The sequence below is a fragment of the Loktanella sp. SALINAS62 genome, from assembly GCF_018263905.1.
GTDB lineage: Bacteria > Pseudomonadota > Alphaproteobacteria > Rhodobacterales > Rhodobacteraceae > Loktanella.
On record NZ_JAAFZU010000016.1, the window covers coordinates 1 to 54,841 of the forward strand.

General features: G+C 60.5%; 59 protein-coding genes and 1 tRNA gene (1 of these 60 cut by a window edge). 36 read left to right on the forward strand and 24 right to left on the reverse strand.

What is annotated here, in order from left to right:
* Window positions 1-65 precede the first annotated feature (65 nt).
* The gene (locus GZH79_RS06915; protein ID WP_349291172.1) at window positions 66-998 is read right to left on the reverse strand and encodes a DUF6538 domain-containing protein; all 933 of its coding nucleotides are present in this window, start codon (window positions 996-998) and stop codon (window positions 66-68) included.
* A gap of 123 nt (window positions 999-1,121) precedes the next feature.
* Window positions 1,122-1,196, reverse strand: a tRNA-Asn gene (locus GZH79_RS06920).
* Window positions 1,197-1,400: 204 nt separating this feature from the next.
* On the opposite strand from GZH79_RS06920, the gene GZH79_RS06925 reads away from it, so the two are divergent.
* The 3 genes from GZH79_RS06925 (at window position 1,401) to GZH79_RS06935 (ending at window position 6,227) form a co-directional block, all read left to right on the forward strand.
* A complete protein-coding gene (locus GZH79_RS06925; RefSeq protein WP_211643059.1) occupies window positions 1,401-2,483 on the forward strand; it encodes a TRAP transporter substrate-binding protein in 1,083 nt (360 codons plus the stop codon).
* A gap of 113 nt (window positions 2,484-2,596) precedes the next feature.
* Window positions 2,597-3,559 carry a TRAP transporter small permease subunit gene (locus GZH79_RS06930; RefSeq protein WP_211643060.1) on the forward strand — a complete coding sequence of 321 codons (963 nt, stop codon included), beginning with the start codon at window positions 2,597-2,599 and terminating at the stop codon, window positions 3,557-3,559.
* A gap of 22 nt (window positions 3,560-3,581) precedes the next feature.
* A complete protein-coding gene (locus GZH79_RS06935) occupies window positions 3,582-6,227 on the forward strand; it encodes a TRAP transporter large permease subunit (RefSeq protein WP_211643061.1) in 2,646 nt (881 codons plus the stop codon).
* A 59-nt stretch (window positions 6,228-6,286) separates the two neighbouring features.
* Here the strand turns inward: GZH79_RS06935 and GZH79_RS06940 are convergent, their stop codons facing one another.
* Window positions 6,287-6,826, reverse strand: coding sequence for a CBS domain-containing protein (locus GZH79_RS06940; protein ID WP_211643062.1), 540 nt, complete (start codon window positions 6,824-6,826; stop codon window positions 6,287-6,289).
* 168 nt (window positions 6,827-6,994) lie between these two features.
* Between GZH79_RS06940 and GZH79_RS06945 the strand changes: the two genes are divergently transcribed.
* The 9 genes from GZH79_RS06945 to GZH79_RS06985 all read left to right on the forward strand — a co-directional run bounded on the left by GZH79_RS06945 (window position 6,995) and on the right by GZH79_RS06985 (window position 14,992).
* A complete protein-coding gene (locus GZH79_RS06945; protein WP_211643063.1) occupies window positions 6,995-7,924 on the forward strand; it encodes an ABC transporter ATP-binding protein in 930 nt (309 codons plus the stop codon).
* A complete protein-coding gene (locus tag GZH79_RS06950) occupies window positions 7,921-8,682 on the forward strand; it encodes an ABC transporter permease (RefSeq protein ID WP_211643064.1) in 762 nt (253 codons plus the stop codon). The genes GZH79_RS06945 and GZH79_RS06950 overlap by 4 nt, the downstream gene beginning before the upstream one ends.
* 38 nt (window positions 8,683-8,720) lie before the next feature.
* Window positions 8,721-9,515: a S49 family peptidase gene (locus tag GZH79_RS06955; protein WP_211643065.1), complete on the forward strand. Its 795-nt coding sequence runs from the start codon at window positions 8,721-8,723 to the stop codon at window positions 9,513-9,515.
* A 163-nt stretch (window positions 9,516-9,678) separates the two neighbouring features.
* Window positions 9,679-10,617, forward strand: a complete 939-nt coding sequence (locus GZH79_RS06960; protein ID WP_211643123.1) for a calcium/sodium antiporter — start codon at window positions 9,679-9,681, stop codon at window positions 10,615-10,617.
* Window positions 10,617-11,393, forward strand: coding sequence for an SDR family oxidoreductase (locus GZH79_RS06965; RefSeq protein ID WP_211643066.1), 777 nt, complete (start codon window positions 10,617-10,619; stop codon window positions 11,391-11,393). The genes GZH79_RS06960 and GZH79_RS06965 overlap by 1 nt, the downstream gene beginning before the upstream one ends.
* A 308-nt stretch (window positions 11,394-11,701) precedes the next feature.
* Window positions 11,702-13,573, forward strand: a complete 1,872-nt coding sequence (gene uvrC / locus GZH79_RS06970) for an excinuclease ABC subunit UvrC (protein ID WP_211643067.1) — start codon at window positions 11,702-11,704, stop codon at window positions 13,571-13,573.
* A 69-nt stretch (window positions 13,574-13,642) separates the two neighbouring features.
* Window positions 13,643-14,305 (forward strand): CDP-diacylglycerol--glycerol-3-phosphate 3-phosphatidyltransferase, encoded by a 663-nt coding sequence (gene pgsA / locus GZH79_RS06975; RefSeq protein WP_211643068.1) that lies wholly within the window; start codon window positions 13,643-13,645, stop codon window positions 14,303-14,305.
* 1 nt (window position 14,306) lies between these two features.
* On the forward strand, window positions 14,307-14,552 hold the full coding sequence (gene moaD, locus GZH79_RS06980) for a molybdopterin converting factor subunit 1 (protein ID WP_211643069.1): 246 nt from the start codon (window positions 14,307-14,309) through the stop codon (window positions 14,550-14,552).
* Window positions 14,552-14,992, forward strand: a complete 441-nt coding sequence (locus GZH79_RS06985) for a molybdenum cofactor biosynthesis protein MoaE (RefSeq protein ID WP_211643070.1) — start codon at window positions 14,552-14,554, stop codon at window positions 14,990-14,992. Before moaD ends, GZH79_RS06985 begins: the two co-directional genes overlap by 1 nt.
* Here the strand turns inward: GZH79_RS06985 and GZH79_RS06990 are convergent.
* Entirely contained in the window at window positions 14,979-15,548 is a 570-nt protein-coding gene (locus GZH79_RS06990) for a DNA-3-methyladenine glycosylase I (protein ID WP_211643071.1), read from the reverse strand. The genes GZH79_RS06985 and GZH79_RS06990 overlap by 14 nt on opposite strands.
* A gap of 81 nt (window positions 15,549-15,629) precedes the next feature.
* On the opposite strand from GZH79_RS06990, the gene GZH79_RS06995 reads away from it, so the two are divergent.
* The 4 genes from GZH79_RS06995 to GZH79_RS07010 all read left to right on the forward strand — a co-directional run bounded on the left by GZH79_RS06995 (window position 15,630) and on the right by GZH79_RS07010 (window position 19,578).
* On the forward strand, window positions 15,630-16,433 hold the full coding sequence (locus GZH79_RS06995) for an EAL domain-containing protein (protein ID WP_211643072.1): 804 nt from the start codon (window positions 15,630-15,632) through the stop codon (window positions 16,431-16,433).
* Window positions 16,434-16,519: 86 nt separating this feature from the next.
* Complete coding sequence (locus GZH79_RS07000; protein ID WP_211643073.1) at window positions 16,520-17,695, forward strand: acetyl-CoA C-acetyltransferase; 1,176 nt, start codon at window positions 16,520-16,522, stop codon at window positions 17,693-17,695.
* Window positions 17,696-17,923: 228 nt separating this feature from the next.
* The gene (phbB, locus tag GZH79_RS07005) at window positions 17,924-18,646 is read left to right on the forward strand and encodes an acetoacetyl-CoA reductase (RefSeq protein ID WP_211643074.1); all 723 of its coding nucleotides are present in this window, start codon (window positions 17,924-17,926) and stop codon (window positions 18,644-18,646) included.
* 68 nt (window positions 18,647-18,714) lie between these two features.
* A complete protein-coding gene (locus GZH79_RS07010; protein WP_211643075.1) occupies window positions 18,715-19,578 on the forward strand; it encodes an EamA family transporter in 864 nt (287 codons plus the stop codon).
* Here GZH79_RS07010 and GZH79_RS07015 read toward each other — a convergent pair.
* The 3 genes from GZH79_RS07015 to GZH79_RS07025 all read right to left on the reverse strand — a co-directional run bounded on the left by GZH79_RS07015 (window position 19,575) and on the right by GZH79_RS07025 (window position 20,835).
* Complete coding sequence (locus GZH79_RS07015; protein WP_211643076.1) at window positions 19,575-19,739, reverse strand: YdcH family protein; 165 nt, start codon at window positions 19,737-19,739, stop codon at window positions 19,575-19,577. The genes GZH79_RS07010 and GZH79_RS07015 overlap by 4 nt on opposite strands.
* A 119-nt stretch (window positions 19,740-19,858) precedes the next feature.
* Window positions 19,859-20,623: a methyltransferase gene (locus GZH79_RS07020; protein WP_211643077.1), complete on the reverse strand. Its 765-nt coding sequence runs from the start codon at window positions 20,621-20,623 to the stop codon at window positions 19,859-19,861.
* Entirely contained in the window at window positions 20,620-20,835 is a 216-nt protein-coding gene (locus tag GZH79_RS07025) for a DUF2007 domain-containing protein (RefSeq protein ID WP_211643078.1), read from the reverse strand. The genes GZH79_RS07020 and GZH79_RS07025 overlap by 4 nt, the downstream gene beginning before the upstream one ends.
* Before the next feature lie 49 nt (window positions 20,836-20,884).
* On the opposite strand from GZH79_RS07025, the gene GZH79_RS07030 reads away from it, so the two are divergent.
* On the forward strand, window positions 20,885-21,883 hold the full coding sequence (locus tag GZH79_RS07030) for a polyprenyl synthetase family protein (RefSeq protein ID WP_211643079.1): 999 nt from the start codon (window positions 20,885-20,887) through the stop codon (window positions 21,881-21,883).
* On the opposite strand, the gene GZH79_RS07035 is transcribed toward GZH79_RS07030, so the two are convergent.
* The 3 genes from GZH79_RS07035 to GZH79_RS07045 all read right to left on the reverse strand — a co-directional run bounded on the left by GZH79_RS07035 (window position 21,859) and on the right by GZH79_RS07045 (window position 26,191).
* Window positions 21,859-22,737, reverse strand: a complete 879-nt coding sequence (locus GZH79_RS07035; RefSeq protein ID WP_211643080.1) for a 4-(cytidine 5'-diphospho)-2-C-methyl-D-erythritol kinase — start codon at window positions 22,735-22,737, stop codon at window positions 21,859-21,861. The genes GZH79_RS07030 and GZH79_RS07035 overlap by 25 nt on opposite strands.
* A complete protein-coding gene (locus GZH79_RS07040) occupies window positions 22,734-24,431 on the reverse strand; it encodes a tetratricopeptide repeat protein (RefSeq protein ID WP_211643081.1) in 1,698 nt (565 codons plus the stop codon). Before GZH79_RS07040 ends, GZH79_RS07035 begins: the two co-directional genes overlap by 4 nt.
* Window positions 24,432-24,544: 113 nt before the next feature.
* Window positions 24,545-26,191, reverse strand: coding sequence for an electron transfer flavoprotein-ubiquinone oxidoreductase (locus GZH79_RS07045; protein WP_211643082.1), 1,647 nt, complete (start codon window positions 26,189-26,191; stop codon window positions 24,545-24,547).
* Between the two features lie 185 nt (window positions 26,192-26,376).
* Here GZH79_RS07045 and greA point away from each other — a divergent pair, with 185 nt between their 5' ends.
* The 9 genes from greA to zapE are packed head-to-tail and all read left to right on the forward strand — an operon-like array spanning window position 26,377 to window position 33,611.
* Window positions 26,377-26,847 (forward strand): transcription elongation factor GreA, encoded by a 471-nt coding sequence (gene greA / locus GZH79_RS07050; protein ID WP_211643083.1) that lies wholly within the window; start codon window positions 26,377-26,379, stop codon window positions 26,845-26,847.
* A 9-nt stretch (window positions 26,848-26,856) separates the two neighbouring features.
* Window positions 26,857-27,810 (forward strand): hypothetical protein, encoded by a 954-nt coding sequence (locus GZH79_RS07055; protein WP_211643084.1) that lies wholly within the window; start codon window positions 26,857-26,859, stop codon window positions 27,808-27,810.
* Entirely contained in the window at window positions 27,810-28,733 is a 924-nt protein-coding gene (locus tag GZH79_RS07060; RefSeq protein ID WP_211643085.1) for an AEC family transporter, read from the forward strand. The genes GZH79_RS07055 and GZH79_RS07060 overlap by 1 nt, the downstream gene beginning before the upstream one ends.
* Window positions 28,734-28,781: 48 nt before the next feature.
* A complete protein-coding gene (gene fghA / locus GZH79_RS07065; protein ID WP_211643086.1) occupies window positions 28,782-29,609 on the forward strand; it encodes an S-formylglutathione hydrolase in 828 nt (275 codons plus the stop codon).
* Complete coding sequence (locus GZH79_RS07070) at window positions 29,606-30,055, forward strand: YaiI/YqxD family protein (RefSeq protein WP_211643087.1); 450 nt, start codon at window positions 29,606-29,608, stop codon at window positions 30,053-30,055. The genes fghA and GZH79_RS07070 overlap by 4 nt, the downstream gene beginning before the upstream one ends.
* 11 nt (window positions 30,056-30,066) lie before the next feature.
* Window positions 30,067-30,687 (forward strand): HAD family phosphatase, encoded by a 621-nt coding sequence (locus tag GZH79_RS07075; protein WP_211643088.1) that lies wholly within the window; start codon window positions 30,067-30,069, stop codon window positions 30,685-30,687.
* Window positions 30,684-31,589, forward strand: coding sequence for an NAD(P)-binding domain-containing protein (locus GZH79_RS07080; protein ID WP_211643089.1), 906 nt, complete (start codon window positions 30,684-30,686; stop codon window positions 31,587-31,589). Before GZH79_RS07075 ends, GZH79_RS07080 begins: the two co-directional genes overlap by 4 nt.
* Window positions 31,586-32,491 carry an alpha/beta fold hydrolase gene (locus GZH79_RS07085; protein ID WP_211643090.1) on the forward strand — a complete coding sequence of 302 codons (906 nt, stop codon included), beginning with the start codon at window positions 31,586-31,588 and terminating at the stop codon, window positions 32,489-32,491. The genes GZH79_RS07080 and GZH79_RS07085 overlap by 4 nt, the downstream gene beginning before the upstream one ends.
* A gap of 55 nt (window positions 32,492-32,546) precedes the next feature.
* Window positions 32,547-33,611 (forward strand): cell division protein ZapE, encoded by a 1,065-nt coding sequence (zapE, locus tag GZH79_RS07090; RefSeq protein ID WP_211643091.1) that lies wholly within the window; start codon window positions 32,547-32,549, stop codon window positions 33,609-33,611.
* Window positions 33,612-33,728: 117 nt separating this feature from the next.
* Here the strand turns inward: zapE and GZH79_RS07095 are convergent, their stop codons facing one another.
* Genes GZH79_RS07095 through GZH79_RS07110 form a run of 4 tightly spaced genes read right to left on the reverse strand, consistent with a single transcriptional unit; the run spans window position 33,729 to window position 37,390 of the window.
* The gene (locus GZH79_RS07095) at window positions 33,729-34,259 is read right to left on the reverse strand and encodes a hypothetical protein (protein ID WP_211643092.1); all 531 of its coding nucleotides are present in this window, start codon (window positions 34,257-34,259) and stop codon (window positions 33,729-33,731) included.
* Complete coding sequence (locus GZH79_RS07100; RefSeq protein ID WP_211643093.1) at window positions 34,249-35,523, reverse strand: folylpolyglutamate synthase/dihydrofolate synthase family protein; 1,275 nt, start codon at window positions 35,521-35,523, stop codon at window positions 34,249-34,251. Before GZH79_RS07100 ends, GZH79_RS07095 begins: the two co-directional genes overlap by 11 nt.
* 2 nt (window positions 35,524-35,525) lie before the next feature.
* Window positions 35,526-36,464: an acetyl-CoA carboxylase, carboxyltransferase subunit beta gene (gene accD, locus GZH79_RS07105; protein ID WP_211643094.1), complete on the reverse strand. Its 939-nt coding sequence runs from the start codon at window positions 36,462-36,464 to the stop codon at window positions 35,526-35,528.
* A gap of 56 nt (window positions 36,465-36,520) precedes the next feature.
* Window positions 36,521-37,390: a CPBP family intramembrane glutamic endopeptidase gene (locus GZH79_RS07110; RefSeq protein ID WP_211643095.1), complete on the reverse strand. Its 870-nt coding sequence runs from the start codon at window positions 37,388-37,390 to the stop codon at window positions 36,521-36,523.
* A gap of 130 nt (window positions 37,391-37,520) precedes the next feature.
* On the opposite strand from GZH79_RS07110, the gene ilvD reads away from it, so the two are divergent.
* The 6 genes from ilvD to GZH79_RS07140 all read left to right on the forward strand — a co-directional run bounded on the left by ilvD (window position 37,521) and on the right by GZH79_RS07140 (window position 44,493).
* A complete protein-coding gene (gene ilvD, locus GZH79_RS07115; protein ID WP_211643096.1) occupies window positions 37,521-39,284 on the forward strand; it encodes a dihydroxy-acid dehydratase in 1,764 nt (587 codons plus the stop codon).
* A 2-nt stretch (window positions 39,285-39,286) separates the two neighbouring features.
* Window positions 39,287-39,904, forward strand: coding sequence for a dihydroxy-acid dehydratase (locus GZH79_RS07120; protein WP_211643097.1), 618 nt, complete (start codon window positions 39,287-39,289; stop codon window positions 39,902-39,904).
* A 102-nt stretch (window positions 39,905-40,006) separates the two neighbouring features.
* Entirely contained in the window at window positions 40,007-40,771 is a 765-nt protein-coding gene (locus GZH79_RS07125; protein ID WP_211643124.1) for a DUF6478 family protein, read from the forward strand.
* Between the two features lie 11 nt (window positions 40,772-40,782).
* Entirely contained in the window at window positions 40,783-41,160 is a 378-nt protein-coding gene (locus tag GZH79_RS07130; RefSeq protein WP_211643098.1) for a hypothetical protein, read from the forward strand.
* 70 nt (window positions 41,161-41,230) lie between these two features.
* Window positions 41,231-43,255, forward strand: coding sequence for an NADPH-dependent 2,4-dienoyl-CoA reductase (locus GZH79_RS07135; protein WP_211643099.1), 2,025 nt, complete (start codon window positions 41,231-41,233; stop codon window positions 43,253-43,255).
* A 332-nt stretch (window positions 43,256-43,587) separates the two neighbouring features.
* Window positions 43,588-44,493, forward strand: coding sequence for a LysR family transcriptional regulator (locus GZH79_RS07140; protein ID WP_211643100.1), 906 nt, complete (start codon window positions 43,588-43,590; stop codon window positions 44,491-44,493).
* Here GZH79_RS07140 and GZH79_RS07145 read toward each other — a convergent pair whose 3' ends face one another.
* The 4 genes from GZH79_RS07145 to GZH79_RS07160 are packed head-to-tail and all read right to left on the reverse strand — an operon-like array spanning window position 44,494 to window position 47,403.
* Entirely contained in the window at window positions 44,494-45,405 is a 912-nt protein-coding gene (locus GZH79_RS07145) for an OmpA family protein (RefSeq protein WP_211643101.1), read from the reverse strand.
* The gene (locus GZH79_RS07150; RefSeq protein ID WP_211643102.1) at window positions 45,402-45,968 is read right to left on the reverse strand and encodes a peroxidase-related enzyme; all 567 of its coding nucleotides are present in this window, start codon (window positions 45,966-45,968) and stop codon (window positions 45,402-45,404) included. Before GZH79_RS07150 ends, GZH79_RS07145 begins: the two co-directional genes overlap by 4 nt.
* Entirely contained in the window at window positions 45,965-46,684 is a 720-nt protein-coding gene (locus GZH79_RS07155; protein WP_211643103.1) for a GNAT family N-acetyltransferase, read from the reverse strand. Before GZH79_RS07155 ends, GZH79_RS07150 begins: the two co-directional genes overlap by 4 nt.
* Window positions 46,681-47,403 carry a molybdopterin-binding protein gene (locus tag GZH79_RS07160; RefSeq protein ID WP_211643104.1) on the reverse strand — a complete coding sequence of 241 codons (723 nt, stop codon included), beginning with the start codon at window positions 47,401-47,403 and terminating at the stop codon, window positions 46,681-46,683. Before GZH79_RS07160 ends, GZH79_RS07155 begins: the two co-directional genes overlap by 4 nt.
* A gap of 35 nt (window positions 47,404-47,438) precedes the next feature.
* On the opposite strand from GZH79_RS07160, the gene sfsA reads away from it, so the two are divergent.
* The 3 genes from sfsA (at window position 47,439) to GZH79_RS07175 (ending at window position 50,137) form a co-directional block, all read left to right on the forward strand.
* The gene (gene sfsA / locus GZH79_RS07165; protein WP_211643105.1) at window positions 47,439-48,182 is read left to right on the forward strand and encodes a DNA/RNA nuclease SfsA; all 744 of its coding nucleotides are present in this window, start codon (window positions 47,439-47,441) and stop codon (window positions 48,180-48,182) included.
* Between the two features lie 11 nt (window positions 48,183-48,193).
* On the forward strand, window positions 48,194-49,006 hold the full coding sequence (gene map / locus GZH79_RS07170) for a type I methionyl aminopeptidase (RefSeq protein WP_211643106.1): 813 nt from the start codon (window positions 48,194-48,196) through the stop codon (window positions 49,004-49,006).
* Window positions 49,007-49,114: 108 nt separating this feature from the next.
* Window positions 49,115-50,137 carry a TRAP transporter substrate-binding protein gene (locus GZH79_RS07175; RefSeq protein ID WP_349291173.1) on the forward strand — a complete coding sequence of 341 codons (1,023 nt, stop codon included), beginning with the start codon at window positions 49,115-49,117 and terminating at the stop codon, window positions 50,135-50,137.
* A 2-nt stretch (window positions 50,138-50,139) separates the two neighbouring features.
* Here GZH79_RS07175 and GZH79_RS07180 read toward each other — a convergent pair whose 3' ends face one another.
* The 3 genes from GZH79_RS07180 to GZH79_RS07190 are packed head-to-tail and all read right to left on the reverse strand — an operon-like array spanning window position 50,140 to window position 52,540.
* The gene (locus GZH79_RS07180) at window positions 50,140-50,784 is read right to left on the reverse strand and encodes an HAD family phosphatase (RefSeq protein WP_211643107.1); all 645 of its coding nucleotides are present in this window, start codon (window positions 50,782-50,784) and stop codon (window positions 50,140-50,142) included.
* Window positions 50,781-51,335, reverse strand: a complete 555-nt coding sequence (locus GZH79_RS07185) for an RsmD family RNA methyltransferase (protein WP_211643108.1) — start codon at window positions 51,333-51,335, stop codon at window positions 50,781-50,783. Before GZH79_RS07185 ends, GZH79_RS07180 begins: the two co-directional genes overlap by 4 nt.
* Entirely contained in the window at window positions 51,332-52,540 is a 1,209-nt protein-coding gene (locus GZH79_RS07190) for an FAD-dependent oxidoreductase (RefSeq protein WP_211643109.1), read from the reverse strand. The genes GZH79_RS07185 and GZH79_RS07190 overlap by 4 nt, the downstream gene beginning before the upstream one ends.
* A gap of 73 nt (window positions 52,541-52,613) precedes the next feature.
* Here GZH79_RS07190 and GZH79_RS07195 point away from each other — a divergent pair, with 73 nt between their 5' ends.
* Window positions 52,614-53,105 (forward strand): peroxiredoxin, encoded by a 492-nt coding sequence (locus GZH79_RS07195; protein WP_211643110.1) that lies wholly within the window; start codon window positions 52,614-52,616, stop codon window positions 53,103-53,105.
* A 51-nt stretch (window positions 53,106-53,156) separates the two neighbouring features.
* Here GZH79_RS07195 and GZH79_RS07200 read toward each other — a convergent pair whose 3' ends face one another.
* The 3 genes in view from GZH79_RS07200 to GZH79_RS07210 are tightly spaced (each overlapping or abutting the next) and all read right to left on the reverse strand, a layout consistent with a single transcriptional unit that may run on beyond the window.
* Window positions 53,157-54,014, reverse strand: a complete 858-nt coding sequence (locus GZH79_RS07200) for a mechanosensitive ion channel domain-containing protein (protein WP_211643111.1) — start codon at window positions 54,012-54,014, stop codon at window positions 53,157-53,159.
* A complete protein-coding gene (locus GZH79_RS07205; protein ID WP_211643112.1) occupies window positions 54,011-54,313 on the reverse strand; it encodes a 4a-hydroxytetrahydrobiopterin dehydratase in 303 nt (100 codons plus the stop codon). The genes GZH79_RS07200 and GZH79_RS07205 overlap by 4 nt, the downstream gene beginning before the upstream one ends.
* A protein-coding gene (locus GZH79_RS07210; RefSeq protein WP_211643126.1) for a GNAT family N-acetyltransferase crosses the window boundary here: on the reverse strand, window positions 54,310-54,841 show its 3' end. The gene runs 647 nt beyond the window's last position; 532 of the gene's 1,179 nt are visible here — the last part of the coding sequence; its start codon lies off the right edge, out of view; its stop codon occupies window positions 54,310-54,312. The genes GZH79_RS07205 and GZH79_RS07210 overlap by 4 nt, the downstream gene beginning before the upstream one ends.

The window sequence follows — 54,841 nt, forward strand, 5'->3', positions numbered from 1 at the left end:
GCTTTATGCTTTGGGGAAAGGTTCACATGGCTCAGTTCTCAGTGAAAATAATGCGCCTTAACGGCTCAGTTCTGGGTGCAAATCAACAATCCATATTGCACAACGGTCGCCTCACGCAGTTCCTGGTCTCGCTTGTCAGCCATCAGGCGCTCCGCGATGGCCGGAAGAAAAGGATCTACTTTTGTGGGTGTCAGTGAAATAACGTCCTCAGCACAGGTTGCTACCGGCGACCGATTGGCCTCATGCAGACGAGGTTGCGGCGCGGCCTGCGCTGCAATCCGTTCCAGATTACCACCGTAGTTGTAGGTCATCGCTTCGTCAGCAATGATCCTTGACAGTGTATCGTCGAATATGGACTGAACGGCAGCGTCGCGACCGTGATTGAGATGGGGCATCGCGCAATGAGCTTGAGCCATGGCCTTGATATAGGCCTGTCGCAACTGGACCAAATGATAGGCGGACACGGCGCTCTGGCCGGTGGTCCCTTCGAACCAAGCAGCATTCTTGCAGATACGACCCTCCGATTGAAGTGTTCTCGCAAGCGACTCCAGCATCAAGCTCGTGATGTGTTCCTCCTGCAGGGTCAAGTCGGGCGAGGACGCGCTATTGTTGGCAGAGACGCGTGCACTCATGCCGTTTTCGTCAAGCAGTTTCCATGCACGAGCAGTAGCCTGGTCCCAAAGCGCGTCATCGTCGGCTTCGTCAAGACGGCCTGACGACTTGCGCACTGTCTGTGCCTTTGTCAGCTTGCCCAGAGCCTCGGCGAACACGACGCGCATCCAGGCCGCAAGGTTCTGCTGCGACAGGTTGTTCTGTTCATATTTGTCCAGCATTCGATCGCACTCCACGCTCATCATCCGGGCCAACTTAACGGCTTCGCGGCGATCTGTCGTCCTGAACGATACCTGCAGGACGCACGAACCTGTGGACAAACCGCAGACCCGTCGGCGCCACTGCCAGACGGATCCGCGGCGAAAAAGGTGTCTGTCGTGTCCCATGGGTCGTCTCCGATGCTGGAGCGACGTCTCACGGACCGAAAGCACGATGTGTGACACTCAGGTGTGACACATCGGAGCTACTTGATGAAGCAGCAAGCGATATCAGTCACTTAGGGGGTGTATTGGCTCCGACGGTAGGGATCGAACCTACGACCAATTGATTAACAGTCAACTGCTCTACCGCTGAGCTACGTCGGAAAACCTGCTGGTCCTATAGCAATGGTATTTTGGGGCGTAAAGCGGAAATTTCAACGAAAGCGGCAAGTTTTTAGTCCGCGGATGTTCCGCTGGGGCTGCGTCAACATTGCGTGAAATTTAGACTAGATTGGATCAGGTCATTACCTATACTCGCCCAAGGCCAAGGTCTGGATAAAAGACCCGCCCAACAAGGAGGAGACCTAAATGAAACGCAGACAATTTCTGACGTCCGCCGCAATCGGTGGTGCCGCAACTGCACTTGCCACCCCCGCATTGGCGCAATCTGCCACCGAGATGAACATCGTATCAACGTGGCCGCGTGACTTTCCCGGGCTGGGAACGAGTGCACAGCGCTTGGCCGCCCGGATCGAAGCGTTGACCGAAGGCCGCATCGCCGTGAACTATTTCGCCGCAGGCGAACGGGTCGGTGCATTCGACAGCTTTGACGAAGTCGCGTCCGGCAACTCTCAGGCGTATATCGGCGCGGATTATTACTGGAAGGGCAAGCACGCTGGCTGGTCGCCGTTTACAGCGATTCCGATGGGCCTGACCTATACGGAAATCGACGCATGGATGAAATTCGGCGGCGGTCAGGAATTGTATGAACGGCTGGGCGACGAGTTCGGTCTGATCGGGTTCCCTGCAGGTAACACGGGCGTCCAGATGGGGGGATGGTTCAACAAGGAAATCGAATCCCCGGACGATTTCCGCGGTCTGAAAATCCGGATGCCGGGTCTGGGCGGGGACGTCATGGCCAAAATGGGCGCATCGCCGGTGTCGCTGCCGGGCGGTCAAATCTACGAAAACCTTGTGTCGGGTGCAATTGACGCGACCGAATGGGTTGGCCCGTGGAACGATTTCTTCCTGAAGCTTTATGAAGCCGCGCAGTATTACTACTGGCCCGGTTTCCACGAGCCGGGTTCGCAGCTTTGCCTAGGGATGAACAAGTCCTGGTGGTCCGGCCTGTCCGCGATCGATCAGGAGATCATCAAGGTCTGCTGTGCGGAAGAAAACGCCGTATCCATGGCAGAAGCCAACGCCAACAACGGTGTCTATCTTGACCGGTTGATCAATGAATACGGCGTCGAGCTGCGCGAGTTCAACGACGACATCTATGAAGCGCTGGGTGAAGCATCGGCAGAGGTGAATGAAGAAGCCCGCGATCACAGCCCGCTTGCGGCAGAGATCATGGACAGTCACCTGGCCGCGCGTGCAACAATCGGTGCCTGGACGAACCTGTCCGACGCACCGTTTGTCGCCAAACGGAACCGTATCCTCGATCTGTGATACGGACCATTGGGATAACCGTGGCCTGAATGGGCCACGGACAGGCGGGGCAGGCCAGTGGTCTGCCCCGTTACAATACCCAAGACTTGAATTTACCAGGGGGTGACGGCGGGATGGAAACAGCGACAGCGTCGCGTGCGCGATTGGCGCGCGGGTTCGGATGGTTGGTTTTGGCTGTAATGACGGCCTACATGATCAACGTCGTGCTGAATTTTTGGTTCGATTTTCCAGGGGTAGCGGCAGGGCCGGATAACCCGCTGTCCTTTGTTCAGGTCGCTATCTTTATCGCGATGTCCCTGTTGGCTGCTGGCTATGTCCTGCGCAGTCCTGATATCAGCCTGCGGTCTGATGCGACGCGGATCAGCGATTTCAACCGCTTCTTGGTGCGGGCCGCGTTCTGGGTCGTTTTGCTGGTGGGGCTTGGCGATGCGATCCTGTCCTTCTTGCGCGTGCAAAACATGCTGGAAGGCCTGGTCGGGGACACATTGGCCAGCAACCTTGCGCGCGCAGATTTTCGTGGTGTTTATCTTCACGTTCCGCTGATTTTGCTGGGGATCGTCATTGGTGCGCTGACCCGTGGGCTGGGCTTTATCTGGCTGACGCTGATGGTCGTGATCGCAGAGCTGGCGATTGTGTTCAGCCGGTTTGTATTTTCCTATGAACAGGCGTTTCTGGCCGACCTCGTCCGGTTCTGGTACGGCGCGCTGTTCTTGTTTGCTTCTGCTTATACCCTGCTTGAAGACGGGCATGTGCGCGTCGATCTGCTGTATGCGTCGATGCGGCGCGAAGCAAAGGGCAAGGTCAATTCCATTGGTGCGGTGCTGCTGGGAATGACACTGTGCTGGACGATCCTGATCGTCGGTTTTGGCACATCCAGCAGCGTGATCGTCGGCCCGATCCTTGTGTTCGAGGTGACGCAGGCGGGCTTCGGCATGTACGTGAAATATTTCATGGCGGGGTTCCTTGCGGTTTTTGCGATCACGATGATGATCCAGTTCGTGTCGCAGTTCATGGACGCAATCGCCGACAAACGCGGCGAACCGGGCGGGCGCGACGCCATCGCCGGCAACATGTAAATCAGCATCAGGGTAAACTGACATGGAACTATTCTTCCTTTTGATGCTGCTTGTCGTCATGGCAACGGCGCTGGGATCCGGTTATCCGGTTGCATTCGCCTTGCCGGGGGCAGCGATCCTGACCATCGGTGCGGCTGCACTGACGGGGCAGATGTTCGCGGGGGACACATCCGCCTATTTTTCAAATTCGGGACCGTCACAATGGCTGTCGGCCGGTGTCACCAACCTGCGCGGGGTTTATTGGGAACCCGAACGCGATACGCTGATCGCCATTCCGCTGTTCATTTTCATGGGCATCATGTTGCAACGGTCCAAGATCGCAGAGGATCTGCTGGTCACCATGGCGCAGTTGTTCGGCCCTGTGCCGGGTGGTCTGGGGATTTCCGTTGTTGTCGTGGGTGCTCTGCTGGCGGCCACCACGGGGATCGTCGGGGCGACGGTCGTGGCGATGGGTATGATTTCGCTGCCCGCCATGATGCGGCGAGGTTACAGCAATTCGTTGTCCACCGGCGTGATTGCAGCATCGGGCACGCTGGGGCAGATCATCCCGCCGTCCATCGTGCTGATCATTCTGGCCGACCAGTTGGCAAGCGCCGTGGATCAGGCGGGGCAGGCGCGTCAGGCGCTTTACCGGTCATCCACCGGAGAGCTTTCGATGCCGACGGAATTTGCGGTCAGTTCGACATCTGCCGGGGATATGTTTCTGGGCGCGATGATTCCCGGTGCCCTGCTGGTTATTCTGTATATCCTCTATATTCTGGTGGTCGCGATCGTGCGGCCAAAAATGGCACCCGCCGTGCCGTACGAAGGCAAATACGACGCTGCGTTCTTGCGTAATGTGCTGCTGGCGATGATCCCGCCACTGGCGCTGATCCTGATGGTGCTGGGGTCGATCATCGCGGGTGTCGCTACGGTGAACCAAGCCGGTGCCATCGGGGCCGTCGGTGCCATGATCATGGCTGGATACCGTCTGCATCCCGATGACCGGGGGCATAAATTCACCCCCGCGATCATTGCGATCATCGGTCTGGCTGTCGTGGCCGTTGCCATCGCCAACTACAACACCAACGTGCTGAACATGCAGACCGCATCCGACCGGATGGGCGTGACGATTGCGGCCGTTGGTGTGGCGTTGATCACGTTGTCGATCATCTGGTCGGGTGTGCGTGCTTTCGTCAACGAAGACGCGCTGCGCGGTGTGATGGTGGAAACGGCCAAGACGACATCGCTGGTTTTCATCATTCTGCTGGGGGCTGCGATGTTGACCGCCGCCTTCCGTGCCTTTGGCGGTGAAGAGCTGGTCAAGCATTTTCTTGAAGGATTGCCGGGCGGGTTCTGGACGAAATTCATCATCGTGATGGCCGTCATTTTCGTGTTGGGCTTCTTTCTGGACTTCATCGAAATCGCCGTTGTCGTGGTGCCGATCGTGGCGCCGATCCTTCTGGCCGATCCGTCTGCAAACGTCACGGCGGTCTGGTTGGGTGTGATGATCGGTCTGAACATCCAGACATCGTTCCTGACGCCACCCTTTGGTTTCGCGCTGTTCTACCTGCGCGGCGTGGCACCGGCGGCGGTCAAGACGATCCAGATTTACAAGGGGGTTGTGGCGTTTATCGGGCTGCAGCTTGCCGCACTGGTCATCGTCGCCTTTAACCCGCCGCTGGTGAACTATCTGCCGGCGCGCACGTCGCTGGTATCGGATTCCGCGCCGCCGCCGGTCAACCCGGCGCTACAATATTGTATCGAAGAATATGTTGCCGACGTATTCGCTGCCAACTCTGCAACCATCGACTCTGCGATCCAGCAGGCGGGGACGCTGGATGTGTCTTATCTGCCAGAAGATCTGGCCGACGACTGGACCGACGGTCTGGAACGCGCAGCAGACGCGATGCCGCTGATGCAGCGGATCGTGGATGCAACGGCGGCACAAGCTGCGGGCGCGGGCGATTATCGGCCCGTCCACACCGTGGTGCGCGCCTTGCAACGGGACGCGGCCATGCTGGACGTGGAAATAGAGGATCTGCGCCTGCGTGCGTCTCGGGGGTTTGGCGATAGTGACGCACAGACCGCCCGTGCAGACCTGTTGGCGGCAGAGCGTGACGCGCTGCTGGCACAGGTGCCCGACGGTTGGGAAGAGGTTCAGGACACCTACAACGTCCTGAACCGCGAAAACCAGACCGCGCGCAATCTGTATCGGCGCACCGTTGATCAGGCTTATGAACCCGTGCCGGAACTGCGCGCTATTATTGCCGATGTCGATGCGCTGGCCGCACTGCGACTGCAGATCGAAGCCTTGGCCGCCGATGCGCCCGGCATGGACAGCGATACCGCCGACACCCGGTTCCGAGAGGTTGAACAAGCCTTGGGTGACGTGGCGGGTGCGCGCGATATCCGTGGCCTGTTGTCCGATGCCCGCGGTGAAATTACAGGCCGTTCACCAGACCCCGAACAAGCGATAGAGGACGTCGCAGCCGCAGTCGCGTTGTTCGAGCAAGAGGTGCAATGGCGCACCCGTGCGCAGTCCGAATTGCTGCCGGGCGTCATCGCCTATGACGAAGCGATCCGCGACACGATCGGACTGCGAAAGCAGCCCCGCCTGCCGCGTGCGCAGGCATTGGCCGTCGCGGCCTGTTCAGCACGTCACCGTGACATATCGCTGAACTTCTAAGTCACGAAAAAAGCCGCGCGGGATAACCTGCGCGGCTTTGCCTTGTCCCGTCGGTGCCGCTACAGAATGTTGACCAGCACGACCATGATGATCGAATAAAGCGCGATCCCGCCGCCGATCAGGTAGAACGGAAAATTACGCGTGACGTTTGCTGTCGCCATGTTGCGGGCCTGATAAATCAGTTCCGGCCAACTGTAGGACACGAAATCGCCTTGGGTGAATACAGCCTTTATCCGACCGTCTTCGTCCACGACGGGAAGGCGGCGGAAACGTTCGTTTGACATGACCCGCAACCAGTCCGTCATATCATCGGTTTCGCGGGCCAGTCGCGGATCAGTGGTCATGATGTCGGACAATTTGGTCGTTTTGGCATCCAGACCCTTGCCGACCAGCTTGTTCATCACGTCACGTTCGGTCACCACGCCGATGACCTTTTCGTCTGCGTCCACGATGATGACCGACCCGTAATTCTTTTCCGACATTGCCCCGACCGCATCAAACACAGTCGTCTCGGGGCTGCGGGTCAATGGCTTTTGCTTGGACTTGTATTCTGGCCGGTCCATCAACCGGCTTCCGGGGCGTTGCGCTTGGGCGGCCATGCGAAATCCTTTCAAGAATCTGTATGCACTTTAACCTAAGGCAGGTTGCCCATGCGGCAAGCTTGTATTTTTGCACCGATTTTACGCGTTTGCATTGTGCAGTAATGCAGCTTTCGGGCGATGCTGCCACGCGATAGTGTCCCGAAAAATACCAAAGGATTTGTATCCATGCCCGCCATTGTTTCCGTCAAGAAATTACGAAAGGCCTATGATACGGGCTTTGTCGCGCTCAAAGGAATCGACCTGGATATCGAAGAAGGTGAGATCCTTGCGCTTTTGGGGCCGAATGGCGCGGGCAAAACGACGCTGATTTCCACCATTTGCGGCATTACCGTGCCGACATCGGGCAGTGTCACGGTCGGTGGACACGACACGATCCGCGACTACCGCGCCGCGCGCAGCCTGATCGGTCTTGTGCCGCAGGAAATCAATCTTGAACCATTCGAGAAAGTCGAAAACTCTGTCGCGTTTTCGCGGGGATTGTTTGGTAAGCCGAAAGACCCCGCCAAAGTGGCGGAGATCCTGAAGCTGCTCAGCCTAGATGACAAGGCCGGATCAAAGATCAAGGAATTGTCCGGCGGGATGAAACGCCGGGTCCTGATCGCCAAGGCGCTGGCCCACGAACCGCGCGTATTGTTTCTGGATGAACCAACGGCAGGCGTGGATGTGGAATTGCGCAAGGACATGTGGAACGTCGTGGCCGACCTGAAATCGCACGGTGTGACGATCATCCTGACGACCCATTACATTGAAGAGGCAGAAGCCATCGCTGATCGCGTCGGGATTATCAGCAAGGGTGAAATCCTGCGGGTACAGGACAAGACTGAAATGATGAACCAGATGGGCCGCAAGGAATTGCGCGTCGATCTGACGCAACCTGTCGACGCGATTCCCGATGCACTGTCGGATTACAAGCTTGCGCTGTCGCCCGATGGCCGCGCCGTGACCTATACCTATGACACGCGCGCGGACCGCACCGGTATTCGCCGGATGCTGAATGATCTGGATGCCGCCGGGTTGCAGATGGCCGATCTTGCCACCCAGCAATCCAGTCTTGAAGAAATCTTTACCTCGCTCGTAAAGGAGCAGCAGACATGAACTGGACCGCGATCCGCGCCATCTATGCCTTCGAAATGGCACGATTTTTCCGCACAATCACGCAATCGCTGGTCAGCCCGGTCCTGTCGACATCGCTTTATTTCGTGGTTTTTGGCACTGCCATCGGCAGCCGGATCGAAAGCGTCGAAGGTGTCAGCTACGGCGCATTCATCGTGCCGGGCCTAATCATGTTGTCGGTGATGACGCAGGCGACCAGCAACGCAAGTTTCGGGATTTATTTTCCGAAATTCATCGGCACGATCTATGAACTGTTGTCGGCACCGGTGAATTTTTTGGAAATTACGCTGGGTTACGTGGGGGCTGCGGCCACGAAAGCATTGTTTATCGGTGTCATCATTTTTGTGACCGCGTTTTTCTTTGTAGATATACAGGTGCAGCACCCTGTCGCGATGGTGGCTTTTTTGCTGATGACCTGCGTCAGTTTTGCGCTTTTGGGATTTATCATCGGTATTTGGGCGGGAAATTTTGAACAGTTGCAGCTAATTCCGCTGCTGATCATCACGCCCTTGGTGTTTCTGGGTGGGTCGTTCTATTCGGTCACGATGTTGCCGCCCGTGTGGCAGACGATCACGATGTTCAATCCGGTCGTTTACCTGATTTCCGGGTTTCGCTGGGCGTTCTTTGGCACTGCGGACGTGCCTGTTGCACTTAGCCTTGCTGCGATTGCGTTTTTCATGGTGGCCTGCATGACGGCGATCTGGTGGATCTTCCGCACGGGCTGGCGCATTCGGCAGTAAGGCTTGTCGTCAGGGTGCAGGTTACATAAGTCGGGGGGATGAAAAATATCCTTCCCTTCCTGACCTCTGACCCCTTGGTCAACGTCGTCCGCCTGCAAGGCACCATTACAACCACCGGGCGGGGGCTGGACGATCCAGGTCTGGCGTCGGTGCTGCAGCGGGCGTTCACGCGCGGCAAGCCAAAGGCTGTCGCCCTGCAGATCAATTGCCCCGGTGGCAGCCCGGTGCAATCTTCGCTGATTGCAGCCCGTATCCGGCGGCTGAGTCAGGAAAAGAACATTCCGGTCTATGCCTTTGTCGAAGACGTGGCCGCATCTGGCGGCTATTGGCTGGCCTGTGCTGCAGATGAAATCTATGCCGATCAGGGCAGTATCGTGGGGTCCATCGGCGTTATTTCCGCGGGGTTTGGTCTGCACGACTTGATCGACCGCTATGGTGTCGAACGCCGTGTCCATACTGCGGGAACATCGAAATCCATGCTGGACCCGTTCCGTCCCGAAAAAGACGAAGACGTGACCCGCCTCAAGGGTTGGCTAGACGATCTGCACGCCATCTTTATCAGCTACGTCAAATCCCGTCGTGAAGCGCATCTTGAAGATGATCCTGCAATTTATACCGGAGAGGTATGGATTGGCCAAAAGGCGGTGGACAAAGGGCTGGTTGACGGGCTTGGCCACCTGATTCCGGTAATGAAGGGTCAGTTCGGGGAAAAGACCCGCTTTCGCAGATTCGGCCCCAAGAAGTCGCTGTTCCAGCGTCTTGGCACCCGCATCGTCGGCGAAGCGATCGGCAGCGTCGAAGACCGTGCCGCCTTTGCCCGGTTCGGCCTGTAATGATCATCAAATCCGTCGTTCTTTTCCTTGTCGGGATGGTTGTGCTTGGCATTTTTGGCAAGCTGCGCTTTCCCGGACAGCAAAAACTGGCGGATGCCAAATGCAAAAGCTGTGGCCGCTACCGGATAGGCAAAGGCCGGTGCCCCTGTGAGAAAGGTCGCCCCTGATGGAATGGATTCTTGTCGCTATTGGTCTGGCGATCCTGCTGTTTGCAGGTGATGCACTGGTCAAGGGCGCCGTAAACCTGTCGCTTCGGCTGGGCGTGCCCGCGTTGATCGTGTCGCTGACCATCGTGGCCTTTGGCACATCCGCGCCAGAGCTGTTGATTTCCGTCCAGTCGGTACTGGACGGGGTGCCCGGTTTGGCGCTGGGCAACGTGGTCGGATCGAACACGGCGAATATCCTTTTGGTGCTGGGCATCCCTGCGTTGCTTGCAACGATGCACACGTCCGAACACGACACGCGATCCAGCTTTGTGCAGATGTTGACCGCGACGGCCCTGTTCATCGGATTGTGTTTCTTCGGTGTTCTGACGTGGATCAGCGGCCTGATCCTGTTGACCGGCTTGGCGCTGATGTTGGGCTGGTCGTTTCAACAGGCCCGCAAGGCCCGCAACGCGGAACCCGCGGTCGAAGATCTGGAAGGGGCCGACCCCAGCATGAGCAAGCTGTGGATCGGCATCTGGATTGTGATCGGTCTGATCGGACTTCCAGTGGGTGCCGAACTGCTGATCCGTGGGGCCACGACCATCGCACAAACCTTTGGTCTGTCTGAAAGCGTGATCGGACTGACGCTGGTGGCGGTTGGCACATCCTTGCCGGAATTGGCGACGACGGTTGTCGCTGCGATCCGGCGTCAGGCTGACGTGGCATTGGGCAACGTGATCGGGTCGAACATGTTCAACCTGCTTGCGATCATGGGCATTGCGACCCTGTTCGGGCCGATACCGGTCGATGAACAATTCCTGCGCGTCGACCTGTGGGTGATGGCGGGTGCATCGCTGTTGCTGGTGCCGTTCGTGTTGCTAAAAATGAACATCACCCGGCTGTGGGGCGTCTTTTTGACCCTGGCTTACGGTGTCTATGTCTGGTCGCTGCTTTGATGCGTGCATTGGTAACCGGGGGTGCGGCCCGGCTTGGTCGTGCGATGGTGCTGGAATTGGCGGCGCGCGGCTATGACGTGGCGATTCACTACAATTCATCTGCCGACGCGGCGATGGATGTCGCGGATGCCGTGCGCGCAGCAGGGCGTCGTGCGGTCTGTATTCAGGCCGACCTGTTGGACGAAACCCAAACCGCTGGCCTGATCCCTGCGGCCGCGGACGGACTGGGTGGGTCGTTGGGCGTGCTGGTCAACAATGCATCAGTCTTTGAACCGGATGATCTGGCGTCCGCAACGCAAGAAAGCTGGGATCGCCATTTTGGCAGCAATTTGCGCGCTCCGTTCGTTTTGACGCAGCACTTTGCGGCGCAAGTACTGGAACCGATCCTTGATGCGGCGAATGAGCCGTTGGCGCAGGGGCTGATCGTCAACATGATTGACCAGCGCGTGATGAAACTGACGCCGCAGTTCATGACCTATACGCTGGCAAAAGCGGCACTTTGGACCCTGACGCAGACATCGGCGCAGGCGCTCGCGTCGCGCGTCCGTGTCAATGCAATTGCCCCCGGCCCGACATTGCAGGGCGCGCGACAGGCGACCGACGATTTTGCCAAACAGCGTGCCGCAACGGTATTGGGGCGGGGGGCTGCGCCTGACGATATCGTCGCGGCGCTGGCCTATCTGCTGCAGGCCCGGTCTGTGACGGGGCAGCTGATGACGGTGGATGGTGGTCAGCATCTGGGTTGGCAGACACCCGATACGGAAGTGTCAGAATAGTCGTGCAGTCAAGTTGTGCACTTTCCGCATAAAGTGGATGAATGGCCCGTCAAGAAGCCTTTGCCAACAAGGGTTTACAAAGCTGTAATATATTTTTGTATATTTTACAGTGACTTGTGGGATTGCCTGATTTATGGGCACTCTGGCGAAGGCAGCGGAAAAGATTACGTTTTTCGGCCCCCACGCAAGTTTGCCCACGAGGTTATCCACAGAAACGGTGGATACCTTTCAACTTGCGGTATGGGCGCTATCGTTGCACCGGACCGCAAGAATCGCCACGGACCAGAACGCCAGAAAACGGATCTCTGATGACCGACCCCAAGACTGCACAAACCCAGACCGGATATGCCGTCATCGCGTCCTATCTGCGCACGCTTGACGGATCGCCGGGCGTTTACCGGATGCTGGATGAAGAAAGCCGCGTTTTGTATGTGGGTAAGGCCCGTAACCTCAAGGCGCGGGTCAGCAACTATAGCAGGCCGTCGCCGCAACATTCACGGCGCATTGCGCGGATGATTCAGGAAACCGCATCGATGATGTTTCTGACCACGCGGACGGAAACCGAAGCGCTGCTGCTGGAACAGAACCTGATCAAGCAGTTGAAACCGCGCTACAACGTGCTGCTGCGCGACGACAAATCCTTTCCCAACATCCTTGTGACCACGGGCCATGCCTATCCGCAGATCAAAAAGCATCGCGGTGCCAAAAAGGAACAAGGCGACTACTATGGACCGTTTGCCGGGGCAGGCGCGGTCAACCGGACTCTGAACCAGTTGCAGCGGGTGTTTTTGCTGCGGAACTGTTCCGATCAGGATTTCGAAACCCGCACGCGTCCTTGTCTGCAGTACCAGATCAAGCGGTGCAGCGCGCCCTGTGTCGGTCATGTCAGCGCCGATGATTACGCCCGTTCCGTGAAGGACGCGCAATCGTTCCTGCAAGGGCGGACAAAGGGCATTCAGGAAAAATTGGCGGCCGATATGAATGCGGCGAGTGCTGAGATGGAATTCGAACGCGCCGCTGCCCTGCGTGACCGGATCAAGGCACTGACACAAGTGCAATCGACCCAAGGGATCAACCCGCAGACAGTCGAAGAGGCCGATATCATGGGGCTGCACATCGATGGCGGGCAGGCCTGTGTGCAGGTGTTTTTCATCCGGGCGGGGCAGAACTGGGGCAATCACGACTATTACCCCCGGATCAGCGGTGACGAAGACCCGTCCGAGGTGATGGAAGCATTCGTCGGCCAGCTTTATTCCGACCGCGAAGCCCCCCGGATGCTGATCCTAAGCCACGGATTGGACAACGACGACCTGATGGCGCAGGCGCTGAGCGAAAAGCTGGGGCGCAAGGTCGACATCGTTGTCCCGCAACGGGGTGAAAAGGCGGAATTGGTGCAGGGCGCACTGCGCAATGCCCGTGAAAGCCTTGCCCGCAAGCAAAGCGAAACCGCGACGCAGGCGAAACTGCTGCGTGGTGTGGCCGATGCATTTGACCTGCCCGCGCCGCCGCGCCGGATTGAGGTTTATGACAACAGCCATATACAGGGGGCCCATGCGGTCGGTGCCATGGTCGTGGTCGGTCCCGATGGTTATGAAAAAAACCAGTATCGTAAATTCAACATCCGGGGCGACAGCCTGACACCCGGCGACGATTTCGGCATGATGAAAGAGGTGCTGACCCGCCGCTTTCAGCGGCTGCTGAAAGAAGACCCAGACCGGTCATCGGGTGTTTGGCCGGATCTGTTGCTGATCGACGGTGGGGCAGGGCAGGTCAGTGCCGTGCGCGAAATCATGACCGAATTGGGGGTCGGTGACGTGCCGATGGTCGGCGTCGCCAAGGGGATCGACCGCGACGCGGGCAAGGAAGAATTCCACCGCACCGGAAAATCCGTCATGGCATTGCGGCATAACGATCCGGTGCTGTATTTCATTCAGCGGATACGCGACGAGGTGCACCGTTTCGCCATCGGCACGCACCGCGCGAAACGGTCAAAGGCCATCGGCGCCACGCCGCTTGACGATGTTCCGGGCGTCGGGTCCGGGCGCAAACGCGCGCTCTTGGCCCATTTTGGATCGGCCAAGGCGGTCAGTCGCGCGAATGTGTCCGATCTGCAAGCGGTCGACGGGATCAGTCAGAACATGGCGCAGAAGATCTATGATTACTTTCACGAAAACGGTTGATGGCGGGCAACGGCGATGCGGCGTCCGCATGATCTGGCCTAAACAGACCATGGCGGGTATGACAGAGACATGAAACTGAACCTGCCCAACTTTTTGACGATCCTGCGCCTGCTGGCGGCCCCGGCGGTCGCCGTGATGTTCCTTTATTTCGCCCGACCATGGGCCGACTGGTTCGCGCTGCTGTTGTTCAGCGGCGCGGCGCTGACCGATTTTCTGGACGGTTATCTGGCCCGCGCGTGGAAACAGGAAACAAAGCTGGGCGCGATGCTGGACCCGATTGCCGACAAGGCGATGGTCGTGATCGCACTGCTGGTCATCACGGGCTTTTCAGGCATGAACCCGTGGATATTGCTGCCCGCCACGCTGATCATTTTCCGCGAGGTTTTTGTATCTGGCCTGCGCGAATTTCTGGGGGATACCGCAGGCACGCTCAAGGTGACGCAACTGGCGAAATGGAAAACCACGGCACAGATGGTTGCCATCGCGCTGTTGTTCGCCACGGGGGCGTTTGAACATTATCTTGGCATGCAAACCTTTGGCATGGACCCTGAATTGCGCGATGCGGTGCTGTCGGGGCAGATCCCGGATGAGCTGGGCTTGATCTGGAAATATTGGGGCATGATGTTGTCTTGGTACGCTGGAATCACTGGGTTGTGGCTTGCCGCGGCCCTGACGCTGCTGACCGGCTGGGATTATTTCCGCAAGGCCTTACCCTATCTAAAGGATGCCTGAGATGGATGTATTGTATTTCGCATGGGTCCGCGAACGGATTGGCCTACCGCGCGAAACAGTGAACACAGATGCTGCAACCGTGGCCGATCTGGTGGCTGAACTGTCGGCGCGCGAAGACCGCTATGCGATGGCTTTTGCCGATACGGCGGCGCTGCGCGTTGCACTGGATCAGGAATTGACCGATTTCGACGCGCCCTTGGCCGGGGTCAGAGAAGTGGCGTTTTTCCCCCCGATGACGGGCGGCTGATGTCCGTCCGGGTGCAAGACGCTGCTTTTGATGCGGGGCAGGAACTGAACCGTTTTACAAAAGGTGCCGCTGGGGCAGGGGCGATTGTCAGCTTTACCGGCATAGTGCGCGACTTGGACGGCGGATTGCGTCACATGCTGATCGAACACTACCCCGGCATGACCGAAAAGGCGATTGGCACGCTGGTTCAGCAGGCGCGCGACCGATGGGCATTGACCGATGCGCTGGTGATCCACCGTTATGGTCAACTGGCGCCGGGCGCACAGATCATGATGGTGGCGACCGCCTCTGCCCACCGGGCCGATGCGTTTGCGGCGGCGGATTTTCTGATGGATTATCTGAAATCCCGCGCGCCGTTCTGGAAAAAAGAAATCACCGCCGACGGGGCCGACTGGGTCGCGGCCAAGGACACGGACGAAACCGCGCTTACCCGTTGGTAAGCCCGGTGTGGCAGTGACAATCGACGATGTGGTCGTTGACCAGACCGCAGGCCTGCATGAACGCATACACGATCGTCGGACCGCAGAATGTGAAACCCGCCTTTTTCAGATCCTTTGACACCTGCACTGACAGGGGCGTTTGCGCGGGAACGTCCGCCATCGTCGCGCGGTGCGGCTGAAGCGGGACACCGTCGACGTAGCGCCACAAAAACATGTCAAATCCCTGCGCGGCTTCGATGGCCTGATAGGCGCGGGCATTCTTGATCGTTGCTTCGATCTTGCCCCGGTGACGCACGATTCCCGCATCCATCAGCAGGCGGTCGACATCGTCCGCGCCCCATGTGGCGATGATGTCGGGGTCAAACCCGGCAAACGCGCTGCGAAAGTTGTCGCGCTTTTTCAGGATCGTAATCCAAGACAGACCTGCCTGAAATCCGTCCAGAACCAGCTTTTCAAACAGCGCGCGGCTGTCGCGTTCCGGCACGCCCCATTCGGTGTCGTGATAGGTCTGATACAGCGGGTCGTCACCCGCCCAGGCGCAGCGTGTCAGGGTCATGGTGTTCCGATCAGCGATGACATTAAGCAGATGTTAGCGGACCGCGCGCCATGATGGCACCACCTTATCCGGGACGTTGCGATGCTACCCAAAACCAATGCCGAAGGCAACGCGCTCGAATTCTCAGACCCGCTTTTGGCGGCCTTTGCCAGCCGCGATGCGGATATCGAATCCCTTGTCGCCGCCGCACTGGATGCAGGGCGCGCGCAGTTGGCATTTCAGCCGATTGTATCCGCCGACGCCAGCCGCAGGATCTGCTTTTACGAGGGGTTGATCCGGTTGCTGGACGATTTCGGTCGGGTGCTGCCAGCCGCCAGTTTTATGCCGCAGGTGTCCAACACTGATATCGGGCGGCGGATCGATACGCTCGCGCTGAAACTTGCGCTGAACCTGTTGGCTGAAAATGCACATATCCGTCTGTCGATCAATGTGTCGGCGCGGTCGCTTGCGGATTGGCGATGGCGTAGCACGATGTCGGACGCGTTGGCGCAACGTGACAATCTGGGTGATCGGCTGATCCTTGAAATCAGCGAACAATCGGCGATGAACCTGCACGAAGTCGTGAAACGTTTCATGCTGGAAATGCAGCCGCGGGGCGTTTGCTTTGCGCTGGATGGCTTTGGTGGGGGCCTTACTTCTTTCCTGCACCTGCGGGATTTCTATTTCGATCTGGCGAAAATTCACAAGACGTTTACCCAAGACCTGTCGGGCAGACCAGACAATCAGGTCCTGGTCGAAGCGTTGACCACCGTAGCCCGACAGTTCGAAATGTTCGTTGTCGCAGAAGGCGTTGAAAGCGATCAGGATGCGGTGATCCTGTCGCGGATCGGTGTCGATTGTCTGCAAGGCTATCACACGGGACGGCCTAGCTTTCGCTTGCGGTGATGGCTTGCAGTTGCCTCTGCCGCGCTGGGATCATACGCTTTGCCTAAGGGCGGAGTTGTGCCGTCATGGTTTCAAAGAGGTATGAAATGACCAATGTTGTAATCGCGTCGGCCGGCCGCACCGCCGTCGGCAGTTTTAATGGGGCATTTGCCGCAGTTCCGGCCCATGATCTGGGTGCCGCCATGCTGGAAGGGATCGTCGCCCGCGCGGGGATCGACAAATCCGAAGTGTCCGAAACAATTCTGGGGCAGGTGCTGACCGCCGCACAGGGCCAGAACCCGGCCCGGCAGGCCCATATCAACGCAGGCCTGCCCATCGAAGCATCCGCTTGGGGACTGAATCAGGTTTGCGGTTCGGGCCTGCGTGCCGTGATGCTGGGCGCGCAGCATATCCAGCTGGGTGACGCGCAGATCGTGGCGGCAGGGGGGCAGGAAAACATGTCGCTGTCCCCGCACGCCGCGCATCTGCGGGCCGGACATAAGATGGGTGATGTGAAATATATCGACACGATGATCCGCGACGGTCTGTGGGATGCCTTTAACGGGTATCACATGGGGCAAACCGCTGAAAACGTGGCGGAAAAATTTCAGATCAGCCGCGACACACAGGATGAATTCGCCGCCGCGAGCCAGAACAAGGCAGAAGCCGCGCAAGCGGCGGGACGCTTCACCGACGAAATTCTGCCCTACACCGTAAAAACCCGCAAAGGCGAAACAATCGTCGATGCCGATGAATACATTCGCCACGGTGCAACTGTCGAAAGCATGCAGAAACTGCGCCCCGCCTTTACCAAGGACGGCACGGTGACAGCAGGTAACGCATCGGGTCTGAACGATGGCGCGGCAGGCGTGATCCTGATGTCGGCGGACGATGCCGAAAAGCGCGGGATCACCCCGCTGGCACGGATCGTATCCTATGCCACAGCCGGTTTGGACCCCACGATCATGGGTGTCGGCCCGATCCACGCCAGCCGCAAGGCGCTGGACAAGGCGGGTTGGAAACCGACCGACCTTGATCTGGTCGAAGCGAACGAAGCGTTCGCCGCGCAGGCTTGCGCCGTCAACAAGGAAATGGGCTGGGACCCCGACGTCGTGAACGTGAACGGCGGTGCCATCGCCATCGGCCATCCGATCGGTGCATCCGGTGCCCGGATTCTGAATACGTTGCTGTTCGAAATGCAGCGCCGCAACGCGAAAAAGGGTCTGGCAACGCTGTGTATCGGTGGCGGTATGGGCGTTGCCATGTGCATCGAACGCGTCTGAACACTTTTGCCGGGGCGATATTCTGCCCCGGCGTACCGCCGTTTTGCGATGCTGTTTGCATCCGGTCGTGACAGGCACGCCTGTGTGGGGGCGGTGATGGCCCGACAACCGATAAGAATTTCATTGAATCACGGGTGACGACATATCCACGCGGCAAAGAGGATGGACGCAAGACGCCAAGCCATTACCATAGGTCTGGTTAAATACGACTACCGGGAGGAAAATCACATGAGCAGAGTAGCACTTGTTACTGGCGGCACACGCGGCATCGGCGGGGCCATCAGCCACGCACTAAAGGCCGAAGGCTACACGGTCGTTGCGACCTATGCGGGCAATGACGAAAAGGCAAAAGCCTTTACCGACGAAACCGGGATCAAGACCTATAAATGGGACGTCGGCAGCTATGATGCTTGCGCCGCCGGGCTGAAACAGGTCGAGGAAGATGTCGGGCCAATCGAAGTGCTGGTCAACAACGCGGGCATCACCCGCGATGCCCCGTTTCACAAAATGACGCCCGCGCAATGGTCCGAAGTGATCGACACCAACCTGTCGGGCGTTTTCAACATGACGCATCCGATCTGGCCGGGCATGCGTGAACGCAAATTCGGGCGCATCATCACCATTTCGTCCATCAATGGGCAAAAGGGTCAGTTTGCGCAGGCCAATTATGCCGCCGCCAAGGCAGGCGATATCGGTTTTACCAAGGCGTTGGCACAAGAAGGCGCGCGCGCGGGCATCACTGTGAACGTGATCGCGCCCGGCTATATCAACACCGACATGATGAGCACGATCCCCGAAAAGGTCATGGACAGCATCGTCGGCGCGATCCCTGTGGGCCGTCTGGGCGAACCGGCAGAAATTGCCCGCGCGGTCGTGTTCCTTGCCTCGGACGAAGCGGGGTTCATTACCGGATCGACGATCACTGCGAACGGTGGTCAGTATCTGACCTGACCCTTTCGCGTAAAGCAGCGACATGAAACAAGGGCCGGGATCGCCTCCCGGCCCTTTTGCGTGACATCATGACCCGACGCACTGCGACCCTCATCGGATTTTCTGCCGTCCTGCTATGGGCGTTGCTGGCGTTGTTCACTGTAGCCACCGATCCGGTGCCACCGTTCCAACTGACAGCGCTGACCTTTGCCGTGGGGGCCGGGGTCGGGCTGGTCTGGGGGGTGATGACCGGCACCTTGGACCAGCTCCGGCACGTGCCGGTCAGCATCTACCTGTTGGGGACATTCGGTTTATTCGGGTATCATGCGTTGTACTTTTCCGCGCTCCGGCTCGCCCCGCCGGCAGAGGCGGGGTTGATTGCCTATCTTTGGCCGTTGCTTATCGTGCTGTTTTCAGGGCTTTTGCCCGGCGAACGTCTGCGCCGTGGTCATGTAGCCGGCGCACTGCTGGGGTTTTCCGGGGCCGCGCTGATCATCGGTGCCGGACGCGGTGAACCGGGCACGGGTGCATTCGTGGGCTATGCGCTGGCCTTGTTGTGCGCGCTGTTCTGGTCGGGTTATTCTGTAACCTCGCGCCGTTTCGGGACTGTGCCGACGGTCAGTGTCACGGTATTTTGTGCGGCGACTGCGGTGCTGTCATTGGGTGTCCACATGGCTGCCGAAGACTGGGTAACACCCACCGCAACGGCCTGGGTCGCCATCGCGGGGCTGGGCCTTGGTCCCGTCGGGCTGGCGTTTTTTGTCTGGGATGTCGGTATGAAACGCGGTGATATCCAGCTTTTGGGGGCGGCGTCCTATGCCGCACCGCTGTTGTCGACCTTGGTTTTGGTCGCTGCCGGAATGTCGCCCGCGACATGGACGTTAGCCACGGCGACAGCGCTGATCGCGATTGGCGCGGCACTGGCGGCACGGGCCAGCGCCGCGAAAGGTTAGACTGAAAGCCGGGTGATTTCTTCTTTCAGCATCAGCTTTTCTTTCTTGAGGCGGGCAATTTCCATGTCATCGGACCCCGCCCGTTTTTGCATCTGTTCGACGCTGTCTGAAAGTGTCTGGTGCTTTTTCTTCAACTCCGTGATGTGGGAATTCAAGCTCATGGTCCGCTCCTTCAGTTGATGTAGAACAAGGGTATTCCAGCACAATGTCATCGTTTTGTCATCTGTTACCTGCTGCCCGTTGCGTAGAGGCATCTTGCGGCGCAATTCTTGCCAAATTCCTAACCGCAAATCGGCAATTGTCTGCCGTCCCGCAGGATTGACTGGATCAGCGGGGTGTAATCCGGTGCATCGGACATATGTACCGGATCTGCGTGCATCGGCAGCGTCGGTGCCAGAAAAAGCGGCGTGCGCCCGCCATGTTGGGCCTGCACAATGACCAGTCCGGGCGCGCGTCCTGCACGTGCGGCAAGCGGCAGGACACGAATCGTTCCCAACCTTCCGTGGATCGTGGCAAGGACCGTGTCCAATTGCGCTGTCGGCGCAATCAGTGACATCCAGCCCTTTGGCTTGATCCGTTTGATTGCGACGTCCAGCCAGTCGCGCAGCCCGACGGGCCCACCCCGGCCCAGATCCCGCGCGTCATCATCTGCAGGCGCACCTGCCCTGCGGTCAAAATAGGGTGGGTTCGTGATGACATGATCGAACGTCTGCTGCCGTACGGCGTCTGGTAGCAGCATCAGATCGGCGCAATGAATCTTGGCCTGCGCGCCCGCATTGGCTGCATTGCTGGCGGCAAGGTCGGCATAATCGCGCAGCACCTCGACCCCGGTCAGGGTCAGACCCGGCACACGGGCGTGCAGACACAGCATTGCGGTGCCCACACCGCAACCCAGATCCAGCACGGTCTGTCCGGGTGTCGCGGGCACTGTCGCGGCCAGCAGGACAGGATCGACCCCGGCGCGATAGCCGCGCACGGGCTGCTGTAATGTCAGACGGCCGCCGAGAAACGCATCATGGGTGACGGCACCTGCGGTGTCCGTCATGCAGAGGTGTCGATTTCCGCGTCCTTCATCACGGCGCGCGCCATGAACAGATCGCGGTCCGTCACCATGACGCGTTGCGGCAGAATGCCCAAGCTGCCGTCAAGGACGCTCATGTTTACGTCGAAAGTGAAACAGGGTATCCCCTCACCGTCCAGAAGGGCAGTGGCGAGTGCGATGACCGTGGGGTCGTTTGTGCGCAACAGTTCTTTCATCCTGCTATCTTAACCGCATCCACGCCACCCACAACACGGGACCTGACACATGAGCCTCGATCACGCTGCAACCAAGCCCCATGAACGTCTGGCGCAGGCTTTGTCGTCCGACCTGGCGGCGGTCAACGACATGATCGCGGCACGGATGGCATCTGAAAACGCGCCTCGCATCCCCGAAGTGACGGCCCATCTGATCGGTGCGGGCGGTAAACGGCTGCGCCCCATGCTGACGCTGGCGGCTGCAAACCTGTGTGGTTACGGCGGACCGTACCATGTGCATTTGGCGACGACGGTGGAATTCATCCATACGGCGACCCTGTTGCATGACGATGTCGTCGACGAAAGCGACAAGCGCAGGGGTAAACCCACGGCCAATCTGCTGTGGGACAATTCCAGTTCCGTGCTGGTAGGCGATTACCTGTTCGCGCGCAGTTTCCAGCTTATGACTGAAACCGGGAACATGGACGTGCTGCGCATTCTGTCGAATGCGGCCGCGACCATCGCCGAAGGCGAAGTGCTGCAACTGACCGCCGCCCGCAACATCGCCACGACAGAAGACACGTATCTGAAGGTCGTGCGCGGCAAGACGGCGGCGCTGTTTTCCGCCGCGACAGAGGTGGGGGGCGTTATCGCGTCGGCACCCGACAATCACGTCAAGGCGCTGTTCGATTACGGCGATGCGCTGGGCATTGCGTTCCAGATCGTTGACGACCTGCTGGACTGGCAGGGCGGGGCGGGCATCGGCAAAAATGTCGGTGATGATTTCCGCGAGGGCAAGCTGACCATGCCGGTCATTCGGGCCATCGCGGCGGGTGATACCAACGACCGGGTGTTCTGGACCCGGACGCTGGAAAAGCGTGTGCAAGAAGACGGCGATCTGGCGCAGGCACAGGATTTGCTGGCGCGTCACGGCACGCTGGACAGCACGCGTGAAACGGCATTGCACTGGGCCGCGCAAAGCCGCGATGCGCTGTCACCGCTGCCGGACCACCCGATCAAGGACATGCTGTCCGATCTGGCCGATTACGTCGTGGCGCGACTGGTCTGAAGCACCCCACCGGGGGCCACCCACCAACGCGGATGTTTCAACTGCATGGATTTCGCCGCAGTCTTGGCATCAGCGGTATGCGCCGTTAGCCCCCAGCAGGTCGCACCTGATCCGGACATGCCGACCGCCTTGACCTGCGGCAATCGCCGTAGGCCATCCAGTGCCACCGCAATATCGGGGGCAAGATCACGCGCGGGCGGCAGCAGATCGTTACGCTGTGTGTCCAGCCAAGCGGCGAAACCCTCTAGATCCAGCCCGGACGGCAGATCATCCATCGCGGCGTTGTTCTTTTGGCGCAGCGCCTGAAAGATCGCGGGCGTCGCCACGTCCACGTCCGGTTTGACCAGCACCAGCGCGCAATCCGGCAGTTTGGCAACGGTGCTCAGGTCGTCGCCGACGCCGCGCATCCGCAGTGGTCCCGGTCCGGCGAGACAGACCGGCACATCAGCCCCAAGTGCCACAATCTCGTCCAGTGTCAGGTCGGCCAGATCGACATTCCAAAAATCGGCCAGCAGGCGAAGCGTCAACGCGGCATCAGCCGATCCGCCGCCGATCCCCGCTGCATGCGGCAGCAGTTTGTCCAGCGTCAGCGCCGCACCCCGCGTTGCACCTGTCGCCTGCGCCAGCATCTGGGCGGCGCGCATCGCCAGATTATTGTGGTTCGTGGGGACGCCCATCTTGAACGGTCCGGTGACGGACAGTCGCAAGTCGGGGGCGGGGCCGACACGCAGACCGTCGCCAAGGTCCAGAAAGACCACCAGCGAATCCAGCAGGTGATAGCCGTCGTCACGTTGTCCCGTGACGTGCAGTGTCAGGTTGATCTTGGCCGGGGCCAGCGCCGTGTTTGCAATCATGGGTTTGGTTCGGTGGCCAGTACGATGGGCGGTTTGCCTTCGGCGTCGCGCACCGCGTCCAATCCCAATTCCAGCTTGGCGCGGATACGGTCGGCAAGGTCCGGTTCGGGTTCAAATGACAGGGCACGTTGCCATTGAAACCGTGCCTCGCGCTGTCGTCCGACGGCCCAGTAGGCATCGCCCAGATGGTCGTTCACGATCGGATCGGTCGCTTCCAGTGCTGCGGCGGCTTCCAGTGGTTCGACAGCTTCGCGGTAGCGACCCAGCGTGTAATAGACCCATCCCAGCGAATCGATGATCGCGCCGCTGTCGGGGCGGCCGGCAACCGCGCGTTCGATCATGTCCAGCGCCTCGTCCAGCTTTTCGCCGCGTTCCACAAGGCTGTAGCCCAGATAATTCAGGACCTCTGGCCGGTTCGGTTCAAGCTCCAGTGCCTTGCGGAAATCGGATTCCGCTGCAGGCCAGTCATCCATATCGTAGGATACGATGGCGCGTGAATAATAGATGATCCAAAGGTTTGGGTCGGTTTCGGGGTACAGGTCGATGGCCGTGGTATAGGCCGCTTTGGCCTCTGCCAGTTGGCCGTCGTCGCGCAGCACATCGGCCAGCCGTGATTGCACATAGGGCAGGTCGGGATGCGAGCGCGCCAGCGCCTGTGCGACTTCGATGGCGGCATCGTCGCGGCCAAGCAGGCGCAAACTGTCGATCCGGCCCAGTTCTGCGGACGGGTAGGCGGGGTCAGTCGCGGGAACGCGGGCAAAGGCTTCGTTGGCCAGATCGTAGCGTTGCATATCCTGCAGCAATGCCGCGGTCAGTAGTGTGGCATCGACGCTGTCGGGGGCCAGATATTGCGCCATCCGGGCATACTGCAGGATGTAATCGTCCTGCGCTTCGCCCGCCAGCAAGCTGCCGATCATGAACGCCACTTCGCCCAGACCTTCGACGGCGTTGGTCACGATATCGTAGGGCAGCGATTCACCTGCGGTCAGTTGTGACCGCATTGCCACGATGCCCGGATCAAGCGTTTCGCCGAAGACGTCCGCCACCACTGCAAGCGCATCTTCGTTGCGGTCCAGTTGTGACAGGATCTGCGCATGGGCGATGGCGGCGCGTGGGCTGAACGCGGTCGTGCCATCGCCGGGGTCTGCCAGAATGGCAACAGCGCCTTCGTAATCGCCGACGGTCGCCAAGGCATACGCCTTGTGAAGCAAGCCGTAGCTGCGCATGCCTTCGGTGTTTGCGACGGCGTCAAATGCGGACAGGGCGTCTGTCATGTTGCCCTGACCGACCATGGCCCATGCGCGCGCCAATTCGTCGAACAACGGGCTGATCGCCAACGGTTCGTCGACTGACAGCAAGGCCGCCCAGTCACCAGTCTTGCCTGCGATGGTGGCACGCACGGCGCTGCCGATCTGGCTGTCCAGCCCGGCGTCCTGAATGCGACGCGCAAACACCGCTGCACGGTCGATATCGCCCAAGGCAACATAGGAAATTGCCGCACTTTCCAGCAGGGCCGGGTTTTCGGGGTCTTCCTGAAGCGCCTGTTCGAAATAGGTCGCCGCTGGTGCATAATCGCGAAAACTGGCTGCACTGCGAGCTGCCAGATAGGCACCGGGATCAGTTTGCGCCAAAACCGGGGCGGGCAGCGACAGCAGCCCCGCAAGCAGGGCGGTGACGGAAATGCGTTTGATCATGCAACTGGCCTGAAAATTGTTCGGACCCGCACCCTAGGGGCAGGTCCGATGCGGTGCAATCACCCGGGCGTCACAGGGCGTTGATCCGGCGATCCACCGCCGCCCGCGCGCCATCACATGTTGGGGTAGTTCGGTCCATCGCCACCCTGCGGCACGGTCCAGACGATGTTTTCGCTGGGGTCCTTGATGTCGCAGGTCTTGCAGTGGACACAGTTCTGGAAATTGATCTGGAACTTTGTGTCGTCACCTTCGCCGACGAATTCATACACACCGGCCGGGCAGTAGCGCGCCGACGGTCCGGCAAATTCCGGCAGGTTCACGCCGACCGGAATGGATGGATCTTTCAGTTTCAGGTGTGCGGGCTGGCTTTCTTCGTGGTTGGTAAAGCTGAATGCCACGTTGGTGAGCCTGTCGAACGACAGTTTGCCGTCCGGCTTGGGATAGTTGATGGTCTTGTGCTTTGCGGCGGGTTCGGTCGCAGCGGCGTCGGACTTGCCATGTTTCAGCGTGCCAAGCGCCGACAGGCGAAACAGATAGTTCGTCCACATGTCGAAACCGCCGACGGCAAGCGATGTCAGCAATCCAAACCGCGACCACAGCGGTTTGACATTGCGGACCTGACGCAGGTCGATCCCGACGGGGCCCGTTTTCAGGGTGGTGTCGTAGTCGGTCAGCGTATCGCCCTGACGCCCGTTGTTCATGGCGTCCATCGCGGCCTCTGCCGCGTGAATGCCCGACAGCATCGCGTTGTGGTTTCCCTTGATGCGCGGAACGTTCACCAGACCTGCGGAACAGCCCAGCAGGCACCCCCCCGGAAAGGCGGTCTGCGGAATCGACTGGTATCCGCCTTCGGAAATGGCGCGCGCACCGTAGGCGACGCGCTTGCCGCCTTCCAGCAGGTCGCGCACCATCGGGTGATGCTTGAACCGCTGGAATTCCATGTAGGGGTAAGTATGCGGGTTCTTGTAGCCCAGATGGACCACAAAGCCGACGTAAACCTGATTGTTATCCAGATGATAGATGAACGATCCACCGCCAGCGCCGGATTCGGTCAGGGGCCAGCCCATCGTATGGGTCACGGTACCCGGCTTGTGCTTGGCTGGGTCGATTTCCCAGATTTCTTTCATGCCAAGACCGTATTTCTGCACGTCGCTGTCGGCGTCCAGATTGAATTTTGCGATAACCTGTTTGGACAGCGACCCGCGGACGCCTTCGGACAGAAAGACGTATTTGCCCAGCAGTTCCATGCCCGGTTCATATCCCGGCCCTTCGGTGCCGTCAGGATTGCGACCGAATTCACCGGCAACCACACCCGCGACGCGGCCATCATCGCCCCAGACCAGTTCGGAACAGGACATGCCGGGGAAAATTTCGACACCCAGTGCTTCGGCCTGTTCGGCCATCCAGCGGCAGACGTTGCCCATGCTGACGATATACGCGTCATGGTTGTTCATCAGCGGCGGCATCAGCACGTTCGGCACGCGGATCTGACCGGATTCGCCCAGCATGTAGAAATTGTCTTCGGTCACCGGCACATTGATCGGCGCACCTTTTTCTTTCCAGTCCGGCATCAGGCGATCCAGACCGCTGGTGTCCAGAACCGCGCCGGACAGGATATGCGCGCCGACCTCGGACCCTTTTTCCAGAACAACGACGTTGCAATCGGCATCAAGCTGCTTCAGACGGATGGCGGCCGACAGGCCGGCCGGACCTGCGCCCACGATGACGACGTCGTATTCCATTGATTCGCGTTCGGTCATGATCCATCCTTCGCAGGTGCAGCAATATGATTAGGCCGTAGGGTTACAGGACGCTGTCGGGTGTCGCAATCGCAACGGGGCGTCAAACGTGCTGTTTTCGCATGCTGTTCCACTGCCGCTTGACTTTACCTGTCCCGGATACGCTATGAACGTCCGATGAATTCGCACACGAAGAGAGTGCCACCATGGAAAAGATCCCGCTGACCGCCGCCGGCTTCAAGAAGCTGGACGACGAACTGAAGCATCTGAAATCGGTCGAACGTCCGGCTATCATCCGCGCGATTTCGGAAGCGCGCGAACACGGCGACCTGTCCGAGAATGCGGAATATCATTCGGCAAAGGAAAAACAGTCGTTCATCGAAGGCCGGGTCAAAGAGCTCGAAAGCGTCATTTCGCTGGCAGACGTGATCAATCCGGCCAAGATGTCGGGTAACGTCAAATTCGGTGCAACTGTGCATCTGGTGGATGAAGACACCGAAGATAAAAAGACCTATCAAATCGTCGGTGAATACGAAGCCGACATCGAAAAGGGTCTGCTGAACATGAAATCACCGCTGGCACGTGCGCTGATCGGCAAAGACGAAGGCGACAGTGTCGAAGTGCGGACTCCCGGCGGCGAAAAAGCCTACGAAATTCTTAAAATCGAATACAAGTAGCAACCGCAGATGCCGGAGTTTCGTCCAGCGCCACAAGACGAAGGATCACCGGGCCTGTGGATCGGGGTGATTGCCGCAACCTGGGCCGTGATTGTTGCGGTCCTTTGGGTTTTTGCGCCGGTGGCTGCCGACGGAACCGCCGTCCTGCCCTTGATCGTGTATCTGCTGGCGCTGGTGTTGCCTCTTGGCGGGCTGGCGTTCACTTACATCTTGCTGGATGGATTGGCCAATCTGCACAGACGTCTGCTGCGCGTGGACGATGCGCTGGCGGCGTTGCGCGTCACCCCCCAAACCAGCGCCATGGCGCCCCGCACGGTCGAGGCGCGGCTGGATGAAATCGCACGGGCGGCGCGCAAGACAGAAGCAACCGTCGCGACCTTTACCTCTAGCCGCGAGGCGCCCCGGCAAAAACTGACGATCACATCAATCAGCCCCGTGGCTGACGATCAACCGGTCCTTGCGCTGGGCACCACGGCCGAAGACATGGCGATCCCACTGGAAATGACAGAGCTGATCCGCGCGCTGAATTTTCCAGAGGATGAAAATGATACCGCCGGTTTCGGCGCACTACGGCGCGCGCTGCGGGATCGCACGGCTGGCAAACTGGTAAAGGCCAGTCAGGACGTGCTGACGCTGCTTAGCCAGGACGGCATTTATATGGACGACCTGCGCCCCGACCGTGCAAAACCCGACCTGTGGCGGCGCTTTGCCCAAGGTGAACGCGGGCGGTCCGTGGCGGCGCTGGGCGGCATCCGCGATCGGTCCAGTCTTGCGCTGACGGCCGGACGGATGCGCGAAGATGTCATTTTCCGCGATGCATCCCACCATTTTCTGCGCCTGTTCGACCGGATGCTGACCGGGATCGAACCCGATGCAACTGACGCCGACCTGATCGCACTGGCTGATACCCGGTCCGCCCGCGCCTTTATGATCGTGGCGCGGGTCAGCGGGGTCTTTGACTGATGCTGGACATCTTTGTTCAGACCGTGCCGTTTTTTGCGATCATCGGTCTGGGTTACATGTCGGGCCGGTCGGGTTTTTTCAGTGCAGAGGCGACGGCCTACCTGACGAAATTCGTGTTCTATTTCGCGCTGTCCGCGATGCTGTTCCGGTTTTCCGCCAACCTGTCACTGTCAGAGATCTGGGATTGGTCGTTCGTTGCGGCCTATCTTTGCGGCACGATGCTGATCTATGTGCTGGCGACCGTCGTGGCCATGGTGCGGCGCCTGCCCGTGGCCGAAGCCGCCGTCGAGGCGCAGGTCGCCGTCATCGGCAACGTGGGATTTCTGGGCATTCCGATGTTGACCCTGTTGCTGGGGCCCGCAGCGATTGGTCCCAACATGATGGTGCTGGCCGTCGATCTGATCGTGTTCGGCAGTCTGATCGTCATCCTGATCACTGGCAGTCGTGACGGACGCATCCAGCTGGGTGTGTTGAAAACCGTGGCGCTGGGCCTGCTGGCCAACCCGATGATCGTGTCGATTGCGCTGGGCCTGACGGTATCGGCGCTGGCATGGGATGTGCCCAAGCCGGTCAATGATTTTGTGGTCCTGCTGGGCGGGGCCGCGACGCCGGGTGCGCTGTTTGCCATCGGCGCGTCGTTGGCCAGCAAGTCGGCGGAAAAGCTGTCGGTCGCGTCATGGCTGACCTTTTGCAAACTGGTGCTTCATCCGGTGGCCGTTGCTGTGTTTGCGCTGATGGTTTTCACCGTCGATGCCTATGATGCCAGCGTGATGATCGCATTGGCAGCACTGCCGGTCGCGGGCAACGTTTACATGCTGGCGCAGCACTACCGCGTTGCCCCGCAGCGCGTATCGGCGGCGATCCTTGTGTCGACGACCCTGTCGATCGTGACCGTATCGGTCGTCATCGCGCTGGTCACGTGACATGCGCCCGACCACGCGCTAGCTGTGGGCAAATTCAAGGAGTGACCGATGCAGACCCTATCCGAAAACAAATGCTTTGGCGGCACGCAGGGCGTTTATTCCCACGCATCGCAGGCGACGGCCTGCGAGATGACCTTTGGCCTGTTCCTGCCGGAAGAAGCGGCAAACGGCCCCGTGCCCGTGCTGATCTATCTGTCGGGCCTGACCTGCACCCATGAAAACGCCCTGACAAAGGCCGGTGCACAGGCATTGGCTGCCGAACAGGGCATCGCCATCGTGTTTCCCGACACATCGCCCCGTGGTGACGACGTGGCCGATGCCGACGGGTTCGACATGGGGATCGCTGCCAGTTTTTATGTCGATGCCACGCAAGACCCGTGGAAAAAACATTACCAGATGGAAACATACATCACGCGCGACCTGATGACGGCACTGGCTGATTTTCCGCTGGACCTCGACCGGGTGTCGATCATGGGGCATTCGATGGGCGGTCACGGTGCGCTGACGCTGGCGCTGAAACACCCCGACATGTTCCGCAGCGTGTCGGCGTTTTCCCCGATCTGCCATCCGACGGGGTCCGACTGGGGCCAGCGCCAGTTCGAAGCCTATCTTGGCGGCGATGCCAGCACCTGGACCGCGCATGACGCAACCCTGCTGATGCAAACCAAAGGGTACGACAAACCGCTGCTGGTGGATCAGGGCACAGACGATCAGTTCTACGACAAACTGAACACAGGCGATTTCGCCGCCGCCTGCGCCGGTGCAAAGGCCGACGCCCAGATCCGGCTGCAAAAAGGCTATGACCACAGCTATTTCTTCATCTCGACCTTTATGGCCGATCACGTCGATTTCCACGCGCAGGCGCTTTACGCATGACGATCTACGTCGACGCCGATGCCTGCCCCGTCAAGGCAGAGGTCGAACGCGTCGGCACGCGTCACAAGGTGCCCGTGTGCATCGTCAGCAATGGCGGCATCCGCCCGTCGGCCAACCCGCTGGTGCGGACCATCGTGGTGTCCGACGGGCCGGATGTGGCGGACATATGGATCGCGGATCGCGCAGGGCAGGGCGATATTGTCATCACCGGTGACATTCCGCTGGCCGCCCGCTGCGTCGAAGGCGGCGCGCAGGTCCTGAAACACAATGGCGAGGCGTTGACCCCCGCCAATATCGGCAACATCCTAGCCACCCGTGACCTGATGGCCGACATGCGCGCTGCCGACCCATTCCGTCAGGGCGGTGGCCGCGCGTTTTCCAAGGCCGACAGATCGCGGTTTCTGGACGCACTGGAACGGGCCGTCCGAAAAGCCGCGCAACCCTGAAAGGACCCCGCATGACCGCAAAGGCCGTGATCTTTGATATCGGAAACGTGCTGATCGAATGGCAGCCCGAACGCTTTTACGACAGCCGGATCGGGGCGCTGCGTCGGCGCGAAATGTTCGCGGCGGTGGACCTGCATACCATGAACGACGGTGTTGATCGCGGTGACGATTTCGCGGCTGCGGTGGCGGCAATGGCCGATGCGAACCCCGACTGGCGCGCTGAAATCATGATGTGGCATGATAATTGGGCGCAGATGGCCAGCCCGGATATCCCGCATTCTGTCCGCTTGCTGCAGGCGTTGCGCGGCGCTGGTGTGCCTGTCTTTGCGCTGTCGAATTTCGGTATCCAGACCTTTGCGCTGGCGGAAACCATCTATCCGTTTTTGCGCGATTTCGACCGGCGATACATTTCCGGCCACATGGGCGTCATCAAACCCGATCCTGAAATCTACCGCATGGTGGAAACCGATTGCGGTGTCGATCCGGCGGACCTGCTGTTTACTGACGACCGCGCCGACAATATCGCGATGGCGGATCAGCGGGGCTGGCAGACGCATCTGTTTGCCGATTCTCAGGGCTTTGCGGACAGGCTGGTGTCAGACGGTCTGCTGACACCAGAGCAGGCGCAATGACCCGCCTGATCGGACCAGAGGCCGAAACACACCTTGACTGGATCGGCCTGACCGACGCGCTGGCCGCCGGTCACGATCTGCCTGTAGCAGAGCTGGAAGACGTGTTTCTGTATCAGGGCAACCGGACATTGTTGAACCGGTCCGCATGGATTGCGGGGCTGGGCCTGCTGGTCAAGGCCGCGACCGTGTTCCCCGACAACCCGGCACAGGGGCGTCCTATGGTCGGCGGGGCGGTCAACCTGATGTCCGATGACGACGGCAGCCTGACTGCCGTGCTGGATTTTGCATTGGTAACGAAATGGAAAACCGCCGCCGATAGCTTGCTGGCTGCCCGGCGGCTGGCACGGCCCGACAGCCGCGATATCCTGATCGTCGGCGCGGGGACGGTCGGCGCGTCCTTGCGGCAGGCCTATGCGGCCGCATTTCCCGATGCGCGTTTTACCATCTGGAACCGGTCGGCTGACGGGGCCGCACGGTTTGCGGCAGAACACGGCGCGCGGGTCGCACAGGATCTGGAATCCGCCGTGCGCGCGGCGGATATCGTGACAAGTGCCACGATGACAAGCGCGCCGATCCTGCAAGGCGACTGGTTCCACCCCGGTCAGCACATCGACCTGATCGGTGCCTATCGCCCCGACATGCGCGAAGCGGATGATGCAGCCCTGCGACGCGCCCGCATTTTTGTCGACAACCGGCGCACCACGATGGATCATATCGGAGAGCTGAAAGACCCGCTGGCACGGGGCGTCATCACGCCCGATGACATCATCGCGGATTATTACCAACTGGACAGATTTACCCGATCACCGGACGATATCACGCTGTTCAAGAACGGCGGCGGTGGGCACCTTGATCTGATGACTGCAGATTACATCCAGCGACAGGTGCAGGCCACAGCATGATCTGGGTGGCCCTGCTGATCGTTCTGATGGGGATTGCCGCTTGGCCGTTTGCGGTCGATGCACGCAAGCCCGCCCATGCTGCTGAATTGCGCCCCCTTGGGCAGGTCGCGCAATTGTCGCAAGCGCGGACATGGTATCGCTGGTCAGGCCCGACACGCGGCCCGGTGGTGGTGCTGATCCACGGGCTGACAACGCCCAGTCCGGTGTTCGACGATTTGGGCGCAGAGCTTGTGAAAACAGGCGCGCGCACATTGGTATATGATCTATATGGACGCGGCCTGTCGGACGCCGTGCTTGGCCCGCAGAATGCGGCGTTTTTTCTACGCCAGCTTGACGATCTGTTGCGCGATCAGGTGCCGGATGGACCGCTGACGCTGGTGGGCTATTCCATGGGCGCGCAGATTGCCGCGATATACGCGGCACAGCACCCGCAGCGTGTGACGCGATTGGTTCTGCTGGCACCGGCGGGAATGTACCTGACGTTGCAGCCGTTCTGGCGCAGGGCACGCGACCTGCCTGTGCTGGGCGACTGGATGGCGCGCGCATTCGGGGCGCGGGCTTTGCGGCAGGTCGCAGCGTCGGGCACGCGGATGGGACAGGTGCAGACCGACCAGCTGGACCGGCGCGGCTATCTGCCCGCCGTGCTGTCCAGCCTGCGCGGTCTGCTGGGGACAACACAGGAAAGCGTCCATCGCAGTCTGGCCACCCAAGGTCTGCCAGTGCTTGCCATCTGGGGCGGGCAGGACGGCACGATCCCGCAGACAGCGCCCGGGCGACTTGCCCAATGGAACCGCAACGCCACCCAAGAGGTGATCGTCGAAGCCGATCATGGCCTACCTTGGCGACATGCGGACCGCGTCGCTGAATTGATGCGCAGGCATGCCGCAGATCTGCCGGTGTGATGGCCCCCATGCTTCGTATTTGTCAAAGCCCGCTTCCCGGCATATCTGATTTTCCATGACCATTTCGAACGCATATGATGCCGCCGTGCGTGCCGGCACGCTGACAGACGACCCTGCGCAGCGCGCGGTATTGCCGGAACTTGACCGTATCGCACGTGAACTGTCGGTGCCGGTCAAGACCGGGCTGTTTCGCCGTGCGCCCGAACCGATCAAGGGGCTTTATATGTGGGGTGGCGTCGGGCGCGGTAAATCCATGCTGATGGACCTTGCATACAATCAGATCGACGCGCCAAAGGTGCGGCGGCATTTTCATGCCTTCATGCAGTGGGTCCACACTGAAATCGGTCTGGCACGCCAGCGGGGCGTCGACGATGCGATCAAACCCGTTGCGGCCAAACTGGCGGCGGATACCCGGCTTTTGTGTTTTGACGAAATGCAGATCACCGACATTACCGACGCCATGATCGTCGGGCGCCTGTTCGAAGGATTGTTCGCCGCTGGTGTGACGATCATCACCACATCAAACCGCCCCCCAGACGATTTGTACAAGGACGGATTGAACCGCCAGCTTTTCAAGCCCTTTATCGCGCTGCTGCACGACAGGCTTGTCGTTCACGAACTGGCAGCGGAAACGGATTATCGTCAGGGCAGGTTGGCGGGCACGCCAACCTATTTCACCCCGGCCAATGCCGAAGCCCGTGCGCAGATTGCGGCGATCTGGAACGATTTCAACGATGGGAACGCGGCCCCGCTGACGTTGCACGTCAAGGGACGACAGGTCATTTTGCCCGCATTTTGCAACGGCGTTGCCCGGGCAACGTTCTATGATCTGTGCGGCAAGCCGTTGGGCGCTGCGGATTATCTGGCGTTGGCGGACGCGGTGCGTGTCCTGATCTTGGAAGACATCCCATCGCTGGGCCGCGACAATTTCAACGAAGCCAAACGATTTGTCACCCTGATCGATGCCTTGTACGAGGCGCGGGTCAGGCTGATCTGTTCAGCCGCCGCAGCGCCGGAATACCTTTACCGTGAAGGCGAAGGTAGTTTTGAATTCGAACGCACGGCCAGTCGGCTGCGTGAAATGCAGGCGGATGGATGGGGCGACAAACCACCTGCCTGACACGAAAAAGCAGGCCCTAAAGCCTGCCTTTCGCCCTGCCAAGGCCGTTGGATCGCGATGACTCTTGCCGGCCATTCTGTCCCGTTGACATCTTTGTGAATCACGCGTGATTCGCAGTCAATTCATTTTTTCACGCAAGCGCGATTTACTCAGCGGTGCAGGCAGACCGCAATCGGCGCTGACAGGGCTTCTGGTTGCATGAAACGGCGTTTCGGGGGGGATCGAACTGGCCGCGACATAGCTGCCGTTGACACAGATATCTTGCGCGTAATTACCTGAATTGAAACCGAATCCCGATGTGCCGCAATCATCCACATCGCCGTTCGCGTTCCAGCCTTGCGAATTTGTGCCCGCGAAACTGCCGCCGGTCAGGAACTGCATCGACAGCGGGTCGAACCGCAGGTGCCATGTCGTGTCCGGGTTGCGCTGTGCCATATCCCATGTGCCCAGCAGTTGCCCCCGGTGATAGCCCGCGATCTTGAATGCAGAGACATCGGATTCCGTGGCAACGGTACGGGCCATCGCCCCGGCTTTTAACGTCATGCGGCCCGTCATCGTGTATCCACCACCGCCGGTCCAGCAAAAGTTCAGCGTTTCGGCCTGCATCGGTCCGGCCAACATGGTCGCAAAAACGATCTTAGCCCACATCGTTCAGCCGCATCACGTGACCGGCAAGATAAAGCGAACCACAAATCAGCACGCGTACCCGATCACCCCCGGCAAAGCGGCGCAGCGCGTCTTCGACAGTGTCGGCGGTCTGCGCCTGCAACCCTACCTCGCGGGCGACCTGGGCGGTGTCGGCGGCGGGAATGGTATTCGCCTCTCCAGGAATCGATACGGCGGTCAGGCTGTCACAGACCGCCGACAATGGGCGCAGATATCCGGCGATGTCTTTTGTGTTCAGCATCCCGCAGACCAGATGCGTGGGTTTGCGGGGCAGGGCTGCCAGCGTATCGGCAATGGCACGGCCTGCCGCCGGGTTATGCCCGCCGTCCAGCCACAATTCGGCGGGTGCGGCCAGATCGACCAGCGGGCCGCGCGTCAGCCGTTCCATCCGCGCAGGCCAGTACGGACGTGTCACGGCGGCTTCGCAGGCCAGATCATCCGCGCCCAGATGGCGCAGCGCTGCCAGTGCGGCACCTGCGTTGGTGATCTGATGGGGGCCGGGCAAATGCGGCAGAGGCAGGTCCAGCAGGCCGGTGTCGTCCTGATAGATCAGCCGCCCATGTTCTGCGGTCACGTGCCAATGCTGGCCATGCACCAGCAGCGGCGCGCCCAGCCGTGCGGCCCGGTCTTCGATCACGTCCAGCGCTTGGGGGTGTTGGGGGCCAACGACGCAAGGCACGCCGCGTTTGATAATCCCGGCCTTTTCGCCCGCGATGGCGGCCAGCGTGTCACCCAGAAACGCCTGATGATCCAGATCCACGGGCGTGATGATCGACAGGCGCGGTGTCATCACGTTTGTCGCATCCAGCCGCCCGCCCAGTCCGACCTCTAGCAAGGTCCAGTCTGCGGGGGTTTCGGCAAAGGCCAGCAGTGCGGCCACGGTCGTAATTTCGAAATAGGTTATCGGGTCAGGCCCGTTTGCGGCATAGGCGCGGTCCAGCATGGCCGTCAGCGCGGGTTCTGAAATCAGATCGCCCGCCAGCCGGATGCGTTCGTGAAACCGCGCCAGATGTGGCGAGGTATAGGCGTGCACACGGTCGCCGCGCTTTTCCAGTCCCGCGCGGATCATCGCCTGCGTGCTGCCCTTGCCGTTGGTGCCCGCGATATGGATGACAGTGGGTAAACGGTCCTGTGGGTTGTCCAATGCCGCCAGCAGCCGCCACACCCGGTCCAGCGTCAGGTCGATCACCTTGGGATGCAGCGTCATCATCCGCGCAAGGATCGCGTCAGACGTCTGGGCAGTCATGGTCAGTCGGCCTTAATCGGGGCGGTGGCCGCTTGAATCGGTTCGGATGCTGCGTCTGCGTCGGGCGCGGGCAGATCGCCACGGACGGCGGCGGGTTGCTTCATCAGCATCCGCAGGATTGTGACCAGTTCGTCCTTCAGGTCTGTGCGCTTTGTCACGCGGTCCAGCATCCCGTGATCCAGCAGATATTCGGCGCGCTGGAATCCTTCGGGTAGCTGTTCACCGATGGTCTGTTCGATCACCCGCGCCCCGGCAAAGCCGATCAGCGCATTGGGTTCCGCGATCTGCACATCGCCCAGCATCGCATAGGATGCGGTGACGCCGCCCGTGGTCGGATGCGTCAGCACGACGACATAGGGCAGGCTTGCCTCTTTCAGCATTTGCACAGCTATCGTCGTGCGGGGCATCTGCATCAGGCCCAGGATACCTTCTTGCATCCGGGCACCGCCAGCGGCGGAAAACAGGATCAGGGGTCGACCCAGTTCTATGGCGCGTTCGGCTGCGGCCACGATGGCATTGCCGACATACATCGACATCGACCCGCCCATAAAGCTGAAGTCCTGAACGGCCACGACGACGCCTGTGCGGCCCATGTCGCCTTCGGCGATCAGCATCGCGTCCTTTTCACCGGTTTTACGGCGGGCGTCCTTCAGGCGGTCGGTGTATTTTTTCTGGTCACGGAAATGCAGCGGATCGGTGACAGGTTCGGGCACGCTGATTTCGGAATAGATACCACCGTCGAAAAGCGAATCCAGCCGCTCTCGCGCGCCGATGGGCATGTGATGCCCGCAGTTGGTGCAGACGTTCAGGTTGTCGGCCAGTTCGCGGTGAAACAGCATCGTGCCGCACTCGTCGCATTTGGTCCACAGGTTATCCGGGGTTTCGCGCCTTGAAAACAGGGCGTTGACCTTGGGGCGGACGTAGTTCGTGATCCAGTTCATCTGCGGCACCTTTCGCAATTCATCCCGAGATAACGGCGGTGCGGCATGAATGCAATCTACACCCGCAGCGCCACGCGCGCCGCCAGCCACATCACCAGCACCGCCAGCGCGGACAGCACCAGATCGACCAGCGTATAAGGTGTCGCCAAGGCGACCAGACCGATTTCCGGCGGCAGCGCATCGACCGGCGGATAAAGCAGCAGGGCCAGACCGCTGGACGGACCACCGGCTTCTCCGATGACGACGGTGGCAAAGACGTTGTTGGCGACATGTAGGCCGACCGCCGCCCCCAAGGTCCCGGTCCGGGCTGTCAGATCGGCACAGGCCAGTCCCAGCATGGTGGCCCAGATCGCCCACAACACGCCTTCGCCCGTGGTTGCGCCATTATACAGATGGCCAAAGCCGAAATAGACCGATGGCAGCACCATCCAGACCAGTGGCCGCGGCGACAGCGCGCCCAGTTGTTGTTGCAGATAGCCGCGATACAGCAATTCTTCTGTGCCGCTTTGGATCGTGATCACGATCAGGCCCGGCACCAGCCAGATCAGCCAATGCGCAGGATCGCGCAGGATCAGACCCTGTTCCCTGTCCATCCACAGCAAGATCGGTTCCTGCACGGCCAGCACCGCCGCCACGGCCAGCGTCGCGATGATCATATGCCGGGTCGCGCGGCCGGGTGGGCCGATCAGGCTGATCAGACCGCGGCCATGAACGACCCGCAGGCCAAGCGCCAGCGCGAGCGCGGGCAATGCAAAGACGGCGAATTCCGCGACGGTTGCCAGCGGGCTGGCCAGATCAACGTCCAGCCCAAGCATCGCGTCAAACACCCACGGCATCGCGGCAAAGCCAAGCTCGAACAGCAAGAGCACGACAACGACCCGTAACACGCTGCCTGCAGGCTGCGCTGGCGTGATAAACGATGCCATGGGAAGATAAGAGCGCGGCCAGATCATGTAGCAGGTTATGCAGCTACGGTCGGCCCCTGCAACCGCACTTGCGGCTTGTCACGGGGGGGTGTGCAAATTAGACCCATGCCAGACCCTTCAGGAGGATGACATGACCGCCAATCGCCCCGACAAATCCAAGCTGCCCAGCCGCCACGTGACCGAAGGCCCCGCGCGCGCGCCGCATCGGTCCTATTACTACGCGATGGATTTGACCGAGGAGGATATCGCCCAACCGTTCGTGGGTGTCGCAAGCTGCTGGAACGAAGCCGCACCTTGCAACATCGCGCTGAACTGGCAGGCACAGTCCGTCAAGCGCGGCGTGAAAGAAGCCGCAGGCACACCGCGCGAATTCACGACGATTTCCGTGACCGACGGGATCGCGATGGGGCACGAAGGCATGCGGTCGTCGCTGGCATCGCGCGAAGCGATCGCGGACACGGTGGAATTGACGATGCGGGGCCATGGCTATGACGCTTTGGTCGGGCTTGCAGGATGCGACAAATCGCTGCCGGGCATGATGATGGCGATGATCCGTCTGAACGTGCCGTCTGTCTTTATGTATGGCGGGTCGATCCTGCCGGGCAAAGTGCCCGAAGGGGCCGATGTACCCGCTGATTTCGCCCATCGTGACCTGACCGTGCAGGATATGTTCGAAGCGGTCGGTCGTTTTCAGTCCGGCGAAATGACCGAAGCGCAGTTGGCCGTGCTGGAACGCGTGGCCTGCCCGTCCGCCGGGGCCTGTGGTGGACAGTTCACTGCCAACACCATGGCCTGCGTATCCGAAGCGATCGGGCTTGCACTGCTGAACAGCTCGGGCATGCCCGCGCCGTTCAAGGACCGCGCCCAATATGGCGAGGCATCGGGCCGTGCCGTCATGCACCTGATCAACGCAAACATCCGCGCCCGTGACATCGTGACCCGCAAATCGCTGGAAAACGCGGCCCGCGTCGTGGCATGCACCGGCGGTTCGACCAACGCCGGTCTGCACCTGCCCGCCATGGCGCACGAAGCGGGGATCGATTTCGACCTGTGGGATGTCTGTGATATCTTCAAGGACACGCCCTATTTCGTCGACATGAAACCGGGCGGTCAGGCCGTTGCAAAGGACCTGTATGACGCAGGCGGCATTCCTGTCGTGATGAAAGAACTGCGCAAGGCAGGTCTGATCCACGAAGACTGCATCACCGCATCCGGCAAGACCATCGGTGAAGAACTGGACCTGATCGCAGGCGAGCCCGACGGCAAGGTGATCCATTTCATCGACAATCCGATCACCAAAACCGGCGGCGTCGTCGGTCTACGCGGGAACGTGGCACCCGACGGCGCCATCGTCAAAGTCGCGGGCATGAGCGAGGCAGAGCAGGTCTTTAGCGGTCCCGCCCGCGTGTTCGAAAACGAAGAAGAGGCGTTTGCCGCCGTCAAGGCGCGCGCCTACAAAGAAGGCGAGGTGCTGGTCATCCGCAACGAAGGCCCGGCAGGCGGTCCCGGCATGCGCGAAATGCTGGCGACTACGGCAGCCCTGTCCGGTCAGGGCATGGGCAAAAAGGTCGCATTGATCACCGATGGCCGGTTTTCTGGCGCGACCCGCGGTTTCTGCGTGGGCCATGTTGGTCCAGAAGCGGCGCACGGCGGACCCATCGCACTGTTAAAAGACGGCGACGTGATCACGCTGAATGCGCTGACCGGGGAATTGTCCGTCGATCTGACGGATGCGGAACTGGACCAGCGCCGTGCCGAATGGTCCGGACCCCGTGAAACGATCTATACGTCCGGCGCGCTGTGGAAATTCTCGCAGCTTGTGGGGGGGGCACGTCAGGGTGCGGTTACGCATCCCGGTGCCAAGATGGAAAAACACATCTACATGGACCTTTGATCATGTGGTCCAGGCTTTTGTTCGGCGCCATGGCGTTGCTGCTGAGCGCCTGCGAGGTCACAGGCCCGATTGGTGGGCCGGGCGCGCAGGCGACCCGGCTTGCGGGCGGGATCGTTGTGGCCGCGCCGGATGGCTATTGCCTGGACCCACAGGTTTCCCGCCCGGCGCGGGGCTTTGCGTTTCTGGTGGCATGCGGACTGCTTGATCCGGGGGTGCAAACCCCGTTTCCCGATACCTTGGCCATGATTACGGTACAGGCGGGGGACGCCGGTAGCGCGATCGTCGCCGGGTCCGAACCCGCCTTTCGTGCGTTTCTGGAAACAGATCAGGGGGCTACCCTGTTGGGTGTGTCTGACATCGGTGGCCCGATCGAGGTGGTCACGACGAATGCAAGCGACAACGCGGTATCGGTCTATACGCTGGATACCGCGCCGCCGGACATCATTGGCACGCAGCCCGAAAGCTGGCGTCTTTTTACCGATGTGCGCGGTCGCGTCGTGACGGTCACCGTGCGTGGCATGATCGATGCGCCGTTGTCGCAGTTTCAGTCGCGCGACCTGTTGGACCGTGTGGGCGAACTGTTGCGTTTGTCCAATACACGCGAACAGAGCGCGGCCTGACGGCAGGACGCTGTTTCCAAAACCGAAATAATTGGTCAGTTAAACAGATGTGCGGCAACTTGGACCGCGCATCGGATCGCAGCGAAAGGACATCGTGTGGGCTTGGGTCGTGAAGCATTGTCGGGTCTGCTTCACCGGGTCAGTCTGGCGCGCTGGACCCGTGCCGCACGTCAGGCGGAAACCGCTGATCTGAACCGGTTGCAGCTACACCGTCAGCGGGCGATGGAATTGATGTCCCGGCTGGCAGAACTGCGGTTCGTGGCCGACAGCCGCCTTGCCTTGCCGCGCATCGGCACGAATGCATTCGTCCGGCCTGGTGGCACGCTGTGGTCGTGGCGGCCAACAGCATGGCGCGGGCCATTGCCGGTGACTGGAATCGTCGGGGTCGAAAATCGCGCCAGCCTTGGTGAACATCTGACACTGTTCCACGATTGCGACATCAGCGAACTGACCCTGCGCCAAATCCGCAATACCCGCGAAAGCGACATGGCGCCGTTTGGGATCCGGTTGGATGTGTTCCGGTTCGACGGCAGCTTTCTCAGCCTTGTGCTGGACCTGCCCGACGATGCGGTCAACGGGCTGTTGCGGCGGCATATCATCCGCCTTGTGGTGAATGTCGAGCTGGAGAAGCCGCTGGAAATCTTTGCACGTTTGAATATCCGGCACGGGCCGAACACCGAACAGATGGTGCAAGAGATCAAGAATGCGAATGGCGAAATGATCGTCGAATTCGATCTGGCCTATAGCGACGTCAATGAAAAGCGGATCGAAAAGGCTTGGCTCGACCTGATTTTCGAAGGCGCGGAAATGAACCAGATTACCTTGCGCGATGTAACGTTAAGTCGTTATCCGCGCGCCGACCTATAGGACGGGCCGATATGTCTGAACTGATTTTGACACCATTGCGGATCGTCGCCGGCATATGGCAGGGCGAATTGTCCGGCGTAGATGCCGACGCCCCGCCGGCGCTGGTTCTGACCCACGGGGCTGAACAGATTGCCGCGCCTGACGTCAAACCGCTGGAAAACGGCACGTGGCTGGTCGAAGTCGCGGTGCCCGCCCGCTATCTGGCCGATGGGATCCAGACCTTTATCATCAGCACCCGCGATGGCGGCGAAACGCTGGCCAGTTTTGCGTTTATCGGGGGGGCTGCGGTGTCTGACGATATTCGTGCCGAACTGGATCTGCTGCGGGGCGAGCTGGATATGCTTAAACGCGCATTCCGGCGGCATTGCGTGGAAACACAGGCCGACTGACACCCTGACGCCGCGTTTTGGGTGACCTGCGCGTCAAGTGCGATAAGGTGCCCCAAACCGGAGGGCCCCCATGACCGCATATCCCCATCTTCTGTCACCACTCGATCTTGGCCACACGACGCTGAAAAACCGCGTGCTCATGGGGTCGATGCACACAGGGCTTGAAGAAACGCGCGACTGGAACCGGGTGGCGGAATTTTACGCCACCCGTGCGCGCGGCGGTGTGGGACTGATGGTCACCGGCGGCATGGCCCCGAATAAAGAGGGCGGCGTTTTTCCCGGTGCGGCGGGTCTGTTCAGCGACGACGACATCGCCAACCATCGCATCGTCACCGACCGGGTGCATGACGCGGGCGGCAAGATCGCCATGCAGATCCTGCACGCCGGGCGCTATGCCTATTCAAAGGATTGTGTCGCGCCGTCTGCGATCAAATCCCCGATCAGCCCGTTTCCCCCGCGTGAACTGGACGAAGCCGGAATTGAAAAGCAGATCAGCGACATGGTCACCGCCGCCAGCCGCGCCCGCGACGCAGGCTACGACGGGGTCGAAGTCATGGGGTCCGAAGGCTATTTTCTGAACCAGTTTCTGGTGGCCCATACCAACAAGCGCACGGATCGCTGGGGCGGATCATACGAAAACCGCATGCGCCTGCCGGTCGAGGTGGTGCGTCGTGTCCGCGATGCTGTCGGCCCCGATTTCATTGTGATCTATCGGCTCTCGATGATCGACCTGATCCCCGACGGGTCAACCTATGAAGAGGTTGTGCAACTGGCCAAGGCGATCGAGGCCGCTGGCGCGTCGATCATCAACACAGGGATCGGTTGGCACGAAGCGCGGATTCCCACCATCGCCACATCGGTGCCGCGCCGCGCCTTTGCATGGGTCACCAAAAAGCTGATGGGACAGGTATCGATTCCGATTATCACATCGAACCGGATCAACACGCCGCAGGTGGCCGAAGACGTGCTGGCCGAAGGCTGCGCCGATATGGTCAGCATGGCCCGCCCGTTTTTGGCCGATCCCGATTTCGTGGCCAAGGCGCAGGCCGGGCAGGCCGATCTGATTGCGCCCTGCATCGCCTGTAATCAGGCCTGCCTTGACCACACCTTTGGCGGCAAACTGTCGTCCTGTCTGGTGAACCCGCGCGCCTGCCACGAAACCGAACTGGTCGTCAGTCCGGCGCCGACGCCCAAACGGATCGCGGTCGTCGGCGCTGGTCCTGCGGGGCTGTCGGCGGCATTGACCGCAGCAGAGCGCGGGCACCGCGTCACGCTTTACGACGCTTTGCCGGATATCGGTGGCCAGTTGAACATGGCCAAACAGGTGCCCGGCAAAGAAGAGTTTTGGGGTCTGGTCGACTGGTATCGCGCCGCGGTTGCCAAAGCACGCATCGACGTGCGGTTGAATACGCGCGTCGATGCCGCCGATCTTGCTGATTTCGATGACATTATCGTTGCCACCGGCGTCTTGCCGCGCGATCCGCAAATTCCCGGTCAGGACGGGCCGAACGTGCTGTCCTATATCGATGTGCTGCGGGGCAAGGCGGATGTCGGCCAGCGTGTCGCCGTTATCGGGGCAGGGGGAATCGGGTTTGATGTGGCTGAAACATTGGTCACCGTCGACGGCCACACCACTGATCTGCCCGCGTGGATGGTGGAATGGGGCGTGACTGACCCGCAATCCCATCGCGGCGGTCTGGCGCCGGATGGCCCCAATCCTGACCCGGCAGCGCGGCAGGTTACGCTGTTGCAACGCAAGGCGCAAAAGCTGGGCAAGGGGCTAGGCAAGACGACGGGCTGGATCCACCGCGCCGGGCTTCAGATGAAAGAGGTCAAAATGATCGGCGGTGTGAATTACGAACGCATCGACGCGGACGGCCTGCACGTGTCCTATGGCGAAGCCCGCGAAAATCCGACCTGCATCGCGGTCGATACCATCGTGCTGTGCGCGGGGCAGGTGCCGGAAAATGCGCTTGCGGTGGCACTGCAAGCGCAGGGTATTGCCTGCCATGTCATCGGCGGCGCGGATGTCGCGGCTGAACTGGATGCGAAACGCGCCATCGATCAAGGCACCCGGCTGGCAGCGACGCTGTAAAACCGACCATCACGGCGGCGCCTGCCTACCGACTGTAGGCTGCGCGCCGTTCCCCACGGCTTGGACAAACGTGGCAAAACAGGCGATTCCGGTCCGGTGCAGCACCGTTTGTCGGGCCGGAATATCGCGTGCATCGCAGTCAAAGCGTCAGGCGCACCTTGAAATTTACCCACTGTTTAACGCGGACGAAAATGCCGATTTTCATAAGGTCAGGGCCGTTTCCATTCCTGCCCCAGTCGATCACAAATCGCGGTATTGTCAGGCGCGTGACCCAATCCCGCCCGATTTGGGGGGCATGACGGGGCTAACAGTTATTAGTGTTAGGACCGGACATGGATCGCCTTACCGAGATGGAAGCCTTTGCCACGGTCGTGGATCAGGGCGGCTTTACCGATGCGGCCAAAAAGATGGGAATCTCTAAATCCGCAGTGTCCAAACACGTGTCTTCGTTAGAAGCTCGGTTAGGTGCGCGATTGCTGAACCGCACGACCCGTCGCGTCAGTCCCACTGAAATCGGGCTGGCCTATTACGACCGCGCACGTCGGGTGCTGAACGACGCCGGCGAAGCTGATGCACTGGTCACGTCGATGCAATCGGCCCCGTCCGGGCTGCTGCGGATTTCTGTGGCGACTGATTTCGGGGTGAACCATCTGTCCCCCGTTCTGGGTGATTTCTTGTCCGAATTCGGCGACATCACCGTGAACATGGTGCTGAACAACCGCTATGTCGAACTGATCTCCGAAGGCTTCGACATGGCGATCCGCATCGGTGAACTGGAAGACAGCACCTTGCGCGCCCGCAAGCTGACCGAAACCAGCCGTCGGATGATCGCATCGCCTGCGTATTTCGAACAATACGGGCGTCCGGAAAAAATCGACGATCTGAACGAACACAAGCTGCTGCATTATTCCAACGCCGCCAATTCCGCCGTGTGGAAACTGACCGCCCCATCGGGTGAAAAGCGTCAGATCCGCACCGCAGGCTGGTTGACCGTGAACGATGGTCAATCGCTGCTGAATGCCTGTGTGGGCGGGCTTGGCATCGCCTATCTGCCCAGCTTTTTGTACGCGGACGCCATGGCTAAGGGGCTGGTCGAAGAAGCGATCCCGGGCCTGCCCGTCGATACCCAAGGTATCTATGCCGTCTATCCGCCGGGCCGGTTCACGCAGCCCAAGGTGCGTGCGTTCATCGATTTTCTGGTCAACGCCTTTGCGGAAAAAGGTCCCGACGTCTGGTGATCAACGTGTACCGGTGACAATCGCCTCTACACGGCGGTTCGCTGCGCGACCGTCGTCGGTCAGGTTGCTGGCGATGGGGGCCAAATAGCCCATGCCAGCCGCCCGAAGCTGGCTGCGCGGGACGCCGTAATCTGCGACCAGACGTTCCATCACAGCCGCCGCACGGCTGCGCGAGATTGCGATGTTGCCATCAAGCGGACCTTCGCTGTCGGTATGGCCGACGATGCTGACCGCCAGTTCGGGGTGATCGGCCAGAAAATTCGACAACGCCCGCAGAGACGGCACTGCATCCGGCATCAGCGCCACGGCCCCGGTCTGGAACGTGACACCGTCCAGCACGGTGCGGCCTGTTTCCAGCAGCGCTGTTGCCAGGTCGCCGGTCTGTGCAGTGGTCCGCAGGGTGGGTGCATCTGCGGCACTGTCCGGCAGATCGTCAGACCCGTCGGCAATGCGTGTGATCTGGACGAAACCGGCCTGCGGCGTATGGCTGACCAGAACCGCGACAGCCTGATCATCCTTGACCGCTGACAAAAACCGAAAGGCACCCAGATCGACCTGCATCGCGGGCGGCGGTTCAACGGGAATGGCAAATCGGAAATCAAATCCGCCGCAATCTGCTGCGGCACATTCGAATACGACCGAAAAGCCCGCGTTGACCAGTTGTTCGCGCAGGCTGCGCAGGATCGGCAATGTTTCGATCCCCGGCGCGTCGATCGACCAAACCTCTGTCCGCGATGCACCCTCGAACGCGCGGGTCGGCAGGGTGCCATCGGCCCAAGGTCCAAGCGGCAGCAGATAGCGCGCATCGGCCCGGTCGCGTTCAACCTGCAATGCCGCGTTGCCGGGCAGCGCCAGTTGCTGTGCGGCCACTGGTCCGGCCAACAGCAGGGCAATCAGTGCCAGCCGTTTCATCGCGCCTGGGCGTGATAGTCTGGGTTCGGGGCCATGTCAGTGGCGGATGCGACCCGATTGGTCATATTGAAAAACGCAGCCACGCTGGCGATGTCCCAGATCGCGCGGTCATCGAAACCCGTGTCGCGCAGCGCCTGACGGTCGGCGTCTTCGATCCGGGACGGCATTTCGGTCAGTTTTTCAGCAAAGCGCAGCATCGCGGTCTGCCGTGCATCCAGATCGGCGGCACGCCAGTTCATCACCAGCGCCTCTCCCAATGCAGGATCGCCTGACAGCTGCCGCACAGCCGCGCCATGGGCGGTCAGGCAGTAGAAACATTTGTTCACCGACGACACGACCACCGCAATCATTTCGCGTTCCAGTTTCGTCAGCGCGGACTCCGCCAGCATCAGATCGTTGTAAAGCGTGGTAAAGGCGTTCAGCTTGTCGGCATCGAACGCATAGGCGCGCAGCACATTGGGGACCATGCCCAGCTTGTCCTGACACACATCAAAGTATTTCTGCGTTTCGGCTGGTAGCGGGTCCATCATCGGCAGGTTCAGGGCGGTGGGCTGGTCGGTCATGTGGCGTCCTTTGGCTTGGCACGGTAATGATAGCGCCCGACCTGCGCCATGCCGAGCCCCTGATACAGCGCATTTGCGCCGGTATTCGCCACTGTCGCCAGCAGGCTGAAGGTCTGCGCGCCTTGTCCGTCCGCCCAGATTGCGGCCGCACGGGTCAGGGTCGCGGCCAGCCCCTTGCGGCGGTGTGCCACTGCGACGTCCAGTGCGTGCAGCATGGCGACGGCATCGTGCAATGCCACAAACAGCGTCGCGGCCGGGCGGTCATCAATGCGGCCAAGGATCGTCGTCTTGGGGCCAGCCGCACGGTCCATCACGGCCAGCCGGGCCGCGCCAATTCCGCCGTCAGCCCAGATATCGCGTTGCACCGCCAGCGGCGGCCATACGGTGAACGCCGTGACAGGCGGCGGTTTCGGGGCGGTCAATAGACGGATGGGGCACGCATAGATGATCGTTTCGTCACAGCGGATGTACCCGGCCTGCGCCAGCACCTGATCCACGGCGTCGTCACCGGGGCGCAGGGCAAAAACGATTTCCTGCCCCAGATCGCGCATGGCGGTTTCGGCCATCGCCAAATCGTCGGCTGTCACCGGTGCTGACGCCGTGGCCGCGCTGACCCGATTGCCGCCGCCCGCGCCGTGACGGATCACCCAAGGACCGACCGCCTGTGTCTGCGCTGCGGGCCACGTTGCATCAATGACAGCGCCCCAGTCGATCATTCGGGAAACAGGGCCCGCAGTTGGCCCATCGCCGCATCGACCTGCACGGCATCACGTCCGCGCACCACAAGGTTTGTGCCGTAAATGCCGTCTTTCTGGAACGGATAGCTGCCGACGGACAGGTCGGGGAAATCTTGTGCCACCAGTCCCAAGGGGGCTGCCACATCGCCTTCGCCCCGCATGACACGCCAGTTTTGCGATATCAGCGGTGCGCCGTGGGCCAACCGTGACACCACGCTTGCAACCATCGCTTCGAACACGGCGGGCACGCCTGCCATGACGTTGACGTTACCAATGGTAAACCCCGGCGCGGTGCTGACCGGGTTTTCGATCAGGGTGGCCCCGTCAGGAATGCGCGCCATCCGCAAGCGCGCGTCATTCAGGGTCGTGCCGCTGCGATCGTAATGCGCCTGCAACAGCGCGCGGGCGTCATCGCGAACGTCGATCGGCGTGTCAAAGGCGGCGGCGACCGCATCGGCGGTAATGTCGTCATGCGTCGGGCCGATGCCGCCGGATGTGAACACATGGTCATAAGCTGCCGACAGCGCCTGTACCGCCGCGACAATGGCATCGCGGTCGTCGCTGACGACACGTGCTTCTTTCAGGTCGATCCCGGCATCGGTCAAAACCTTTGCCAGATGGTTCATGTTGCTGTCGCGGGTCCGGCCCGACAGGATTTCGTCGCCGATTACCAGCATCGCAGCGGTTGGGTTGGTCATGTCAAACTCCGTTTCGTTTCGGTATAACCGCACAGATGAAGTTTGCCAGACCATTGATCCCCGCCACGCTGATCCAGCGCTACAAACGCTTTTTGGCGGATGTGACGTTGGATGATGGCACCGTTGTCACAGCCCATGTCGCCAACCCCGGCAAGATGACGGGCCTGAACATGCCCGGACTGCGGGTCTGGTTAGAACCCAACGATGATCCCAAACGCAAACTGGCCTATGCTTGGCGGCTGGTGACGGTGGGCGATGCGCTGGTCTGCGTCGATACGGCGCAAGCCAACCGCGTGGTGGGTGAGGCGTTGCGCGCCGGGCGCGTGCCGGGGCTGGAGGCCTACGCCGATATCCGGGCGGAGGTGAAATATGCCACCAAGTCGCGCGTCGATTTCCTGCTGTCCGGTGGCGGTCCCGACCTGTGGCTAGAGGTCAAAAGCGCCACGGTCAGCCGCACCCCCGGTCTGGCCGAATTTCCCGATACCGTCACCCAGCGTGGTGCGCGTCACATGGCTGATCTGGCGGACAGGGTCGCGGCGGGTGACAGGGCGATGGTGTTTTTCGTGGTCAACCGGACCGACTGCACAGCCTTTGATGTCGCCCGCGACATCGACCCGGTTTACGGTGCTGCGTTCGACGCCGCTATCGCCGCCGGGGTCGAAGTGATGGTGATGGACGCCACGATGGATGCCACAGGAATTGCGTTGGGCCGTGTGCTGGTCGGCAACGGGGTAGCGGGACAGGGCAAAACATCCTATGTGCCAACATCAGACAACTGATAGGTGACGACGTGACGACCTCTACCCAGACGGTGACCCGGGACGGCATTCGGATTTATGATCCATCCGATTTCGCAGGCATGGAAAAGGCCGGGCGGCTGGCCGCGCAAATCCTTGATGATATCGCGGATCACGTCGTTGTCGGCCAGACCACTGGGGCGTTGGATCAGTTGATCACCGATTGGGTTGCAGCGGCGGGCGCCACATCGGCCACCATCGGCTATCGCGGCTATCAGCACGCAAGCTGTATCAGTGTGAACCATGTCGTCTGCCACGGCATCCCCGGCGACAAGACGCTGAAAGACGGCGATATTCTGAATATCGACGTCACCGTTATCGTTGACGGATGGTTCGGTGATTGTTCGCGGATGTATTGGGCCGGAAAACTTAGCCGCAAGGCTGAACGTCTGATCCAAGTAACCCATGACAGCCTGATGCTGGGGATCGAAGCGGCCAAGCCCGGCAATACCTTTGGCGATATCGGCCACGCGATCCAGACCTATGCCGAAGCACAGCGCATGTCGGTCGTGCGCGATTTCTGTGGTCACGGGCTGGGCCGTGTGTTTCACGCCCCGCCAAATGTGCTGCACTATGGTCGCCCCGGATCGGGTGCCGTGCTGGAAGAAGGCATGTTTTTTACCATCGAACCGATGATTAACCTGGGCCGACCGGAAACAAAAATTCTGGCCGATGACTGGACCGCCGTGACCCGCGACAAATCGTTGTCGGCACAGTTCGAACATTCCATCGGGATCACGGCGCAGGGCGCGGAAATCTTTACCCAGTCGCCGGGTGATCGCTTTCATCCCACAATGCGGGACTGACCTGGTGGCGGGAGTCGTCCTGCCACTTGCGAACCACTCTCAACACACCTAACTTATATTAGTCACTAGCGGTGACATCCCCCTGATCATTAATTGAGGATGCACGCTATGCACCGTTCTTTGATAGCCGCTGTCGCGGTCTGCCTGATGCCGTTTGCCGCCCACACCCAAGAGGTGACACTGCGGTTTCAGCACTTTGTTTCCCCTGCGTCTGCAAATCCGACGTATTTCATGCAGCCTTGGGCCGACGCGATCGAGACGCAGTCCAATGGCCGGATCAAGGTCGAGCTTTATCCCTTTATGCAGCTTGGCGGGTCCGCCGCGTCGCAATACGATCTGATCCGCGATGGCGCGATCGATGGCGGCTGGGTCATCCCCGGCTATGAACCGGGCCGTTTCCCCGAAACAGAAGCGCTGGAACTGCCGTTCATGACCAGCAAAAGCGGCGCTGCTGCGTCGCGGGCGGCCTGGGATTTCACCGAAGCGTTTCTGTTGGACGATTTTGCCGACGTCCATTTGATCACGACCCATATGCACGGGCCGGGGATCATCCATGCGCGCGGCGATGCGCCGCAAACGGTCGAAGATTTGCGCGGTATGACCCTGCGCGGTCCGTCGCGTCCCGCCACGCTGCTGCTGGAAAAGCTGGGTGCCGTGCCGCTGGGCATGCCCGTGCCCGCCTTTCCCGAAGCCTTGTCGCGCGGCGTCGTGGACGGCGGTGTCATCACGTGGGAAATGGCGCCGTCGCTGAAACTGGATGAATTGACCGACAGCCATACCGACGTGGCAGGCGACCGTGCGCTGTACAACCTGTTCTTTGTCTGGGCCATGAACAAGGACGTCTATGCGGCCCTGCCGGACGACCTGAAAGCGGTGATCGACGCCAATTCCGGCAAAATGGCCGCAGAATGGGCCGGGGCAGGCCATGATACGGGCGACGCCATCGGACGCGATATCATGACCGATGCAGGCAACGAAATCGCCGTCCTGTCAGACGCGGAAACCGACCGGATCAAGGCAATGGCCCAAGATGTGCGCGCCGATTGGATCGCAGACATAGATGCGCGCGGTCTGAATGGCGCAGCACTGGTGCGGGCGGCGGAAAGCGCAGTCGCGGCCAATCTGGACTAGCGTTATCCGGTCAGGCCAAGGTCCGTGGCGACCTGCATCATGTCGGTGATGGGCTTGACGGCATAGCCGTCAGCCCGCGCCGCCCCACCGGATGCGACATAGGCATAACAGCAGACATCGGCGGCTTGCGCAGCACCCCAGCCCGCTGGCATGTCATCGACAAACACCGTGCCGCCCGCGTCTGTCCCGGCCAGCTGCATCGCGTGATGCAGCATGGCGGGGTCGGGTTTCGGGGCATGATCGTGCCCTGAATAGATCCGGCCAGCGAACCTGTCCAACAACCCCGACGGGGCCAGACTGACCTGCATCTTGGCCAGTGATCCGTTCGATGCGATAGCCGTGGCGATGCCCGCCGCATCCAGTCGGTCCAACAGGTCGATGACACCGGGCACGACTTCTATACCTTCGCGCAGGGCGGTTAGAATCTCGGCATAGATCCCGTCGAGCCAGTCATCGGGCAGGGCCGCGCCACGGCGCGTCGCTTCGGCACCGATACCTTGCATGGTGCCACCGGCGAACAGGGCGTGCACCTCTGCCGGGTCCAGTTGCAGGCCATGACGGCCAAGATTTGCCGCGATGATGCGATCCGTGGTCGGTTCGGTATCGACCAGAACGCCGTCGCAGTCGAAAATCACAAGCTTGGTCATGATGCCTCCAGTATGGTGATCCATGTTTTGCCATGGCTGCGCTGGTCCAGCCGTTTGAAACCCTGTGGCGTGATCTGGGCTGTGGCTTCTTCCCAGACCACGACGGTGCCGGGGGCGATCCATCCTTGGGCGCGGGCCGTCCGCAAGGCCGGACCGCCCAGACCCAGACCATAGGGCGGGTCCATGAACACCAGCCCGCACGCGTCCCCCTGCGGCAATGCATCGGCGGCACATGCGAGCACCGTGCAATCGTCACCGCGCCGCAGTTTTGCGATATTGCCCACGATTAGGTCCAGTGCCGCGCGCCCGCTGTCGACGAATGTGGCATGGACGGCCCCGCGTGACAGCGATTCCAGCCCCAGCGCGCCGGTGCCTGCGAACAGGTCCAGCACCCGTGCGCCCCGGATCGGATCACCCAGCCGTCCGCCCTGCAACACGTTGAACAGGCTTTCGCGGGTCCGGTCGCTGGTGGGCCGCAGATGGGCCGCCGCATCACCCTTGCCCACGGGCACAAGTGCTGCGCCGCGATGGGTGCCGCCTACGATCCTCATGCTTTCAAGAGCGCTTTCAGGTTCGTGTCGGGGTGCGTCACGACGTCGGGTGCCGGGCTTTTGCCCATTTCGATCAAACGCTTTCCGACCATGTAGCCGCGCGTATCGGACAGGCTGTCGATGGCGATCAATTGGTCGCCCCGGTAATACCAATGCGACCGCGCATCTGCGACCTGTCGAACATGGATGGCGTCGTAGCCGGTGTTCAGGCCCGCAATCTGCAATTTCACATCGTATTGGTCGGACCAAAACCAAGGTTTCGGGGTATAGGTCACATCACGCCCCAGCAGGTTATGCGCGACGATTTCCGCCTGATCGATGGCGTTGCCGACACTTTCGATCCGCACCCGCCCATCCCCCAGCGGGGTCGATGCACAATCGCCTGCTGCCCAGATCTGCGGGTCCGACGTGCGCCCATGGGCGTCCGTTGCGATCCCGTTGTCGATGGTCAGACCCGCGCCCTCTGCCAATGCGGTGGCCGGCGCGATACCCACACCGACGATGGCAAAATCAATGTCCAGCGTCGTACCGTCCGACAAGGTGGCACCGGTGACGACATCATCGCCGGTCAACGCGGTCAGGCCGACGCCTTCGCGGATATCGACACCGTGGCTGAGGTGCAGCGCGCGAAAGAAATCCGATGTTTCAGGCGCTGCGACCCGTTGCAGGATGCGGTCGGCCGCTTCGACAAGGGTGACGCTGACACCGCGTTTCGCGGCGACGGCTGCCGCTTCCAGTCCGATATAGCCGCCACCGATGATCAATGCGCGCGCGCCGTCGCGGAACGCGGGCTCCATGGCGTCGGCGTCGTCCAGATCACGCACGGCGAACACGTTGCCCAATGTGCCGCCAATGCTGGCGGGGAGGGAGCGGGGATGCGCCCCCGTCGTCAGCACCAGATCATCATAGGGCAGCGTGTCGCCACCATCCAGCCGCAGGGTCCGCGCTGCCGTGTCGATCCCCGTGGCCCGCGTGCCGAGCCGCACATCGACCCCGTGTTCATCATACCACGCAGCCGGGCGGAAATAGAGCCGGTCTTCTGCCATTTCACCCAGCAGATACGCCTTGGAAAGAGGCGGGCGTTGATAGGGCAGGCGGGGTTCGGCGCAGACCAGCGTGATCTTGGCATCGCAGCCTTCTGCGACCAGTTTTGCGATCAGGGCCGACGCGGCCTGACCGCCGCCGACGATGACGATACGATGCATGGCAAGGGTCCTCTGGTTAAGGTTCGGCGCACCCTATATGTCTTGGCGGCAGACGCAATTCCAAGGAGAGACCATGACCATCAAGATCGGTGATACCCTACCCGATGCGACCGTCCTGACGATGGGCCCTGATGGGCCACAGGCGGTGCAGATGTCCGACAAGCTGAAGGGCCGCAAGATCGTGCTGTTCGGCCTGCCGGGGGCCTATACCGGCACCTGCACCATGGCGCATGTGCCCAGCTTTATCCGCAACGCCCAGGCTTTGGCCGACAAGGGCGTCGCAGAAATCATCTGCCTGTCCGTCAACGATCCCTTTGTGATGAAAGCATGGGGCGACGCGACCGGTGCCGCCGATGCGGGCATCACCATGTTGGGCGACGCGGACGCATCATTCACCAAAGCCATCGGGATGGATTTTTCAGCCCCGCCCGTGGGGTTCATCGACCGTTCAAAACGCTATGCGATGCTGGTCGATGACGGCGTTGTCCAGCTTCTGAACGAAGAACCTGGTCCCGGCCAATGTGACGTTTCGGGCGGGGAAACCCTGCTGGACCAGATGGGCTGACGCAAACGGCCTGCCGACGGCGCGCAGCGCGTGCCGTCGGCAGGCAAATGATCAGCTGGCAATTTCGGCGTTCTGCATGACAAGCGTGCGTGTCGGGAACGGAATTTCGACGCCGGCCTTGTCCAGCGCGACCTTGACCGCGCGCGTCATGTCGGCCTGATACTGAAAATACGCGGCCCGGTCGCACCAGACCCGCACCAGAAAATCGACCGAACTGGCGTTCATGTTGGTGACCTGAATGAACGGTTCCGGTTCCGCCAGCGACCGGGGGTCGGCCATGATCGTGTCAATGATCGTGCTGTGCGCCAGATCCAGATCGGCACCGTAGGATACACCGATGGTCCATTCCGCGCGGCGCTGCGGATAGACTGAATAATTGGTGATCGTGTTGCCCCACACTTCGGAATTGGGAACGATGATCTGCACGTTGCCGATGCTGGCCAGTTCGATGAAGTTCAGGTTGATCGCCTTGACCGTGCCCATCGTCCCGGCGATATCGACGAAATCGCCCAGCTTGATCGGGCGAAAAAACACGATCATCACCCCTGCCGCCACATTCGACAGCGTGCCCTGCAACGCCAGACCGATGGCCAGACCTGCGGCACCGATGACGGCCACGACGCTGGTGGTCTGCACCCCAAAGGTATTGAGCACGAACAGGAACGCGAACCCGATGATGACGTAGCGGATGATGTTACCCAGAAAGCCGAACAGCGTTTCGTCCAGATGGATATTTTTCTGCCCGACGTTTTCGATCCGACGCCCGACCCATCCCGCGATGATGAACCCGACAAGCAAGATCACGATTGCAGAAACGACATTCCCGAGGATCGAAATCAAAAATTCCAGCGTCAGCAAATCGGCCAACGATTTGCCGTTCAGGATCGGGGTCGTCAGAAGATCGTTCATGCGTTCCTCGCGGTGTCGTCCATGATCTGCGCCAGCTTGGCGTCAAGCGCGGACAAACCATCAACGTCATGCGTCGTCAACGTGACCTCCACCGTTTTGTAAACGTTGGACCATTCGGGGTGGTGATTTATCTTTTCCGCACGGATCGCGATTTGCGTCATCCATCCAAAGGCCTGCACGAAGTTTTTGAATTGGAACGTCTTCTGGATCGCGTCGCGGTCGTCTTGCAGCGCCCAGCCGTTGGCCAAGAGCGGGTCAAGGGCGGCGTCGCGGTCCGCGCCGGTCAGTTTGTCGGTCATTGCTGTTCCTCTCTGTGATCGCGGCGAAAGGGGCCATAGCTGGTCAACACCTCTATGTCTTCGTCCACCGCGCGGGTTTCGGCTTGCACGTATCGGGCGATCGCGTCCCGAAAACCAGGGTCCGCGATCCAGTGCAGCGAATGGGTGGCGACGGGCAGATAGCCGCGCGCCAGTTTGTGTTCGCCCTGCGCACCTGCCTCGACCCGGTCCATGCCGTGCTGGATGGCAAAATCGATGGCCTGATAATAGCACAATTCGAAATGTAGCGCGGGGTGATATTCGGTGCTGCCCCAGTAGCGGCCGAACAGCGTATCGCGCCCGATGAAATTCAGCGCCCCCGCGACAGGGCGGTCGCCGTCCAGCGCCAGCACCAACAGCATGTCGTCGCGCAAGTGTTTCTGCGCATGGTCAAAAAACGCCCGCGTCAGATAGGGTGTGCCCCATTTGCGGTTGCCAGTATCCTGATAGAACCGCCAGAACGCATCCCAGTGGTGTGGCTGGATCGCGTCGCCTGTCAGTTGCACGATG

Excerpts from the sequence above, each read along its gene's own strand:
- GZH79_RS07120 (WP_211643097.1), top strand. The coding sequence starts at position 39,287 with ATGTGGTCCAGGCTTTTGTTCGGCGCCATGGCGTTGCTGCTGAGCGCC.
- GZH79_RS07135 (WP_211643099.1), top strand. The coding sequence starts at position 41,231 with ATGACCGCATATCCCCATCTTCTGTCACCACTCGATCTTGGCCACACG.
- GZH79_RS07200 (WP_211643111.1), bottom strand. The coding sequence starts at position 54,014 with ATGAACGATCTTCTGACGACCCCGATCCTGAACGGCAAATCGTTGGCC.
- GZH79_RS07155 (WP_211643103.1), bottom strand. The coding sequence starts at position 46,684 with ATGATCGACTGGGGCGCTGTCATTGATGCAACGTGGCCCGCAGCGCAG.
- GZH79_RS07110 (WP_211643095.1), bottom strand. The coding sequence starts at position 37,390 with ATGGCATCGTTTATCACGCCAGCGCAGCCTGCAGGCAGCGTGTTACGG.
- GZH79_RS07150 (WP_211643102.1), bottom strand. The coding sequence starts at position 45,968 with ATGACCGACCAGCCCACCGCCCTGAACCTGCCGATGATGGACCCGCTA.
- GZH79_RS07010 (WP_211643075.1), top strand. The coding sequence starts at position 18,715 with ATGACCCGACGCACTGCGACCCTCATCGGATTTTCTGCCGTCCTGCTA.
- GZH79_RS07035 (WP_211643080.1), bottom strand. The coding sequence starts at position 22,737 with ATGATTGCAAACACGGCGCTGGCCCCGGCCAAGATCAACCTGACACTG.
- moaD (WP_211643069.1), top strand. The coding sequence starts at position 14,307 with ATGGATGTATTGTATTTCGCATGGGTCCGCGAACGGATTGGCCTACCG.
- GZH79_RS07145 (WP_211643101.1), bottom strand. The coding sequence starts at position 45,405 with ATGAAACGGCTGGCACTGATTGCCCTGCTGTTGGCCGGACCAGTGGCC.
- sfsA (WP_211643105.1), top strand. The coding sequence starts at position 47,439 with ATGAAGTTTGCCAGACCATTGATCCCCGCCACGCTGATCCAGCGCTAC.
- GZH79_RS07000 (WP_211643073.1), top strand. The coding sequence starts at position 16,520 with ATGACCAATGTTGTAATCGCGTCGGCCGGCCGCACCGCCGTCGGCAGT.
- accD (WP_211643094.1), bottom strand. The coding sequence starts at position 36,464 with ATGAACTGGATCACGAACTACGTCCGCCCCAAGGTCAACGCCCTGTTT.
- GZH79_RS07080 (WP_211643089.1), top strand. The coding sequence starts at position 30,684 with ATGACCCGCCTGATCGGACCAGAGGCCGAAACACACCTTGACTGGATC.
- GZH79_RS06930 (WP_211643060.1), top strand. The coding sequence starts at position 2,597 with ATGGAAACAGCGACAGCGTCGCGTGCGCGATTGGCGCGCGGGTTCGGA.
- GZH79_RS07160 (WP_211643104.1), bottom strand. The coding sequence starts at position 47,403 with ATGACCAACCCAACCGCTGCGATGCTGGTAATCGGCGACGAAATCCTG.
- GZH79_RS07140 (WP_211643100.1), top strand. The coding sequence starts at position 43,588 with ATGGATCGCCTTACCGAGATGGAAGCCTTTGCCACGGTCGTGGATCAG.
- GZH79_RS07185 (WP_211643108.1), bottom strand. The coding sequence starts at position 51,335 with ATGAGGATCGTAGGCGGCACCCATCGCGGCGCAGCACTTGTGCCCGTG.
- GZH79_RS07045 (WP_211643082.1), bottom strand. The coding sequence starts at position 26,191 with ATGACCGAACGCGAATCAATGGAATACGACGTCGTCATCGTGGGCGCA.
- GZH79_RS07180 (WP_211643107.1), bottom strand. The coding sequence starts at position 50,784 with ATGACCAAGCTTGTGATTTTCGACTGCGACGGCGTTCTGGTCGATACC.
- GZH79_RS07205 (WP_211643112.1), bottom strand. The coding sequence starts at position 54,313 with ATGACCGACAAACTGACCGGCGCGGACCGCGACGCCGCCCTTGACCCG.
- GZH79_RS07095 (WP_211643092.1), bottom strand. The coding sequence starts at position 34,259 with ATGTGGGCTAAGATCGTTTTTGCGACCATGTTGGCCGGACCGATGCAG.
- GZH79_RS06995 (WP_211643072.1), top strand. The coding sequence starts at position 15,630 with ATGCTACCCAAAACCAATGCCGAAGGCAACGCGCTCGAATTCTCAGAC.
- ilvD (WP_211643096.1), top strand. The coding sequence starts at position 37,521 with ATGACCGCCAATCGCCCCGACAAATCCAAGCTGCCCAGCCGCCACGTG.
- GZH79_RS07130 (WP_211643098.1), top strand. The coding sequence starts at position 40,783 with ATGTCTGAACTGATTTTGACACCATTGCGGATCGTCGCCGGCATATGG.
- GZH79_RS06935 (WP_211643061.1), top strand. The coding sequence starts at position 3,582 with ATGGAACTATTCTTCCTTTTGATGCTGCTTGTCGTCATGGCAACGGCG.
- GZH79_RS06925 (WP_211643059.1), top strand. The coding sequence starts at position 1,401 with ATGAAACGCAGACAATTTCTGACGTCCGCCGCAATCGGTGGTGCCGCA.
- GZH79_RS07075 (WP_211643088.1), top strand. The coding sequence starts at position 30,067 with ATGACCGCAAAGGCCGTGATCTTTGATATCGGAAACGTGCTGATCGAA.
- GZH79_RS06990 (WP_211643071.1), bottom strand. The coding sequence starts at position 15,548 with ATGACCCTGACACGCTGCGCCTGGGCGGGTGACGACCCGCTGTATCAG.
- GZH79_RS07070 (WP_211643087.1), top strand. The coding sequence starts at position 29,606 with ATGACGATCTACGTCGACGCCGATGCCTGCCCCGTCAAGGCAGAGGTC.
- GZH79_RS07190 (WP_211643109.1), bottom strand. The coding sequence starts at position 52,540 with ATGCATCGTATCGTCATCGTCGGCGGCGGTCAGGCCGCGTCGGCCCTG.
- GZH79_RS07100 (WP_211643093.1), bottom strand. The coding sequence starts at position 35,523 with ATGACTGCCCAGACGTCTGACGCGATCCTTGCGCGGATGATGACGCTG.
- fghA (WP_211643086.1), top strand. The coding sequence starts at position 28,782 with ATGCAGACCCTATCCGAAAACAAATGCTTTGGCGGCACGCAGGGCGTT.
- GZH79_RS06945 (WP_211643063.1), top strand. The coding sequence starts at position 6,995 with ATGCCCGCCATTGTTTCCGTCAAGAAATTACGAAAGGCCTATGATACG.
- GZH79_RS06955 (WP_211643065.1), top strand. The coding sequence starts at position 8,721 with ATGAAAAATATCCTTCCCTTCCTGACCTCTGACCCCTTGGTCAACGTC.
- GZH79_RS07030 (WP_211643079.1), top strand. The coding sequence starts at position 20,885 with ATGAGCCTCGATCACGCTGCAACCAAGCCCCATGAACGTCTGGCGCAG.
- GZH79_RS06985 (WP_211643070.1), top strand. The coding sequence starts at position 14,552 with ATGTCCGTCCGGGTGCAAGACGCTGCTTTTGATGCGGGGCAGGAACTG.
- zapE (WP_211643091.1), top strand. The coding sequence starts at position 32,547 with ATGACCATTTCGAACGCATATGATGCCGCCGTGCGTGCCGGCACGCTG.
- pgsA (WP_211643068.1), top strand. The coding sequence starts at position 13,643 with ATGAAACTGAACCTGCCCAACTTTTTGACGATCCTGCGCCTGCTGGCG.
- GZH79_RS06950 (WP_211643064.1), top strand. The coding sequence starts at position 7,921 with ATGAACTGGACCGCGATCCGCGCCATCTATGCCTTCGAAATGGCACGA.
- GZH79_RS06915 (WP_349291172.1), bottom strand. The coding sequence starts at position 998 with ATGGGACACGACAGACACCTTTTTCGCCGCGGATCCGTCTGGCAGTGG.
- GZH79_RS07025 (WP_211643078.1), bottom strand. The coding sequence starts at position 20,835 with ATGAAAGAACTGTTGCGCACAAACGACCCCACGGTCATCGCACTCGCC.
- uvrC (WP_211643067.1), top strand. The coding sequence starts at position 11,702 with ATGACCGACCCCAAGACTGCACAAACCCAGACCGGATATGCCGTCATC.
- GZH79_RS07175 (WP_349291173.1), top strand. The coding sequence starts at position 49,115 with ATGCACCGTTCTTTGATAGCCGCTGTCGCGGTCTGCCTGATGCCGTTT.
- GZH79_RS06940 (WP_211643062.1), bottom strand. The coding sequence starts at position 6,826 with ATGGCCGCCCAAGCGCAACGCCCCGGAAGCCGGTTGATGGACCGGCCA.
- GZH79_RS07015 (WP_211643076.1), bottom strand. The coding sequence starts at position 19,739 with ATGAGCTTGAATTCCCACATCACGGAGTTGAAGAAAAAGCACCAGACA.
- GZH79_RS07020 (WP_211643077.1), bottom strand. The coding sequence starts at position 20,623 with ATGACGGACACCGCAGGTGCCGTCACCCATGATGCGTTTCTCGGCGGC.
- GZH79_RS07040 (WP_211643081.1), bottom strand. The coding sequence starts at position 24,431 with ATGATCAAACGCATTTCCGTCACCGCCCTGCTTGCGGGGCTGCTGTCG.
- phbB (WP_211643074.1), top strand. The coding sequence starts at position 17,924 with ATGAGCAGAGTAGCACTTGTTACTGGCGGCACACGCGGCATCGGCGGG.
- greA (WP_211643083.1), top strand. The coding sequence starts at position 26,377 with ATGGAAAAGATCCCGCTGACCGCCGCCGGCTTCAAGAAGCTGGACGAC.
- GZH79_RS07055 (WP_211643084.1), top strand. The coding sequence starts at position 26,857 with ATGCCGGAGTTTCGTCCAGCGCCACAAGACGAAGGATCACCGGGCCTG.
- GZH79_RS06965 (WP_211643066.1), top strand. The coding sequence starts at position 10,617 with ATGCGTGCATTGGTAACCGGGGGTGCGGCCCGGCTTGGTCGTGCGATG.
- GZH79_RS07060 (WP_211643085.1), top strand. The coding sequence starts at position 27,810 with ATGCTGGACATCTTTGTTCAGACCGTGCCGTTTTTTGCGATCATCGGT.
- GZH79_RS07085 (WP_211643090.1), top strand. The coding sequence starts at position 31,586 with ATGATCTGGGTGGCCCTGCTGATCGTTCTGATGGGGATTGCCGCTTGG.
- GZH79_RS07195 (WP_211643110.1), top strand. The coding sequence starts at position 52,614 with ATGACCATCAAGATCGGTGATACCCTACCCGATGCGACCGTCCTGACG.